Genomic DNA, 56467 nt, shown 5'->3' with positions numbered 1-56467 from the left:
AAGTTCTCGGTGAACCTGTTCCTGATCACGCTGGTCACCGGGCTGACCGAGGCGTTCCACTTCGCCGACCGGCATGGACTCGACCAAGGGCTGCTGCGGGACGTCCTGGACGCGGGTCCGATGGCCAGCGCCGTCTCGCGGGTGAAGGGGCCCAAGCTGCTGGCCCGCGACTTCACCGTCCAGGCGGCCGCGGCGGACGTCCTGAAGAACAACCGGCTGATCGCGGAGGCCGCCCGCAGGGCCGACCTGGCCTCCCCGCTCCTGGACGTCTGCCACACCCTGTACGGCGAGGCCGTCGCGCAGGGCCACGGCGGCGAGGACATGGTGGCCGTGCTGCACGCGCTGGAGACCCGGACCGCCGCGCCGCCGAGCTGAAGTGCCTGCGTCGTTCCTGTGTCGGCTTCCCGTCCTCGGGTACGCGGTGGCCATCTGGACGATCCGGAGGGAGAGGCGGAGACATGCAGCGAGGCAGTGCCCGGCTCAGCGTGCACCGGGACGAAGAGATGAAGCACGAACTGCAGGGCCTGCTGAGGTCCGGACACCCCACGCGGAGCGAGGAGTGGCACGACCCCGAGCCGTCCGCCGAGGACGATCCCGCGGTCTGGGGCGGACCGGTGGCGCCGGGCAGCCCCCGGGCGTCGCTGGCGACGGTGCGGCTGGAGCTCGGCCGCATCCTGGGGCGCAGTTCCTTCCCCGCGGGTCCGGGCGCACTGGCCATGGGCCTGCGCCGCAGATACGCGCCGGACACGCTCGTGGAGGCCGTTCGACGCCTGCCGCACAAGGACCGCTACGCCAATGCCCAGGAACTGGCGCAGGCGCTGGTCGGGAGCGGCGGCTGACGACAGGGAAAGGACACCGACGCATCGGCCGGCTCCGGTGGGCTCAGGCCCCGCCGGAGCCGCCTGTCGTTCCGGGGCCCCATTTGCCGACCGGAGTGCCTGCCCGGTCGGCCGAGGTCTGGCGGGCGCGGCCGCCGTTCGGCCCGGCGGCCCGTTCCCTGGCCCCTTCGCGGGTGCGGGACGGGGAGACGAAACGGCGTGGGTTGCGGCGCAGGTACTCGCCCTCCAGCTGGGCCATGCGGTCGTTGTGGGCGCGCAGGGCGTCGTTCGAGCCGTGGAGCAGTGTGTCGTGGCGCGTGCGGTGGATCGTCTCCAGCTCCTTCATGAGCTGTTGGTCGTCCAGCCGGTCCGGGTCGACTCCGGTCATGGTGGTGCCCCGTCCGTCGTTCCGACTTCTGCCTCCACTGTACGAACATTCGGGCTCCCGGGCCCTCCGTGCGCCGGCAAAGTCCCGGGGGCCCTTCGCGCTACCGGGCCCGTTCCACGCGCCGCTCGTCCCACACGGGCTCCGGGGTCTCCCGGACCCGGCCGTCGCTGCCGAAGACCAGATAGCGGTCGAAGGAGCGGGCGAACCAGCGGTCGTGGGTGACGGCCAGGACCGTGCCCTCGAAGGCCTCCAGGCCCTCCTGGAGGGCTTCGGCGGACTCCAGGTCGAGGTTGTCGGTCGGCTCGTCGAGGAGGAGGGCCGTGACTCCCTGCAGTTCCAGCAGCAGGATCTGGAAGCGGGCCTGCTGGCCGCCGGAGAGCCGGTCGAAGCTCTGCTCGGCCTGCTGGGTCAGCTCGTAGCGGCGCAGCCGGGACATGGCCGGGCCCCGGTCCTGGGCGTGCTCCTTCCACAGGATGTCCAGGAGGGTGCGGCCCAGGAGCTCGGGGTGGGCGTGGGTCTGCGCGAAGTGCCCGGGCACCACGCGCGCGCCGAGCTTCCACTCCCCCGTGTGCGCCACGGTGTCGCCGGCCAGCAGCCGCAGGAAGTGCGACTTGCCCGAGCCGTTGGAGCCGAGGACCGCGACCCGCTCGCCGTAGAAGACCTCCAGATCGAAGGGCTTCATCAGGCCGCTCAGCTCAAGTCCCTTGCAGGTGACGGCCCTTACGCCGGTGCGGCCGCCCTTGAGGCGCATGGTGATGTCCTGCTCGCGCGGCGGCTCCGGCGGCGGTCCGGCCTCCTCGAACTTGCGCAGCCTGGTCTGGGCCGCCGCGTACCGGGAGGCCAACTCATGGCTGATGGAGGCCGCCTGACGGAGGTTCAGGACGAGCTTCTTCAGCTGGGCGTGCTTCTCGTCCCAGCGGCGGCGCAACTCCTCGAAGCGGGCGAAGCGTTCGCGACGCGCCTCGTGGTAGGTGGCGAAGCCGGCCCCGTGCACCCAGGCGTCGGCGCCGGTGGGCGAGGGCTCCACGGAGACGATCTTCTCGGCGGCGCGGGAGAGGAGTTCGCGGTCGTGGGAGACGAAGAGGACCGTCTTGCGGGTCTCCTTCAGCCGCTCCTCCAGCCACCGCTTGCCGGGCACGTCGAGGTAGTTGTCCGGTTCGTCGAGCAGCAGCACCTCGTCGGTGCCGCGCAGCAGCGCCTCCAGCACGAGCCGCTTCTGCTCGCCGCCGGAGAGGGTGCGCACGAGCCGGAACTGGGCCTTGTCGTAGGGGACGCCGAGCGCGGCCGTGGTGCACATGTCCCACAGCGTCTCGGCCTCGTACCCGCGCACCTCGGCCCAGTCGGAGAGCGCCTGCGCGTACTGGAGCTGGGCCGCCTCGTCATCGACGGTCATGATCGCGTGCTCGGCCTTGTCGACGGCCTGCGCGACCTCGCGGATACGGGGCTGGGCGACGGAGACCAGCAGGTCGCGGACGGTCGTCTCGTCCCGTACCGATCCCACGAACTGGCGCATCACGCCGAGGCCGCCGGTCACGGTGACCGTTCCGCCGTGCGGTTTCAGCTCGCCCGAGATCAGCCGCAGCAAGGTCGTCTTGCCGGCGCCGTTGGGCCCGACGAGGGCCACGACGGCCCCTTCCCCCACCCGGAACGACACGTCGCCGAGCAACGCCCTCCCGTCGGGGAGGTAGTACTCGAGGTGCGCGGCTTCCAGATGTCCCATGAGGACGCATTGTGCGGGCCGCCCACGGGATGCGGCAAACCGTTATGAACGCGACCCGGGCAGACCGCCGCCCGCTCCCGTCAGACGTCGGCCCCGGTCACCGGTCGGCCCGCCGGTCCGCCCTCGCCGGCGGGCGTCACCGTGGCGCCCGCCCACTTCAGGACCTTCCAGCCGTCGGCCGGGGAGCCCTCCAGGACGACCGTGCCGGTGTTGGCGAGGCGGTGGGCCGCGGCGAAGGGGACGTCGACGCCGTCCACACGGGCGGCCGCCCAGCCCCGGATCGCGGCGCCGTGGCTGACCAGGGCGACGGTCCGGGCGCCGCTCGCCGCGGCTTCGGCGACCACGCCGTCGTAGCGCGCCAGGAACTCCGTGCCGCTCTCCCCGCCGGGCATCCGCAGGTCCACGTCGCCCGCCGCCCAGGCGAACACCGTGCGCATGTAGAACTCGCCGTGCTCGGAGTCGCCGGGGAGCATCTCCAGGTCGCCCGCGGAGATCTCCCGGATCCCGTCGCGGACGAGGATGTCGAGACCGCGCGCGGCGGCCAGCGGGGCGGCCGTGAGCTGCGTGCGTACGAGGGTGGAGGCGTAGAGCGCGTCGATGTCCTCGTCGGCCAGGGCCTGCGGCAGGGCGGCGGCCTGCTGTTCGCCGAGTTCGGTCAGGCCGGCGCCGGGGACGGCGGTGTCGAGGAGGTAGTCCACGTTCGCGGTGGTCTGACCGTGACGGATGAGCAGCAGGCGCATGCAGTGACCTCCGGTGTCGCCGATGCCGAGAACCGCCCCCGCACGGGAAACGGCCGTTTCAGGGTAACCCCACCGATTCTGACGCTATATCAGTCCATATTTCAAAACGATCTGTCTCACCATGCGGCTGTCGGCATACCGTGATCGCACCGGGACCCCCGGTGCGGACCCGTTTCGTCGAGAAGGGGCAGAGCCATGCCGAAAGCGCAGGAGACCGCCGTCTACACGCACGGACACCACGAGTCGGTGCTGCGATCGCACACCTGGCGGACCGCCGCCAACTCCGCCGCCTACCTGCTCGGCTCGCTGAAACCCCACATGAAGATCCTGGACATCGGCTGCGGGCCGGGCACCATCACCGCCGACCTGGCCGCCCTGGTCCCCGACGGACACGTCACCGGCGTCGACCACGCGCCGGAGATCCTGGAGCAGGCCCGGGCCACGGCCCAGGGACGGGGCCTGACCAACATCGACTTCGCGGTCGCCGACGTGCACGCCCTGGATTACCCCGACGCGACGTTCTGCGTCGTCCACGCCCACCAGGTGCTCCAGCACGTGGGCGACCCCGTGCAGGCGCTGCGCGAGATGCTGCGGGTGACCAGGCCGGGCGGTTACGTCGCCGTCCGCGACTCGGACTACGCGGCGATGACCTGGTACCCCGCCTCGCCCGGGATGGACGACTGGCTGGACCTGTACCGCCGGGTGGCCCGGGCCAACGGCGGCGAACCGGACGCCGGGCGGCGGCTGAAGTCCTGGGCGCTGGCCGCCGGGTTCACCGACATCACCGCCACCTCCGCCACCTGGACGTTCAGCACGCCCGAGGAGCGGGCCTGGTGGAGCGGCCTGTGGGCCGACCGCACCCTGGCCTCGGCCTACGCGGAGCGCGCCACGCAGGGCGGGCACGCCACCGTGGACGGACTGCGCGCCGTCTCGGAGGCCTGGCGGAAGTGGGGGCGGCGGGAGGACGGCTGGTTCAGCGTCCTGCACGGAGAGATCCTGTGCCGAAAGGCCGTCTGATCCGTCCTGGGTCATACGTCCCCGGTCACGCCTCCTCGCCCGGCGGCCAGGGTTCCCCCGCGGACTCCACGAAGGAATAGGCCGCCCACGGTCCGGCGAGTTCCACGTGTATTCCGGATTCCTCGCCCTTCGTACGATCCACCGTTTCCACGAATTCCTCGGAATGCGCGCGCGGCACGAGATAGGCGGCGTTCAGCAGATTCTGCCCGCAGGCCTCGGTGAGGACGGAGGCCTGCGGCGGACGCAGACGGACGTCCTCGGCGTGCGCGGACAGCGCGGTGTGCAGTCGCCCGGCGAAGCGCTCGGCGCGCTGCCGGATGTCGTCCTCGGCGTCCCGCGCGGACTGCGCATACACCCTCACCCCCCACTCGACCCGCCCCGCGAGCCGCTCCAGGGTGCGCCGGAAGTCGTCCTCGCGCTCCTCCATCATCACGCGCACGCCGCTGTCGTCCCGGAACACGGTGCCGAGCCGGAGCGGCAGCGGTGTGGTGACGGCCGTGAGCGCGTCGATCACCTGCTGATGGGCGCGGGCGGTCCCCGCGAGCCAGTCCACGTCCGCCAGCCGGTGGCGGAGCGCCTCCTGCGCGAAGTCCCGCGCCGGCACATGGCTGACCACGGCGATCAGGCCGTGGTGGGCGAGCAGTCTCGGCGGATCGCCCGCCACGCCCGACAGGTCGGCCTGAAGGGGCGCGCCGAGCGGACGGCAGACGGCGTACACATAGCGCAGTCCGGTCACAGGGGCTCCTCTCGCGGCGGAGGTCCTGCGGTCATCGTCCTCCCGGCCGCCGTCCACGGCATCCCACGGCTCCTCGCGCCCGCGCCCCGGTCGTCACCGCCGCAGCTCACGGCACGATCGCCTGATCCACGAGCAGCCGGGCGGACGCGGCGATCGACTCGGCGTCGATGCCGGCGGCGTGCAGCTGCTCGGCCGGGCTCGCCGAACCGGGCATCGTCCGGACGGCGAGACGCACCAGCCGGGGCAGCGGCCGTCCGTCGAGGAAGGCGTCCAGGACGGCGTCCCCGAGGCCGCCCTGCTCATGGTGGTCCTCGACGCTCAGCAGACAGCCCGTCTCCTCGGCGGCCCGCCGCAGCGTGGCCCGGTCGACGGGCTTGACCGAGTACAGGTCGACGACCCGGGCCGCGATGCCCTCGCCGTCGAGCGCATCGGCGGCCTTCAGCGCCTCGTGCACGGTGACGCCGGCCGCGACGATCGTCAGCCGGTCCCGGCCGGAGGAGCGCAGCACCTTGCTGCCGCCGACCGGGAACTCCTCGTCCGGCCCGTAGAGCACCGGGCCGGCGCCGCGCGAGGTGCGCAGATAGCGGACGCCGTCCAGGCCGGCCATGGCGGTCACGAGCCGGGCGGTCTGGTTCGGGTCGCAGGGGTACAGCACGGTGGAGCCGTGCACGGCCCGGAACATCGCCAGATCCTCCAGGCCCATCTGCGAGGGCCCGTCCTGTCCGATGGCGACCCCGGCGTGCGAGCCGACCAGGTTGATCCCGGCGCCGCCGATCGAGGCCATGCGGACGAAATCGTGCGCCCGGGTCAGGAAGGCGGCGAACGTGGAGGCGTACGGCACCCAGCCGCGTGTCGCGAGGCCGACCGCCGCGGCGACGAGTTGCTGCTCGGCGATGTAGCACTCGAAGAACCGGTCGGGGTGCTCCTTGGCGAAGGCCTCGGCGCGGGTGGAGTCGCTCACCTCGCCGTCGAGGGCGACGACGTCCTCGCGGGCGGCGCCGAGGGCGGCGAGGGCCTGGCCGTAGGCGTCACGGGTCGCCGCCTCCTCCCCCGGCGCCCAGCGGGGCAGGTCGAGCCGGCCGGTCGACACGGAGTGCAGCATGCGGGCGTCGGCCGGTTCGCGCACCCGGACCCGCAGGTCACGGACCCCGCCCAGCTCCTCGATCGCCTCGTCGGGGTCGGGCAGCGGCTTGCCGTGCAGGCCTTCGCGGTCCTGGACGGAGGCGACGCCCTTGCCCTTGAGGGTGCGGGCGAGGATCGCGGTGGGCTGCCCCTTGGTGGAGATCGCCTCGCCGTAGGCGCGGTCGATCGCGTCCACGTCGTGCCCGTCGATCCGGACGGTGTGCCAGCCGAAGGCCCCGAAGCGACGGGCGTACGCGTCCAGGTCGTGGCCGTGCCGGGTGGGGCCGCGCTGGCCGAGCCGGTTGACGTCGACGATCGCGGTGAGGTTGTCCAGGTGCTCGTGTCCGGCGTGCTCGGCGGCCTCCCACACCGAGCCCTCGGCGAGCTCGCTGTCCCCGCACAGCACCCAGACGCGGTACCCGGGGCGCTCCAGCCGCTTCCCCGAAAGCGCGATGCCGACGCCCACCGGCAGCCCCTGCCCGAGGGATCCGGTGGCCGTCTCGACCCAGGGCAGCCGCTGCGGGGTGGGATGGCCCTCGAGCCGGCTGCCGAGCGTGCGGAAACCCAGGAGTTCCTCGTCGTCGACGGCTCCCGCGGCCTTGTAGGCGGAGTACAGCAGCGGCGAGGCATGGCCCTTGGAGAGGACGAAGCGGTCGTTGCCGGGGTGCGCGGGGCGGTCGAAGTCGTAGCGGAGGTGGTGCGCGAGCAGCACGGCCATCAGGTCCGCGGCCGACATCGAGGACGTCGGATGCCCGGACCCCGCGGCGGCGCAGGCACGCACGCTGTCCACCCTCAGCTGCTGCCCGAGTTCGGTGAGTTCGGCGGTGTCCATGGCCGCCGGGTACCCGCCGCCACGGACGCTTAACGCCACGGACGGGCCACCGGGAGGCGCTGGAGGACAGGGGCGAGGAGGGATCGGGTGAAGGGACGGCGTCTCGGCGGCCGCCCCAACTAGGCTCGTGCGCATGGACATTCTGGGAACCGCACTGCGTGTCTGTGTCGACGATCTGGAGGCCTCGGTCGCCTTCTACGAGCGGCTGGCGGGCACCCCCGCGCTCCGCTTCGAGCGGGGCGGGGTGGAGGTCGCGGCGGTCGGCTGCTTCCTGCTGATGAGCGGCCCCCCGGCGGAGCTGGAGGTGCTGCGCCACGTGGTGGCGACGATCGCGGTCACGGACGTCGACGAGGCGCACCGGACCCTCACCGAGCTGGGCGCGGACGTCATCGCGGGCCCGGTGCCGACACCGGTGGGCCGCAACCTGATCGTCCGGCACCCGGACGGAGCGGTGTACGAGTACGCGGACCGGCGCGGCCGCTGACGCCCAGGTCCTGAGCCGGGCGCCGGAAAATCCCGCGTGCGGCGCGTCCACGCGGCCGTACAGTCGGGCGATCGACGGCAGGCGCGGACAGGCGCAGGCGCGAAGGGGTCAAGGAGCCACAGTGAGTGAGCAGCACACCTATCGGGTGATCGTCCGGGGCGCCTGGGACGGCCTCGCCGAGGAGGCCCGCGCCCGGCTGCTCGCCGAGGCCGCCGACCACGGCCTGACGAGCATGCGCTTCACCGAGGAGGGCACGCTGTCGTACGAGCCGTCGCCGCTGAAGCACTTCTCGATGCGCTACGTGGTGGTGTCGGACGCGGCGGACGGCGAGGAGATGGCGGGCGCGCTCGCCGAGGAGCGCGCCGAGACGACGCTGCGGGAGCTCGGTTACGGATTCGCCGGGCTGCGGTCGACGGTCACGGACCTCGACACCATGAAGATCAACTTCAAGCCCGCGTCTCGACGGTGATCGCCCACCGCTCGTGGTCCCGCCACTCCCCGTCGATGTAGATCATCTTCGGGGAGAACCCCTCCAGCCGGAAGCCGCAGGCCTGGGCGAGGGCGATCGAGGCGGCGTTGCCGGGCTGCACGTTGATCTCCAGCCGGTGCAGCCGCAGCGGCCCGAAGGCGTGGTCCACCACGAGGCCGAGCGCCTCGCGCATCAGCCCGCGCCCCGCCGCGTGCGCGAAGGCGCCGTAGCCCAGCGCACCGCACTGGAAGGCGCCCTCGACGATGTTGTTGATGTTGACGAACCCGGCGACGGCTCCGTCCTCCCGGGTGCACACGAGGAAGCCGGCCTTCGACCGGTCCTCGATCAGCCGGCCCGCGTAGGCGGTGTACGCGTCGGCGCTGGCCGGCGGGAACAGCCACGGGTGGTGCAGGTCCTTGCTCTCGCGCACGCGCGCGACGAACTCCGGCCCGTCCTCGTAGGTGAAGTGACGTATCCCCACACGGGGGCCCTCGGCGAGGTAGCGGGATGCGGTGTGCGGCATCGAAACAGCGTACGACGCCGGTCAGCGCCGCCGTGTCCTGGAATACGCCCAGTACGCCCCGCACAGTGCGCCGATGATGCCCGTGGCGAGCAGGGCCGTCCACAACGGCACGGTCACCAGGGGGATCAACAGCCGGATCTCCGTGGCGTCGGTGTTCTGGAAGATGAAGATCAGGCAGAGGACGGCGAGCACCAGGACGGCGATCCGGCCGGGCGTCATGGCCGGGTTCCTGCCGCCGTGCTTTCCACCGGTCTCGGAGGTCTTCGAGGTCCTCGGGCTCATACCACCAGGGTGAGCCCTGGCCCGTGCTCACGCACGGTGAGACGCGACCTCCGGGTGAGCCGCCCCCACCCGGTCGGGCCCGTCGGCACAGGGCCGACAGCGCAGGTCGGTCAGCGCAGGTCAGTCAGCACACGCCGGTCAGCGCAGGGCGGGTACGTCGAGGGTGAGGGTGCCCGCGTCCGCGTCGAGTTCGGCGCGCACGCCGAGGGGCACGGTCAGCGCCCCCTCGCAGTGCCCGAATCCGAGCTCCTCGACCACGGGGACGCCCAGGCCGCCGAGCCGGTCGACGAGGACCGGGCGCAGTTCGTCGTACGGTCCGCACCTGTCCCACGAGCCGAGCGCGACGCCCGCGACGCCGTCCAGCCAGCCGGTGCGCAGAAGTTGGGTGAGGGCCCGGTCGACGGCGTACGGCCGCTCCCCCACGTCCTCGATCAGCAGCAGCCCGCCGCGGGCGCCGGCGCGGGTGTGGGGGGTGCCGTAGCCGGTGGCGAGCAGGGTCAGACAGCCGCCCAGGGTGACGCCCCGCGCCCGGCCCGGAGCGACGGCCCGGCCGGCGGAGGCGAGCGTGCGGACCGTCTCCGGGGCGAACAGGGTGGCTCTGAGGTGTTCCTGCGCCCGGGCGTTCTTGATGAAGTCGATGCCCGCGGCCACCGGCCCGTACAGCGTGACCAGGCCCAGCCGGACGGCGAACGCCTCCTGCAGGGTGGTGCTGTCGCTGAAGCCGACGAACACCTTCGGCCCGGCCGCGCGCATCGCGTCCCAGTCGAGCAGGTCGACGACACGCTGGGCGCCGTACCCGCCGCGGGCGCACAGCACGGCGTCGACGTCCGGATCGCACCAGGCCCGCTGGAGGTCGGCGGCCCGGTCGGCATCGGCGCCCGCGAGGTGGGGCAGCCGGTCGTCCCGGTCCAGCACATGGGAGGCGACCACCGGGTCGAGGTCCCAGCCGCGCAGGACGTCGAGTCCGGCCTGCAGTCGCTCCTCCGCCACCGGTCCGCTGGGCGCGACGACCGCCACCCGGGCGCCTGCGGCGAGCCGACCCGGCCGCACGAGTTCCTTCACTGCACCAGCTCCAACCTGGGAATTCCGGGCGGACGCAGCCCGAACACCTGAGCGTACAGCGACAGCTCGGCCTCCAGGGCCCGCACCGTCGTCGCCGCCTGCCGGAACCCGTGCCCCTCCCCCTCGAAGGCGAGATACGCGTGCGGCGCCGGCCGCTCCGCAAGCCTTTCCAGGAAGCGCTCGCACTGGACGGGCGGGCAGATCACGTCGTCCAGGCCCTGCAGCAGCAGGAACGGGACGGTGATCCGGTCGGCGTGCTCGACGGGCGAGCGCTCCGCGTACCGGTCGGGCACCTCGGCGAGGGGTCCGACGAGACTGTCCGGGTAGCGCGACTCGAAGTCGTGGGTCTCGCCCGTCGCCCAGCCCACCAGGTCCAGCACGGGGTAGCGGATCGTGCCGCAGGCGTAGACGTCGGCGCCGGTCAGCGAGACGGCGGCGGTCCAGCCGCCCGCGCTGCCGCCGCGGATCGCCAGCCGTTCGCGGTCGGCGACGCCCTCGGCCGCGAGGGCCAGGGCGACGGCCGCGCAGTCCTCGACGTCGACCACGCCCCACTGTCCGCGCAACCGCTCCCGGTACTCCCTGCCGTACCCGGTGGACCCGCCGTAGTCGACCTCGACGACCCCGATGCCCCGGGAGGTGAAGTAGGCGATCTCCAGGTCCAGCACGAGCGGCGCACGGTCGGTGGGCCCGCCGTGCGCCCACACGACGTACGGCGGCAGCTCGGCTCCGGGGGCGACGACGCCGGGGTGGTGGGGCGGGTACACGTGCGCGTGGACGTCCCGGCCGTCGGGGCCCGCGAAGGTGCGGATCCGGGGCTCGGGGTAGTGGGCCGGGTCGACCGCGTCCTCGTGCGCCGCGCCGATCACCCGGGCCCGGCCGGTCCGGGCGTCGAGCTCCACGACCTCGTAGGCGCTGCGCGGACCGGCCGCGACGGTGACGACGCGTTCGCCGTGCACCGCGAGGGTGGCCGCGCACTCGGTCCAGGGTCCGGCCGCGTCGACGAGCACGCCGGTCTGCGGGTCGAGGATCCCGAGGGCGCTCGCCCCGCGGCCGTGCAGGACCGCGACGAGACCGTTCTCCAACGGCGCGAACCAGCGCTGCCCGAGCTTCCACAGGGCCCCGCCGAACTCCTCGTCGCGCGGGCAGACGGGCTGATGGTCGCGGTACAGGTTCCACCAGCCGCTACGGTCGCTTGTATACAGTAGGCAGTCACCCGTCGACGGCATCCAGTCGACCTGTGCGATCGACTCCCTCGGCCCGCCGGCCACCACCCGGGCGTCGCCGAGTGCGCCCTCCTCCGTGACCTCGGCGACGACGACCTCCGTGCCCTCCCAGGGCATCAGCGGATGGTCCCAGGCCAGCCAGGCGGCCCGGCGGCCGTCGGGCGAGAGACGGGCTCCGGTGACGAACCGGCGGCTGTCGTCGGTGAGTTCGCGCACGGCCGCGCGGTCGTCGGCGGCCGAGCCGTCCAGGGGTACGGCGGCCAGGACCCGGCGGACGTCGGTGGGGCCGGCCCCGGTGAACTCCTCCAGCACGCACCACACCTCGCCCCGGTCGAGCAGCAACTGCGGCTCCGCCCAGCGCAGTCCGCCGCCCACCGAGGAGACGGGCGTGAGCGGACGCGGCTCGCCCCCGGCCTCCGGTCCCGACCCGGGCTCGTACACATACAGCCGCTGGTCGGCGAAGTGCACGAACACCACGAGGAGTCGGCCTTCGCGGACGACCCCGGCCCAGGGCTGTCCCCCGTACTCGACGACCCTGCTGCGGACGTTCCACGGCGCGGGCAGGACCGACTCCTGCGTGCCGTCCGCGCGTCGCCGGACCAGCGTGCGGCGGCCGTTCTCGGCGGGCCGGGGCGCGGTCCACCACACCTCGTCGCCGACGAAGCCGACGTACTCGGGGCGCCCGTCGTGGGCGGCCGCGAGGCGCGCGTCGATGGGCGAGGGCCAGGAACCGTAGGGCAGGACCTGCATGTTCTCTCCGATCCCGATCCCGATCCCGACCCCGATGCCGGTCCCGACCCCGATCCCGGTCTCGCTCACCTAGGCCGTCCGCAGGAAGCGGTCGAGGACGCGGACGCCGAAGTGCAGCGCCTCCACCGGGACCCGCTCGTCGACGCCGTGGAAGAGGGCCTGGTGGTCGAAGCCCTTCGGGAGCTTCAGCGGTGCGAAGCCGTAGCCGGTGATGCCGAGCCGTGAGAACTGCTTGGCGTCCGTGCCGCCGGACATGCAGTAGGGCACCACATGCCCCTCGGGCGCGAACTCCTCGACGGCGGCGCGCATTCGGGCGTAGAGGGGCACGTCCAAGGGTGCCTGGAGGGCGACTTCGCGATGATGGAACTCCCAGTCGACGTCGGGGCCGGTGAGTTCGTCGAGGGTCGCGCGGAACTCCTCCTCGTAGCCGGCGAGATACCGGCCGTCGACGTAGGCGACCGCCTCCCCGGGGATCACGTTGACCTTGTAACCGGCGGTCAGCATGGTCGGGTTGGCGCTGTTGCGGACGGTCGCCTCGACGAGGGCCGCGGCCGGGCCGAGCTTCTCCAGCAGGCCGTCGACGTCGCGCAGGTCGGTCTCGAGGCCGTAGAGCACGGCGAGTTCGGTGAGGGCGGCGCGGACGGTCGGGGTGAGCCGGAGCGGCCACTCGTGCTCGCCGATGCGGGTGACGGCGGCGGCCAGCCGGGTCACCGCGTTCTCCCGGTTGACCTTGGAGCCGTGTCCGGCGCGCCCCCGAGCGGTGAGCTTCAGCCAGCCGGTGCCGCGTTCACCCGCGGCGATGGGATACAGCTCGCGTCCGGAGCCGTCGTGGAAGGTGAACGCCCCCGATTCGCCGACGGCCTCGGTGCAGCCCTCGAAGAGCCCCGGATGCCGGTCGGCGAGAAAACCCGAACCGTCCTCGGCACTGGCCTCCTCGTCGGCGGTGAAGGCGATGACGAGGTCGCGCCGCGGCCGGACGCCCTGCCGGGACCAGGCCTTCAGCACGGCCAGGATCATCGCGTCCATGTTCTTCATGTCGACCGCGCCGCGCCCCCACACCACCCCGTCGCGCACCTCCCCGGAGAACGGGGGCACGCTCCAGTCGGCGGCCTCGGCGGGGACGACGTCCAGGTGGCCGTGGACGAGCAGGGCGTCCGCCGACGGATCGGTGCCCTCGACCCGGGCGACGACGTTCGTACGGCCCGGGGTGCGCTCCAGCAGGGTCGGCTCGATGCCCGCCTCGGCCAGCACCGCGGCCGCGTACTCGGCGGCGGGCCGTTCCCGGCAGTCCCCGCCGCCCCGGTTGGCGGTGTCGATGCGGATGAGATCGGAGGTGAACCGGACGACCTCGTCCCGCGCCTGCACATCAGCCATGCCGCTCCCGCCTCCGCCGCTCGGCCGGCCGCTGCCGCCCGTCCCGTCTGCGCCGCTCAGCCATACTGCTCCTCGATCGCGGCCGAGACGATCGTGGTGACCGCCTTGAAGGTGCGGATGCCCTCGTACATCGTGCCGCTGGTGTACGCAACCTTCCGCTCGCCGATGCGGGCGACGCCGGGCACGACGGTGGCCGACATCGCGAGGTGCTCGGCGTCGAACTCCACCGCGACGGTGAACGGCCCACCGTCCAGCGGTTCCTGACGGACCGCCAGCCGCGTCGCCTCCTTGGCCGCCGCCCGGATGTCGGCGGCGGTGCGGGCCGGCGTACGGCACACGGCCGCATACCGCGAGACATGGTCCTTGACGGCGACCTTCAATGCCTCGGGCGCGTAGCCGAGCGCGTCCTCGCAGGCCACGTCGTCGCCGGTGACCAGGACGACCGGCACGCCGTACTCGGCGACGACATGCGCGTTGAGCAGCCCCTCGCTGGCCCGCACGTCGTTCAGCCAGACGCCGGTGACGGAGTTGGCCAGGTAGGTGTGGGCGAGGACGCCCTCCGAGCCGGCCCCCGCGTGGTAGCCGACGAACGCGATGCCGTCGACGTCGCCGTGCTGGACGCCCTCCACCATCGAGAGGGACTTGTGCCGGCCGGTGAGCATCTGCGCCCGCTCGTCGAGCTGTTCCAGGAGCAGGTTGCGCATGGTCCAGTGGGCCTCGTTGATCAGGACCTCGTCCGCCCCGCCGTCGAAGAAGCCCAGCACGGCGGCGTTGACGTCCGAGGTGAACATCGACCGGCACCGCTCCCACTGGGGCGTCCCCGGCAGCACGTCGGCGGGCCAGGTGACGCCCGTCGCGCCCTCCATGTCGGCGCTGATGAGGATCTTCACATCCGGACCTCTCCGCTGCAGACGACCAGAAATCCAGCGGATCAGAGCCTATCGGGCCGCCTCCGGCTCCCCCGGGAGCGACGCGTGAAAATACCCCCCGGGGTATCTCTGTTACGGTGGACCCCAGACCCCAGATACCCCCGGGGGTAATTTTCGAGTTCTCCGCGAAGGAGTGTGTGCCGTGTTCTTTGTCGACATCCTCGAGACCGAGGGGCTGGGCAATCGCAGCCACCTGGCGGGCGGCGCCGAGCGGGCGGTGGTGGTGGACCCGCCGCGCGACATCGACCGTGTGATCGCCGCGGCGGCGCGGCGCGGGGTGCGGATCGTGGCCGTCGCCGAGACCCATGTGCACAACGACTACGTGACCGGCGGCCTGGAGCTCGCCCGGCTGACCGGGGCGCGCTATCTGGTGCCGGCCGGGGCCGAGGTGGCGTACGCCCGCGTGCCGGTCGCCGACGGGGACGTCGAGCCGCTCGACGAAGGCCTCGCCCTGCGCGCGGTGGCCACCCCCGGGCACACCCCGCACCACACCGCCTACGTCCTGGAGGTGGCGGGCCGGCCGGTGGCCGCCTTCACCGGCGGTTCGCTGCTGATCGGCAGCGTGGGGCGGCCCGACCTCGTCGAGCCCCGGCTGACCGAACGGCTGGCCCGGGAGCAGCACGCCTCCGCGCATCGGCTGGCGCACGACCTGTCCGACGAGGTGGCGGTGCTGCCCACGCACGGCTTCGGCAGCTTCTGCTCCTCCTCGCAGGCAGGCGGCGACCGGAGCACGATCGGTGCCGAGAAGGCGTCCAACCCGGTGCTCGCCCAGGACGTGGACACGTTCGTCAAGGAGCTGCTGGCGGGGCTGGACGACGTCCCGGCGTACTACGCGCACATGGGCCCGGCCAACGCGGGCGGGCCCGCCCCGGTGGACCTCACCGCGCCCCAGCGCGCCGACGCGGGCGAGATCGCCCGGCGGCTCGCGGCCGGTGAGTGGGTGGTGGACCTGCGCAGCCGGGTGGCCTTCGCCGCCGGGCACGTGGCCGGGGCGTTCAACTTCGAGGTCGACGGGCAGCTCGCGACCTATCTGGCCTGGCTGATCCCGTGGGGCAGGCCGGTGACGCTGCTCGCGGAGAGCGCCGAGGACGTCCGGCGCGCCCAGCGCGAGCTGGCCCGGGTGGGCATCGACCGCCCGGCCGCCGCGGCCGTCGGCTCCCCGGCCGACTGGGTCGAGGAAGGGGTGCGACCGGCCTCGTTCCCGCGGGCCGTCTTCGCCGACCTGGCGGCGGCCCGCCGCCGGGGCGAGGACCTGACGGTGGTCGACGTGCGCCGCGACGGCGAACGGGCGGGCGGCTGGATCGAGGGCAGTGTGCACATCCCGCTCCACCAGCTCCCCCGACGGCTGGCCGAGGTGCCCGCGGGCACCGTCTGGGTGCACTGCGCGGGCGGCATGCGCGCGGCCATCGCCGCGTCCCTGCTGGACGCCGCCGGCCGTGCCGTGGTGGCCGTGGACGACGGCTACGGCCAGGCGGCCGACGCCGGCCTCGCCCTCGCCGGCCCCACGCCCCGCGACTGACCGCGACCGACCGCGACCGACTGCGACCGACGAACCCGAGGACCATCCGAGATGCCCATCTCCCGCGTCACCGCCGCCCAGGCCCACCGCATGCTCCGGGACGGTACGGCCGTCCTGGTCGACGTCCGCGACCCCGACGAGTACCGGGCCGGTCACGCGCCCGGCGCACTGCACCTTCCGCTGCCCTGGTCGGCACGGACCACGACGAGCCTGCCGAGCCTGACGGCGGGGCGTGATCTCGTCCTGGTCTGCCGCTCCGGCAACCGCTCGCAGCGGGCCGCCGCCCTCCTCGCCGAGCACGGCACGCAGGCGGCGGACGTGATCGGCGGCCTGCAGGACTGGGCCGCCCAGGGCCTTCCCGTCGAGGACGCCCAAGGGGCGGCCGGGACCGTCATATGAGCGCGCTCGTCCTGGCGCTGCTCGCCGGCGGCCTGGTCGGTCTGGCGCTGGGCGCGCTGGGGGCGGGCGGCAGCATCCTGACCGTCCCGGCCCTGATCTACCTGCTCGGCTTCAGCCCGGCGGCGGCGACCACCGCGGGCCTGATCATCGTGATCGTCACATCGCTCACCGCGCTGCTGGCCCACGCGCGGGCGGGGGCGGTGCGCTGGCGGGCGGGTCTGCTGTTCGCGGCGGCCGGTCTGCCGCCCGCCGCGGCCGCGGGGGCGCTCTCCTCCCGCGTCCCGGAGCCCGTGCTGACGCTGATGTTCGCGTCACTGGCCGCCCTGGCCGCCGTGCGCATGCTGCGGCGCCGCGCCCCGCGCGGGAGCGGCGCCGTCTCGGCGGCGCGGGCGGCGGGCGCCGGCGCCGGGCTGGGCGCGGTGACCGGGTTCCTCGGCGTCGGCGGCGGGTTCCTCGCCGTGCCGGCGCTGGTGAGCGTGCTGGCCGTGCCGATGAGCGCGGCGGTGGGCACGAGTCTGCTGGTCATCGTCGCCAACGCGCTGGCGGCCCTCGCGGCCCGGGCGTTCACGGCCGGCCACCTGGACTGGGCGCTGATCATGCCGTTCCTCGCGACCGCCGTCCTCGGGGCCTGGGACGGCAGACGGCTGGCCTCGAAGGTCTCCGCCGCGGCACTGCAGCGCGTCTTCGGCAGCGTGCTGCTGGCCGTCGCCCTGGGCATGGGCGTGACGGCCGTCCGATGAGCCGCCCTCGGCCTCCCCCGGAGATCAGGAACTCAAGCGTTCCGACGCGCAGACGCCCAGACACGCAAGCGCGTAGGCGCTCAGGCGCTCAGGCCAGCGACAGGAAGAGCTTCTCCAGCCGGGCCCGCATCTGCGCGGAGTCCCGCACCTGCGGATCCTCGCTGGTCATGCACTGTTCCAGCCCGGTGGCGATGATCGAGAAGCCGGCCCGGTCCAGCGCCCGGGAGACGGCGGCGAGCTGGGTGATCACGTCCTCGCAGTCGCGCCCCTCCTCGATCATCCGGATCACTCCCGCGAGCTGCCCCTGGGCGCGTCGCAGCCGGTTGAGCGCCGACTTCAGATCCTCGGCCGACATGTCGAGTTGCACACTTCCTCCTCCTGTATACCCCCGCGGGTATCCTACCCGTGCGGGACAACACCCCACCGAGAGGTTCTGTTCCGTGACCGATCACCCGACCGCCCCCGCCTCGGCGGCCTCCGCCCAGACCGCGGCCGCCCGTCTCGACGCATACACGGTCGTCGACGTGCGCACCCCCGGCGAGTACGCCGGCGGCCATCTGCCCGACGCGCACAACGTCCCCCTGGACCGGCTCGGCGAGGCCTCGAGCGCCCTGCGGGCCGCCGCCGCGCGCGGGCCGCTGCTGATCGTGTGCGCGTCCGGCGCCCGGTCCGCGAAGGGCTGCGCACAGCTCGCGGACCTCGGCGTGGCGGCGGTCACGCTGGAGGGCGGTACCGCCGGTTGGGCGGCGGCCGGGCACCCGGTCGAGCGCCCGGCGGGCGGACGCGCCCCCTGGCCGATGGACCGCCAGGTCCGGCTCGCCGCCGGCTCCCTCGTGGTCGCCGGTTTCGCCGCGGGCCTGGCCGTGCCGGGCGCGCACTGGCTGTCCGGGCTGGTCGGCGCGGGCCTTCTCTTCTCGGGGGTGACCAACACCTGCGGCATGGCGGCCCTGTTGGCCCGGCTCCCGCACAACCGGCCGCCCAGGGACGCCACTTCGTTCGAGGAGACGCTGCGCCGGCTGAGCCGCGACTGAGGTGCGGGCCCTCACCCGGTCCGGGCGGCCACGAGCCACTTCGACGGCAGCTCGATCCGGGTGCCGTCAGGGGTGAACTCGGTGGTGGTGAGGGGCAGTTCGCCGGAGGCCAGGACGGTGAGCCCGGCGGTCCGCAGATACTCGGGCACCGCGTCGTCGGCGACCTCCCCGGGGGCGATCCCGTGCCGGAAGATCGGCGCGAGCTTGGGCGGCGGACCGGCCGGGCTCTGCGCCAGCGCGCCGAGGACCGGACGGGCGGCCTCCGACAGTTCGACGACGAAGGCCCGGCCGCGTTCCCCGACCAGCGCGGCGATCCCGTCCACCAGCGGCTGCCGGTCGGCGGGCTCGCACTGGTGCAGGACGCCCCGCATGTACACGTTGGCGTCGCCGAGTTCGGCGTGCAGGGTCTCGGCGGCGCCCTTCTCGGCCGCGTCCAGCAGCCGGTACGTCGCCTGTCCGGCGGGGTCGGCGCGCCGGGCGTGGTCGAGGGCCGCGGCGGCCAGGTCGGCGCCGATCACGTGCGGGAAGCGGTCGGCCAGATACCGGGTCTGGGTGCCGTTGCCGCAGCCGAGGTCCACCAACGGCAGTCCGGGGTCGGTGAGACGGGGTTCGAACAGGGCGAGGTGGAGCGCGGCGGTGACCCTCGGATCCGCGTCCCAGAACACCCCGCCGGGTTCCTCCGGAGCCTCGCTCCAGAAGCCCTCCCACGCCGCCCGGTACCTACTCGCCACGCTCATGCCCAACTCCCCAGGATGCAAGGCCGATCCGCCGTAAGCGACGGGCGAGTACGGTCTATCGCTCCCCGGTTGCCGCTACAAGCGCGGCGCGCGTTCCTTCGCGCCGCGCTCGCGATCCGCACGCGGCCGTGCGCGGCCGATCGCGCGATCGGCCGAGCTCAGCGAGGCACAGGCACAGGCCCTAGCCGCGACGGCGCGGCAGGGTCAGCTCGAACCACACGGTCTTCCCCGCGCCCGTACGGCTGGTGCCCCACTCGCGGGCCAGTGTGCTCACCACACGCAGGCCCCGTCCGAACTCGTCGCCCGCTCCGGCGCTCAGCAGGGTCGGCAGCTCGTGGTCGTCGTCCTCCACCTCGCACAGCAGGGTCTCGCCGCGCACCAGGCGCAGCGCCACGGGGCGCCGGTGGGAATGTCGGACCGCGTTGGTGACGAGTTCGCTGACCATGAGCCCGACGGCGTCGGCCGACTTGGCGAGCCCCCAGTCGTGGAGCTGTTCGCGGACCGCCGCGCGGGCCCGGCCGACCTCGACCGGGTCGAGGGCGAACCGCCATTCGGCGACGTCCTCCGGCTCGATGCCGTTGAGCCGGGTCATGAGCAGGGCCACATCGTCCTTGCGGCCGCCGCGGGCCGCTTCCGAGAACGTCGCGGCCAGGGCGCGGATGATGGTGTCGCAGGCGTCGTCCATGGAGGCGGACGGATGCGCCGCGGACTCGCACAGGGTCGCCAGCCCCACACCGATGTCCTCGCCGCGCACCTCCACCAGCCCGTCGGTGCACATCACCAGCCGGTCGCCCGGCTCCACACGCACGCGTACCGCCTCGAAGGGCACGCCGCCGACGCCGATGGGGGCGCCGGTGGGCAGGTCGAGGAGCTCACTGCGGCCGTCGGCGGCACGCACCAACACGGGTGGGATATGGCCCGCGTTGGCGATGTGCAGCTCGCTCTCGATCGGGTCGTAGACCGCGTACAGGCAGGTCGCGAGGTAGTTGTCGCCCAGGCGTTGCGCCAAGTCGTCCAGGTTGCGCAGGAGTTGGGCGGGCGGCAGGTCGAGGGCGGCCATGGTCTGCACGGCTGTGCGCAACTGGCCCATCATGGCGGCCGAGTTGAGGCCGTGGCCCATGACGTCGCCGACGACGAGTGCGGTGCGGGCGCCGGGCAGCTTCACCGAGTCGAACCAGTCGCCGCCGACCCGCCCCAGCAGCGTGCCCGGCAGATAGCGGGTGGCGATGTCGCAGCCCGCCATGCGCGGCGGGATGTGCGGCAGCATGCTGTCCTGGAGGGTCTCGGCGACGCTCTCCTGGTGGGTGTACATACGCGCGTTGTCGAGCACGAGGCCCGCGCGGGCGGCGAGTTCGGCGCCGGTGACCCGGTCCATGTCGTTGAATACGGCGCGCTCGGGGTGGCGCAGCAGGACCATGAAGCCGAGGACGACGTTCCGCGCCTTCAGCGGGACGACCAGCATGGAGCGGCCGGTGATGAGGGGCCGGATGTCGCGCTTCTCGAACTGCGAGGCGATGGCATGCCCCATCTGCTCGCTGATGCGCGGCACGAGGACGGGATCGCCGGTGGTCATGCACTGGAAGAACGGGGTGTGCGCGGGGAACGGCATGGCCTCGCCGACGGGTACGACGTCCTCCCAGCGGCCGGGTTCGTCGGTGTGCTCGACGGCGACCCGGTGCCACATGGTGGTCGTGTCCGGCACGCCGTCGGGGAATCCCTCGCCGCCGACGACCTGCTCGCGCAAGTAGGTGCCCGCGACGTCGGTGAAGCGTGGGACGACGGCTCTGGAGACCTCGAGGATGGTGCGGGAGAGGTCGAGGGAGGTGCCGATCTTGCCGCTGACCTCGTTGAGGAACTCCAGCCGTTCGCGGACGGCGACGTACTCGAGGTCCTCGCCCTCGTCGTCCACGAGCTCCTGCGGTACGGGCAGCCCCTCGGCGGCGGCGCGGGCGGCCCGCTCACGGCGTGCTCTGCGCTCGACGCGTCGGGCGACGCCCCAGTCGGGGGTCACCGGCACCCGGTCGTTCTGGCTGAACTCCAGGACGGGGTAGCCGAGTTCGAGGACCTGGGCGACGATGCGGGCGCTTTCGCCGACGCTCATGCTGGGCAGGATCTCGGGCAGTCGGCGGGCGAGTTCCTCGGCGCCGGGGAAGTCGGTGTGCAGCGCGAAGGCGGGCGCGATGCGTTCGACGGCCAGGGGGTCGTCGGGAGCGTCCTGGTGCAGCGCCGCCGCGTCCGCGGCCAGGACCAGCAGCTGTTCGGCGCCGGGCCCGACCAGCGGGTAGGCCCACCACAGCACGTCGACACGGCCACGGTCGCTCCCCCACCCTGCGGGCGGGGGCGCCCCCATCTCGCCTCGCTCGGGCACGGTCAGCCGGGCCCGTCCGGCGGCCGGGTAGCCGAGGCCGCGGTCCAGGGAGGAGTCCAGCCCGGGCCCGAGGCCGTCGTAGGCGGCGTACTCCCCGAAGGGCAGGTCGTCGTCGGGCTCGGGGAGCGCGCCGGAGACGGGGAGCAGGTCGATCGCGGGCCGACCGATCGCCTCTTCCTTGACGACGCCGAAGAGCCTGCGGGCGCCGGTGCTCCAGTGGGAGACGAGGCCCTCGCGGTCCACCACGACCACGGCCAGGGGGACGCGTCCGGCGTCGGCAGGCCAGTCGGCCGCCTCGCGTTCGGTTCCGCGGCGGGGAGGTGCGTCCCTCTCGGTGCCACGGTCCATGGCCCAGGCCCTCTCTCCCCAGAGCTGTGCAAGATCTGTCCCGCCAGCCACCACCGTACGGCGCACGCCCGTCGGCATGTGCGGCAATGCTGGAATTGGTTTCAGCCGGGTGCGCCGGGGTACGCCGCACGTCCCGCAGCCGGCTCGCCGCCCCTGCGCGACGGCGTCAGTCCGCGTGGCCGAGTTGCAGATCGCGTTCCGTGCGGCCGCCGCCCGCCACGTGCAGGACGGTGGCGACCGGCGGGTAGCCGGCGGCGATGACGGTGTACTCGCCACGGGACAGGTCGACGAAGCGGAACGCGCCGTCGTCTCCGGTGGTGAGGGTGTCCACGACGCTGCCCGCCGCGTCGAGCAGGGTCACGCGCGCGTCCTCGACGGGCCGCCCGCCGGTGGCCCGGACGGTGCCGCGCAGCAGGGCGCCGCCGGCGAGCTCGACGTCCTGGCGGGTCTCCCGGGAGGCCTGGACGCTGACCGTCAGGGCGGCCGGGCGGAAGGCGGCCGCGCTGGCGGCGAGCGTGTACTCGCCGGCGACGAGCTCGGTGATGACGTAGCCGCCCTCACGTCCGCTGCGAGTGCTGGCGACGACCTCGCCGTGGACGTCGGTGAGGGTGACCGTGGCCTCGCGCACCGGGGCGCCGTCCGCGCCTCGCACGCTCCCGGCGACCCGGCCGGCCCCGCCGAGGACGATGTCCAGCTCGACGGGGCGCTCGCCGACGGTGACGGAGACGGCCTGCGGCTGGTGGCCGCCGGCGGCGGCGATCAGAACGTACGCCCCGGCGCCGGTCGTGGACAGCGCGTACCGGCCGTCCTCGCCGCTGGCGCCCCGGCCGATCTGCTGTCCGCCGACGTCGATGAGCGTGAGCGCCGCGCGGGCCACGACGGACCCGTCGGGGTGCTGCACCGTGCCGCAGACCGGGATGTCGGCGGTGTAGGAGGAACAGGCTTCCAGGACCGGTGTGTTCACGGGCGCGGGCTCGATCTCGGCGGTGTTGTGGGACACCAACGGTTTCTCCTTGAGGAAGAAGGCGATGAGCAGGCCGAGCACGAGCACCGGCACGAGGTGGAGGAAGATCCTCGGCATGGCGTCGGCGTAGGCCTGGATGTAGGCGTCCCGCAGCGCCGGGGGCAGTTCGTGGACGAGCTGTGGGGTGAGCGACTCGGGGTCGGGCAGCCCGGCCCCCGCGCGATCGGGCAGGCGTTCGCGCAGGGCGTCGGCGAGCCGGTCGGCGAAGAGGGTGCCGAAGACCGCCGCGCCGACGCTGCCGCCGATCTGCCGGAAGTAGGTGTTGGCGCTGGTGGCGGTGCCGAGGTCGGCAGGGCGCACGGAGTTCTGCACGGCGAGCACGAGAACGGGCATCACCAGGCCGATGCCGGCGCCGAGGACGGCCATCCAGAGGCTGTACTGCAGCCGGGGCGTGTCGGTCTCCAGCCGGGACAGCAGCCACATGCCGAGGGCGGCGAGGGCGCTGCCGAGGACGGGGTAGATCCGGTAGCGGCCGGTCTGGCTGATGAGCCGTCCGGAGAGGACCGAGGCGCCGACGATGCCGCCCATCATGGGCAGCATCAGCAGCCCGGACTCGGTGGCGGTGGCTCCGTCGACCATCTGCAGGAAGGTCGGCAGATAGCCGGCGGCGCCGAACAGCGCGACGCCGATCGCCAGGCCCACCAGCGCGGTGACGTTGAAGACGGAGTCCCTGAACAGCCGCAGCGGGATGAGGGGTTCGGCGGCGATGCCCTCGACGACCAGGAAGAGGACGGTCGCGGCGGCCGCCCCCGCCCCGAGGCCGACGACGACGCCGGAGCCCCAGGCGTACTCGGTGCCGCCCCAACTGCTCAGCAGCACCAGGCAGGTGGAGGCGACGGCGAGCAACAGGGCGCCGAGGACGTCGAATCGGGGCCTGCCCTGCGGCTTCGGCAGCTTCAGCACGACGGTGACGACGGCGAGGGTGACCAGGCCGAAGGGGACGTTGAAGTAGAAGCACCAGCGCCAGGAGAGGTGGTCGGTGAAGTAGCCGCCGAGCAGCGGTCCGGCGACCGAGGCGAGGCCGAACGCGGCGCCGATGAGGCCCATGAACCGGCCGCGCTGCCGGGGCGGCACGATGTCCGCGATGATCGCCTGCACGCCGATCAGGAGTCCGCCCGCGCCGACGCCCTGGACGGCGCGGAAGGCGATCAGCTGGTCCATGGTCCGGGCCCGCCCCGCGAGCGCGGAGCCGATGACGAAGACGACGATCGCGAACTGGAAGACGCCCTTGCGGCCGAGGAGGTCGCCGAGCTTGCCGTAGACGGGCAGTCCGACGGTGGCGGTGAGCAGATAGGCGGTGATCGCCCAGGACATCCGGTCGAGGCCGTGCAGTTCGCCGACGATCTTCGGCAGGGCGGTGGCGACGATCATCTGCTCCAGCGCCGCGAGGAGCAGCGCGAGCATGAGGGCGAAGAAGACCAGCCGCACCCGGCGTCCGCCCGGTCCCGCGTCCGTGGCCGGCGCCGGTGGCGGGTCCTCGGCAGGAGGCGCCGTGACCGGCTCGTCCTGCACCAGAGTGGTCCCGCCCATGTGCCGCTCCCCTCGTCGCACCTGCCACACAATTCCCGCGTAAAGCGACAACTACGAGCAAGCGCGACGAGTTACGGCGCCATCCCGGTCACAAGGGAGATCCACTCGAACCGGTGACGGGGATCAACGCACAGGGAGCGCACGGGTGTTGATCTACTTCTCGACCTCGGTGGCGAGGTTGGCGAGGATCGCGTCGTAGATCCGGCCGAGGCCCTTGGGGGCGAAGGTCTTCTCGAAGAAGCCGCCGATGCCGCCGGCGCCGGTCCAGGTGGTGGTGACGACGACCCGGGAGCTGCCCTCACCGGCCGGGGTGACGCGCCAGGTGGTCACCATCGAGGAGTTGCGGTCCTTCTCGACGAGCTCGCCGTCGGTCGGTTCGGCGACCTCCAGGAGGCAGTCGCGCACGCGCTTGCTGGTGGCCTGGAGCTTCCAGTGGACGAGGGTGCCCTCGCCGTCGCCGCCCTCGCGCACCTCGTACTCGCTGAACTGCTCGGGCAGCAGACTCGCGCGCGTGCCGCTGTAGTCGGCGATGGTGTCGAACACCTTCTCCGGGTCCGCAGCGACGACCCGCTCGGTGGTGGCCTCGACCTGCGCCATGGGGTTCCTCCAGGTCCGTGTTGCTCAGGGTTGCTCAAGTGCGGGGCAAGCCAACCACCCCGGTCCACGGCCGCCCAAATCGGGGTCGCACAAGCGATCGTCGGACGATCGAAAACGGCTGCCGAGAGATCCGTCGCACGATCATGGGAACACATGTTCTATTGTGGGCGCAGTGCTACCGAGGGAGGCGCCATGCGCTGGGACAACCTCACCGACCGGCCCCGCCACGACCGGCCGGCCGACGCCGCGCTGTTCGGCGCGGACGCGGTCACGACCAGGACGTTCGACACGCCCGAGTTCGCCGGCATCACGTTCCACGAGATCCGGGCCCGCTCGATCCTCAACCGGGTGCCGGGCGCCTCCCGGATGCCGTTCGAATGGACGGTGAACCCCTACCGGGGCTGCACGCACGCGTGCGTGTACTGCTTCGCCCGTAAGACGCACAGCTATCTCGACCTCGACACCGGGACCGGCTTCGACAGCCAGATCGTCGTCAAGGTGAACGCCCCGGAGCTGCTGCGCCGGCAGCTGGCCTCGCCCCGCTGGCACGGGGAGCACGTCGCCATGGGCACCAACGTGGACTGCTACCAGCGGGCGGAGGGCCGCTACCGGCTGATGCCGGGCATCCTGGCCGCCCTGCGCGACCACGCGAACCCCTTCTCGATCCTGACGAAGGGCACCCTGATCCTGCGCGACCTCGATCTGCTGCGGCAGTCCGCCGAGCGGGCCGACATCGGCGTGTCGGTCTCCGTCGGCTTCACCGACACCGAGCTGTGGCGCACCGTGGAGCCCGGCACCCCGGCCCCGCAGCGACGCCTGGAGGCGGTGCGGACCCTCACCGACCACGGCATCGACTGCGGGGTGCTCATGGCGCCGGTGATCCCGTTCCTCGGCGACGATCCGGCCCAACTGCGCGCCACCGTGCGGGCGATCGCGGCCGCGGGCGCCACCTCCGTCACCCCGCTCGCGCTGCATCTGCGGCCCGGCGCCCGCGAGTGGTTCATGGCCTGGCTCGGCCGGCACCACCCCTACCTGGTACGCCGGTACGAACGGCTGTACGCGGACGGCGCCTACGCCCCGAAGTGGTACCAGCGCCGGATCACCCGCCAGGTCCACGAGCTCGCCGAGGAGTACGGCATCGGCCCCACACGCGCGGGGATGCCCCGCCGGATCCCGCAGCCCGAGCCGGTCGAGGAGCCCACCGGGTCGGGGCCGACCCAACTCACGCTGCTCTGAGCCCACTCACGTCGAGCTGAGCGCGTTCGAGCGCATCCGACGACCCGAACGGGTCAACTCACTCGATAACAGGTTCTTCCGGACGATCTTTCCGGGACGATGCGGCCAGGACCGTGATCTGCGCGGTCCGGCCACCTCCGTCCTGGGAGGACTCCCATGAACAAACGCGCAGCCGTGCTGTGCGCCGCCGCCGTCGTCATGGCCGGGACGGTCACGGCCGTGCCCGCCGGCGCGAGCCCGTCGCACGCCGCGGAGCCCGCCCGTACGGCGAAGCCCGCCTGGAAGGGCTGCGGCACCACCGCCCAGCCGGCTCTCCAGTGCACGTCCCTGAAGGTGCCGCTCGACCACACACAGCCGGACGGGAAGCAGATCACCCTGGCGCTGTCCCGCGTCCCGCACACCGCGAAGACGTACCAGGGACCGCTGCTGGTCAACCCCGGCGGCCCCGGCGGACGGGGGCTGAGCCTGGCCTCGTTCGTCGCCTCGGCGCTGCCGAAGGCGGTGTCGGCGCAGTACGACATCATCGGCTTCGACCCGCGCGGGGTGGGCAAGAGCACGCCCGCCCTGGACTGCGCGCCCGGCCACTTCGGCCCCGTCCGCCCGGACTCCGTGCCGAGCACCGAGGCGATCGAGCGGGCCAACCTGAAGCGCGCCCGGTCCTTCGCCGCGGCCTGCGGCAAGAAGTACGCGGACCTCCTGCCGTACATCGACACGGTCAGCGCGGTACGGGACATGGACGCGATCCGCGCCGCGGTCGGCGCGCCGCGGCTGAACTACTTCGGCTACTCGTACGGCACCTACCTGGGCGCGGTGTACGCCAAGCTCTACCCGCAGCGGGTGCGGCGGCTGGTCCTGGACTCGATCGTCGACCCCACCGGCGTCTGGTACGAGGACAACCTCACGCAGGACCTCGCCTTCAACGACCGCCACCGCGCGCTGATGGCCTGGATCGCCCGGTACGACAAGACGTACAAGCTCGGCAGCGACCCGGAGAAGGTCGAGACCAAGTGGTACGCGATGCGGGCGGCCCTCGGCAGGAAGCCGGCCGGCGGCAAGGTCGGCGCCTCGGAGCTGGAGGACACCTTCCTGCCCGGCGGCTACTACAACGGCTACTGGCCCCACCTCGCCGAGGCGTTCTCGGCGTATGTGAACCACAGGGGCGCCGACCGGTTGGTCGAGGCGTACGAGAACTTCGCCGCCGTCGACGCGGCGGGGGACAACGGCTACAGCATCTACACCTCGGTGCAGTGCCGTGACGCCTTCTGGCCGCGCGACTGGGACGAGTGGCGTGCGGACAACTGGTCGGTGTACACCAAGGCGCCGTTCATGACCTGGAACAACGCCTGGTACAACGCGCCGTGCGCGTTCTGGCCGACCAGGCCGCTGGGGCCGGTGAACCTCGCCGACGTCGAGCTGCCGCCGGCCCTGCTGTTCCAGGCCACCGAAGACGCGGCCACCCCGTACGAGGGCGGCGCCACGGTCCACGCACTGCTGCGCGGGTCCAGCCTCGTGGTCGAGGACGGCGGCCAGAACCACGGCATCACGCTGAGCGGGAACACCTGCCTGGACAAGCACCTGGCGACCTACCTGAGGAACGGCACGGTGCCGCGCGGTGCGGGCGAGGTCGACGCGGTGTGCAAGGCGCAGCCCGACCCGAAGCCGCTGGGCTCGAAGGTCGCCGCGCGCACGGCCCACGGTTCGACGCTGCACGGGCTGCTGGGCTTCCGTGGCTGAGCGCTGAACCGCCGACCGCCGACCGCCGACCCGTCGGGGACGTTGTCAGACCCATGGTCCACCATGGACCCATGAGCGAACTGACCAGGATTCCCGCCCCCGACGGGGTCGCCGCCGCGGCCCAGTACGCCCATGTCGTCATGGGCGCCGGCCGGTTCGTGGCCGTCGCCGGTCAGCTTCCGCTCGACGAACATCGCGCACTGGTCGGCGAGGGCGATCCGCAGGCTCAGGCCCGCCAGGTCTTCGAGAACCTGAGGCGGTGCCTGGCCGCAGCCGGGGCGACGTTCGACGACGTCGTCAAACTCACCTATTTCGTCACGGACATGGCCCATATGCCCGCGATCCGCGCGGCTCGGGCCGCTCACATACCCGACGACCGCCTCCCCGCCGCCTCGGCCGTCCAGGTGGCGGCGCTGGTCCGCCCGGAGTTCCTGATGGAGATCGAGGCGTTCGCGGTCGTGGGGGACTGAACCTCAGATCGCGGGTTCGGCGTACGTGTTGAACCGCAGGTAGAGACCGATGTCCGCGGGCAGGTCCGGGGAAATCGTCCGGTAGCTGCACAGTTCCTGCAGTTGCCCGGCGCCCTCCGGCAGCTCCGCCGTCAGCTGCCCCAGGATCTCGGCGTGCGGGCGCGGGTCGATCCCCTCCAGCTCCATGAGCCGGGCGACGCGTTCGGCGGCCTCCGCGTCGCTGTGGGTGTTGTCCGGCAGTCGCAGATAGACGTTGGCCTCCTCGGGGGCGGACACGCCCTCGCGGAACGCCAGGCAGGTCATCGGCTCGTTGCTCACGATGCCGCTGTCCCGCCCGTAGATGACGGCGCGCGCTCGGGCCGCCCGGGCCGGGTCGTAGCGGTGCGCCAGGTCCGCCACGGTGTCCAGCTCGGCCATCGGCATGGGTCTGTGCCGGAAGTAGACCTTCACCCGGGAGGTGTCCCCGCCGTCCAGATCGAGGGCCATGAGCTCCAGCTCATGGCCCCGGCGGACGAGTTCCTCGGCGCGCTGCGCGACCGGTTCCCAGGCCGCCGCCAGGCCCAGCCGGTGCATGGCCTGCGCCATGACGTCGTAGGCGCGGTCCAGTCCGTGCACCTGCGGGTTGAGGTAGACCTTGTAGTGCGGCCGCTCCCCCGGCCGCCAGGCCAAGGAGTGCCAGAGGGTGGCGCGGTAGCGATCGGGGGCGGACGTGATGAACAGGTCCTCGATGCCGAGGTACCGCGTGATGTCGATCCCGGGTCTGGTGGCGAGTCGCCGCGTCAGCTCCCGGCCGGCCTCCTGGCAGCCGAGCGGGGTGCCGTCGGAGCCGAGCGATTCGAACAGGATGCGGACCTCGGGCCGGCCGGCCTTCCAGCTGACGGAGAGTTCGGCGGGGAAGCCGTCGGCCGAGACGAACGAAGGCGGATCGCAGCGCGTTCCGACGGGCCGCTCGGCCCACGGGTGGAGCACTTCCCGCAGCTCCTGAAGCACGCTCTTCGTCTCCCAGGGGTCCATCCCCAGGCCCCGGCAGACTGCCGACCACTTTTCTTCCAGGAACTCCCCGAATGTTTTTGCCGGGTCTTGAGACAGTCTCAGGACTGGTATCTCGTCGGGCAGTTGTGTGCTGGTCACGGCCTATCACCCTCCACAGCCGGACTGGTCCGGCTCGTCCGCGGTCACTTCGGCAGCAGCCCGACGGGCGCGCCGAGCCATTGCAGTTCGGCCGGAAGGCGATCTTCCCCTCGCGAAGGTATTCGAATCTCGAACTAATTGGCGATAAACGCCGAGCTTCCGAATATCGGGAAAGTGAACTGCGCGCAGCGGACGGGGAGTTGGACAGCGCGCCGGAACCTGACGGTCCGGCAGCGGCTCAGCGCTGCCGGGGGATGCGCGCCAGCGCGTGCACGGCCGCCTCCGCGAGCACCGGGTGGGCGAGGGCGTCGTTCAGCACCGGGCGGGCCCGGCCGTCCCCCAGCGCGCCGAGCCCCTCCACACAGGCCAGGGCGACCCGCCGGTGCGGGTCGTGCGGCCGCAGCCGGCGGCGCAGCGTCGTGATGAGCGCGGGCACCGACTCGGGCGCGCGCAGCTCCACCAGCAGCCGGACGGGGTGCAGGGCGTAGGCGACGCGCAGTTCGTTGGTGGCCAGGGCGGCCGCGGCGCGGGCGGTGCGGGGGTCGCCGAGCCGGGCCAGCGCGTGGGCGGCGGAGGCGCAGCGCGGCGGATCGCGGTGGTTGAGCAGCAGGACGAGCGCCTCGAAGGCACGCCGGTCCCCGGCGAGCCCCAGCCGGAACGCGGCCAGCTCCCGGGCCCACAGCGGCTGCCCCGACTCGATGAGCACGTCCGCCAGTTCGTCGTGGTCCGCGGTGTCCGTCAGCCGCTCATAGGCGGCCGTCGCGCCGGACTCGCGCCGTAAGCGCTCCGTGAGTGATCGCAACTCTTCGTCCATGCAACGAGCCTAGGCGCTGGCCGCGTACGAGCCGAATACGTCACAGTCGCGAGGGCTGGCGCGCTCGTTACCCACCGGTTAAGCTCATACGAGCGAGTTACCCACTCGCTTCACCTCCTCGTGGCGGCCTGGTGACGCAGTCGCCGCGAGAAGTCGGTTCGGTACTTCGTACCGTTGTACGACCCGGCCACGGGACAGGGCCGGTCGGATCTCCCGTTCGCTCGGGGCGTGTGCACGCCCTCGGCGACGGCACCGGGCGTGTGCGCCTGCAGCCCGACCACACCCGCACTGCTTTTTCCGCACCCGGTGCGCCCAGACCTCGTAGAGGTCCCTTCGGCGCACCCGGGCGCGTTCCCAGTCGTCACCCTCAATCTGGAGTCCCGCGATGGCCGCTCCCCTGTCCGACACCCCTCTGTCCCCGCTCCGGACGATTGCCGTCATCGGCCTCGGCACCATGGGCACCGGCATCGCCGAGGTCCTGGCCAAGGCCGGTCGCGAGGTGATCGGCGTCGACGTCAGCGAGGAGCTGACCGCGCGGTCCCTCGCCGTGCTGGCGGCCTCCACCGACCGCGCCGTGCAGCGCGGCCGGCTCACCGAGCAGGAGCGCGGGGCCGCCCTGGCCCGTATCCGCGTCTCCACCGACCTGCGCGACGCGGCCGACGCCGACCTCGTCATCGAGGTGGCGCCGGAGTCGTACGAGATCAAGCAGCAGATCTTCCGCGAGCTGGACGGGATCGTGCGCCCCGAGACCATCCTCGCCACCGGCACCAACGCGCTCTCCGTCACCCGGCTCGCCGCCGACTCGGCGCGCCCCGAGCGGGTGCTCGGCCTGCACTTCTTCAACCCGGCGCCGGCGATGAAGCTGGTCGAGGTCGTCTCCTCGGTGCTGACCGCGCCCGCCGCCGTCACCGCCGTCACCAACCTCGCCCTCGACCTCGGCAAGGAGCCCGTCTCGGTCGGCGACCGGCCCGGCTTCGTCGCCGACGGCCTGCTGTTCGGCTACCTCAACCAGGCCGCCGCGATGTACGAGGCCCGGTACGCCTCCCGGGAGGACATCGACGCGGCGATGCGGCTGGGCTGCGGCCTGCCGATGGGCCCGCTCGCGCTGCTCGACCTGATCGGCGTCGACACCGCCCGTACGGTCCTGGAGGCCATGTACGCCGAGTCCCACGACCGGCTGCACGCCCCCGCGCCGATCCTGGGGCAGCTCAGCGAGGCGGGTCTGACCGGCCGTAAGTCGGGCCGCGGCTTCTACACCTACGAGGCCTCCGGCAGCGCGACGGTCGTCCCGGACGCGCTGACGCCCCTCTCCGGCGCGGCCGGGGCCGTCGGCCGTCCGGTCGGCTCCGTCGGCGTCGCGGGCTCCGGCACCATGGCGTCCGGCATCGCCGAGGTCTTCGCCAAGGCCGGCTACGACGTCGTCCTCGCCGCTCGCAGCGAGGAGAAGGCGCAGACCGCCAAGGCCCGTATCGGCAAGTCGCTTTCGCGCTCGGTCGACAAGGGGCGGCTGACCGCCGAGGCCGCCGCGCAGATCCTGGACCGGATCACCCCGGCCGGCTCCTACGACGCCTTCGCCGACGTCGATCTGGCGCTGGAGGCGGTCGCCGAGGACCTGGAGGTCAAGCAGCAGTTGTTCGCGACGCTGGACAAGGTGTGCAAGCCCGGCGCCGTCCTCGCCACCACGACCTCCTCGCTGCCGGTCGTCGCCTGCGCCCGCGCCACCTCGCGCCCGCAGGACGTCATCGGGATGCACTTCTTCAACCCGGCGCCGGCGATGAAGCTGGTCGAGGTCGTCCGCACGGTGCTGACGGCCGAGGACGTCCACGCCACGGTGCGCGAGGTGTGCACGCGGATCAAGAAGCACGCCGTCGACTGCGGCGACCGCGCGGGCTTCATCGTGAACGCGCTGCTGTTCCCGTACCTCAACAACGCGATCAAGATGGTGCAGGAGCACTACGCGTCCCTCGACGACATCGACGCCGCGATGAAGCTGGGCGGCGGCTATCCGATGGGCCCCTTCGAGCTGCTGGACGTCGTCGGACTCGATGTCTCGCTCGCGATCGAGAAGGTCCTGCACCGCGAGTTCCGCGACCCGGGACTCGCTCCGGCGCCGCTCCTGGAGCACCTGGTGGCCGCGGGCTGCCTCGGCCGCAAGACCGGCCGTGGCTTCCGCGAATATGCCCGCCGCTGAGCGGGACGGCGACTGGTTCACCGACGACCGGGACTGGGGCGGGCTGCTCGACCCCACCGGCGGACCCCCGCCCGGCGAGGGCGGGGGAAACCCCGGACACGCGCACCGAGCTGCGGACATGCAGTACGTTCGGGTCATGTCCCAGCCCGCCAGGTCCTCACGTACACCAGCCACGCCCGACGCGCCGGAGAGTGCCGCTGGCACCCGCGCGGCCGCCCAGCGGCTCAAGATGCGCCGAGAACTGGCGGCCGCGGCCATGGAGCTGTTCTCCACCAAGGGGTACGAGGCGACCACCGTCGACGAGATCGCGGCCGCGGCCGGGGTCGCCCGCCGCACCTTCTTCCGCCACTTCCGCTCCAAGGAAGAGGCGATCTTCCCCGACCACGACGACACCCTGATCCGGGCCGAGGCGGTGCTCAACGCGGCCCCGGCGCACGAGCATCCGCTCGACACGGTGTGCCGGGGCATCAAGGAGGTCATGAAGATGTACGCGGCCCGGCCGGAGATCTCGGTCGCCCGCTACAAGCTGACGCGCGAGGTGCCCACCCTGCGCGAGGCGGAGATCGCGTCGGTGGCCCGCTACGAGCGCCTCTTCACCCGCTATCTCCTCGGCCACTTCGACGAGCACGCGCACGACGACGACGCCAACGACGACCCGCTGCTCGCCGAGGTCGCCGCGTCCGCCGTGGTCACCGCCCACAACCACGTCCTGCGGCGCTGGCTCAGGGCGGGCGGCCAGGGCGATGTCGAGGCCCAGCTCGACCACGCCTTCGCGATCGTCCGCAGGACGTTCGGGACCGGCATCGGCGCCGGCCGCAGCACCGTCGGCGCCCCTCAGCAGGCCCCGGCGACGATCTCCGCGCAGGGCGAGGTGCTGGTGACGGTGGCCCGCACCGACGCGCCGCTGGACGAGGTCATGCGCGCCATCGAGCAGGCTCTCAAGGAGCGTTGAGCCACCCCGAGCTCCCCTGACCGCTGTGACGACGGCCACCCCACCGGGTGGCCGTTTTGGCATGTCGGAGCCTGTTTTCGCGCACCTTTCATGCCCCGTTCGATCGATCATCGCTCATTTGTTACGTAAAGATTTCAGCTGAGAGGAAGTTCTGGCACTCAGTGCCTTGCGGGGTGACACGCGGTGTCATACGTTGAAGGTGTCCGGGCGGCCGGCGTGCAGAGACCTTTCGTACGTCGGCTGTCCCCGCAATCTCATGGATTGCGCGCCCGGACGCCTGCGTCACAGGCAACCTCCCGCGCCACAAAGCGCTGCCGAACAGCACCACCGCCGAACCGACGGCACTTCCCCAACCCCCTCAGCAGCACCGCCGTAACCCTCAGCGCCCTTCCCTCGGGGCGCACACCGCCGGAGGCAACACCGTGACCACAAAGGACATTCTGGACGCGATCCAGTCGCCGGACTCGACGCCGGCCGATTTCGCCGCCCTGCAGCTCCCCGAGTCGTACCGCGCGATCACCGTGCACAAGGACGAGACGGAGATGTTCACGGGCCTGGAGACCCGCGACAAGGACCCGCGCAAGTCGCTCCACCTGGACGAGGTGGCCGTGCCCGAGCTCGGCCCGGGCGAGGCCCTGGTGGCCGTGATGGCCTCCTCGGTCAACTACAACTCCGTGTGGACGTCGATCTTCGAGCCGCTGTCCACCTTCGGGTTCCTGGAGCGCTACGGCCGGCTCAGCGAGCTCACCAAGCGGCACGACCTGCCGTACCACGTCATCGGCTCCGACCTCGCGGGCGTCGTCCTGCGCACCGGCCCGGGCGTCAACGCCTGGAAGCCGGGCGACGAGGTCGTCGCGCACTGTCTGTCCGTCGAGCTGGAGTCGTCCGACGGGCACAACGACACGATGCTCGACCCCGAGCAGCGCATCTGGGGCTTCGAGACCAACTTCGGCGGCCTCGCCGAGATCGCGCTGGTCAAGTCCAACCAGCTGATGCCGAAGCCGGACCACCTGTCGTGGGAGGAGGCGGCGGCCCCCGGGCTCGTCAACTCCACCGCCTACCGGCAGCTGGTCTCCCGCAACGGCGCCGGGATGAAGCAGGGCGACAACGTGCTGATCTGGGGCGCCAGCGGCGGACTCGGCTCCTACGCCACGCAGTTCGCGCTGGCCGGCGGCGCCAACCCGATCTGTGTCGTCTCCTCGCCGCAGAAGGCCGAGATCTGCCGGGCCATGGGCGCCGAGGCGATCATCGACCGCACCGCCGAGGACTACCGGTTCTGGAGGGACGAGCACCACCAGGACCCCAAGGAGTGGAAGCGCTTCGGCAAGCGCATCCGGGAACTCACCGGCGGCGAGGACGTCGACATCGTCTTCGAGCACCCCGGCCGCGAGACCTTCGGCGCCTCCGTCTACGTCACGCGCAAGGGCGGCACGATCGTCACCTGCGCCTCGACCTCCGGCTACAACCACGAGTACGACAACCGCTACCTGTGGATGTCGCTGAAGCGGATCATCGGCTCGCACTTCGCCAACTACCGCGAGGCCTGGGAGGCCAACCGGCTGGTCGCGAAGGGCAAGATCCACCCGACGCTGTCGAAGGTCTACTCGCTGGAGGAGACCGGCCAGGCCGCCTACGACGTGCACCGCAACCTCCACCAGGGCAAGGTCGGCGTGCTCGCGCTGGCCCCCGAGGAGGGTCTGGGCGTGCGCGACGAGGAGAAGCGCGCCCAGCACATCGACGCCATCAACCGCTTCCGCAACATCTGAGACTCCTGAGGTCATCGATGACTGAGCGTCAGAAGGACCGGCCGTGGCTCATGCGCACGTACGCCGGTCACTCCACGGCCGAGGCGTCCAACGAGCTGTACCGGCGCAACCTCGCCAAGGGCCAGACCGGTCTGTCGGTCGCGTTCGACCTCCCCACGCAGACCGGGTACGACTCCGACCACATCCTCGCCCGCGGCGAGGTCGGCCGGGTCGGCGTGCCGGTGGCCCATCTCGGTGACATGCGCAGGCTGTTCCAGGACATCCCGCTGGAGCAGATGAACACCTCGATGACGATCAACGCCACCGCCATGTGGCTGCTGGCGCTCTATCAGGTCGTCGCCGAGGAGCAGGGCGCGGACATCACCCGGCTCCAGGGCACGACCCAGAACGACATCGTCAAGGAGTACCTGTCCCGGGGCACGCACGTGTTCCCGCCGGGGCCGAGCCTGCGGCTGACCACGGACATGATCGCGTACACGGTCTCCCACCTGCCGAAGTGGAACCCGATCAACATCTGCAGCTACCACCTGCAGGAGGCCGGGGCCACGCCGGTGCAGGAGATCTCGTACGCGATGTCCACGGCGATCGCCGTGCTGGACGCCGTCAGGGACTCCGGGCAGGTGCCGGCCGAGAAGTTCGGCGACGTCGTCGCCCGCATCTCGTTCTTCGTCAACGCGGGCGTCCGCTTCGTCGAGGAGATGTGCAAGATGCGCGCCTTCGGCCGCATCTGGGACCAGGTCACCCGTGAGCGCTACGGCATCGAGGACGCCAAGCAGCGCCGGTTCCGCTACGGCGTCCAGGTCAACTCCCTCGGCCTGACCGAGGCGCAGCCGGAGAACAACGTCCAGCGGATCGTGCTGGAGATGCTGGCCGTGACCCTGTCGAAGGACGCACGCGCGCGTGCCGTGCAGCTGCCCGCCTGGAACGAGGCGCTCGGCCTGCCCCGGCCCTGGGACCAGCAGTGGTCGCTGCGCATCCAGCAGGTCCTCGCCCACGAGAGCGACCTGCTGGAGTACGAGGACATCTTCGAGGGCTCGCACGTCGTCGAGGCGAAGGTCGCGCAGCTGGTCGAGGACTCCCTCGCGGAGATGAAGCGGATCGAGGCGATGGGCGGGGCGATGGCCGCCGTCGAGTCCGGCTACCTCAAGTCGCAGCTCGTCTCCTCGCACGCCGAGCGCCGGGCGCGGATCGAGTCCGGCCAGGAGAAGATCGTCGGCGTCAACGTCTTCGAGACGACCGAGCCCAATCCGCTGACCGCCGATCTCGACACGGCGATCCAGACGGTCGATCCGGCGGTCGAGACCCGCGTCGTGGCCGCCCTGCAGAACTGGCGCGACACCCGCTACCAGCCGCCCTTCAACCACCCCCGCCCGTGCAAGGCGCTGGAGCGGCTGAAGGAGGCCGCGAAGGGCACCGGCAACCTCATGGAGGCCACCCTGGAGTGCGCCCGCGCCGGGGTCACGACCGGCGAGTGGGCCGGGGCGCTGCGCGAGGTGTTCGGCGAGTTCCGGGCGCCGACCGGCGTGTCGTCGGCCCCGGTCGCGGTGCCCGCGGAGGAGGGTTCGGCCATGGCCGACGTCCGCCGCCGGGTCGAGGCGACCGCACAGGACCTCGGCGTCGGCAAGCTGCGGTTCCTGGTCGGCAAGCCCGGTCTGGACGGGCACTCCAACGGCGCCGAGCAGATCGCCGTACGCGCGCGTGACGCCGGGTTCGAGGTGGTCTACCAGGGCATCCGGCTGACGCCCGAGCAGATCGTGGAGGCCTCGCTGGAGGAGGACGTCCACGCCGTGGGCCTGTCGATCCTCTCCGGCTCGCACGCCCAGCTGGTCCCGGACGTGCTGGAGCGACTGCGTGTGGCCGGAGCCACAGACATACCCGTGATCGCCGGTGGGATCATTCCGAACGGAGACGCCGAACAGCTGAGGGCTGCGGGCGTGGCCGCGGTCTTCACCCCGAAGGACTTCGACATCACCGGAATCATCGGCCGCATCGTCGACGAGATCCGCAAAGCGAACAAGCTCGCCCCCCTGCCCGACCCCCTGGAGGTCCCCGCATGACCGTCAACCGTCTGCGTCCCCGCCGCTCCTGTCTCGCGGTACCGGGCAGCAACCCCCGCTTCCTGGAGAAGGCGCAGGGACTCCCGGCGGACCAGGTCTTCCTCGACCTCGAGGACGCGTGCGCGCCGCTCGCCAAGCCCGAGGCGCGGCACACCATCGTCAAGTTCCTCAACGAGGGCGACTGGACGGGCAAGACGCGGGTGGTCCGGGTCAACGACTGGACGACCGAGTGGACGTACCGCGACGTCGTGACGGTGGTCGAGGGGGCCGGCCCGAACCTCGACTGCATCATGCTGCCGAAGGTGCAGAACGCCCAGCAGGTCGTCGCCCTCGACCTGCTGCTGACGCAGATCGAGAAGACGATGGGCTTCGAGGTCGGCAGGATCGGCATCGAGGCGCAGATCGAGAACGCGCAGGGCCTGAACAACGTCAACGAGATCGCGCAGGCCTCGCCGCGCATCGAGACGATCATCTTCGGCCCGGCCGACTTCATGGCGTCGATCAACATGAAGTCGCTGGTCGTGGGCGAGCAGCCGCCCGGCTACCCGGCGGACGCCTACCACTACATCCTGATGAAGATCCTGATGGCCGCCCGCGCCAACGACCTCCAGGCGATCGACGGCCCCTACCTGCAGATCCGCAACGTGGAGGGCTACCGCGCGGTCGCCCAGCGCGCCGCGGCCCTCGGCTTCGACGGCAAGTGGGTGCTGCACCCGGGCCAGGTCGAGGCGTCCAACGAGATCTTCTCGCCGTCGCAGGACGACTACGACCACGCCGAGCTGATCCTGGACGCGTACGACTACTACACGTCCGAGGCGGGCGGCAAGAAGGGCTCGGCGATGCTCGGCGACGAGATGATCGACGAGGCCAGCCGCAAGATGGCCCTGGTCGTCTCGGGCAAGGGCCGCGCCGCCGGCATGAAGCGCACCACCACGTTCGAGATCCCGGAGGCGTGACGCGATGCAGTTCGGGCGCACCTACGAGGAGTTCGAGGTCGGGGCGACGTACAAGCACTGGCCGGGAAAGACGGTCACGGAGTACGACGACCACCTCTTCTGTCTCCTCACCATGAACCACCACCCGCTCCACATGGACTCCAACTATGCGGAGAAGACGACGGACTTCGGCAAGAACGTCGTCGTGGGCAACTACGTCTACTCCCTCCTGCTCGGCATGTCCGTGCCGGACGTCTCCGGCAAGGCGATCGCCAACCTGGAGATCGAGTCGCTCAAGCACGTGGCGCCGACCTTCCACGGCGACACGATCTACGGCCAGACGACCGTGCTCGACAAGTGGCCGTCGAAGTCGAAGGACGACCGCGGGATCGTGTACGTCGAGACCAAGGGCTACAAGCAGGACGGCACGCTCGTGTGCGTGTTCCGCCGCAAGGTGATGGTGCCGACCGAGACGTACATCAAGGAGCGCGGCGGCGAACAGCCCGGCCGCCCGGAGCTCAAGGAGCAGGAGAAGTAATGGCACGCCTGGCTCAGACCGCCGGTCTCACCGACGTCCAGCAGGAGATCCTCTCCACCGTCCGCGACTTCGTGGACAAGGAGATCATCCCGGTCGCGACCGAGCTGGAGCACCGCGACGAGTACCCGCAAGCGATCGTGGACGGCCTCAAGGAGCTGGGCCTGTTCGGTCTGATGATCCCCGAGGAGTACGGCGGCCTGGGCGAGTCGCTCCTCACCTACGCGCTGTGCGTGGAGGAGATCGCCCGCGGCTGGATGTCGGTCTCCGGCATCATCAACACGCACTTCATCGTGGCGTACATGCTCAAGCAGCACGGGACGCAGGCGCAGAAGGACGAGTACCTGCCGCGGATGGCGGCCGGCGACGTCCGCGGCGCGTTCTCGATGTCGGAGCCGGGCCTCGGCTCGGACGTGTCGGCGATCACTTCGAAGGCGGTGAAGGACGGCGAGGAGTACGTCCTGAACGGCCAGAAGATGTGGCTGACGAACGGCGGCACGTCGTCCCTGGTGGCCGTCCTCGTGCGAAGTGACGAAGGACACCCGGAGGGCACCGCGCCCCACAAGTCGATGACGACCTTCCTGATCGAGAAGGAGCCCGGCTTCGGTGAGGTCCGCCCCGGCCTGACCATCCCGGGCAAGATCGAGAAGATGGGCTACAAGGGCGTCGACACCACCGAGATGATCATGGACGGGCTGCGCCTGCCCGCCGATCGCGTGCTCGGCGGGGTCACCGGCCGAGGTTTTTACCAAATGATGGACGGCGTCGAGGTGGGTCGGGTGAATGTGGCGGCGCGTGGCTGCGGCGTCGCCCAGCGTGCCTTCGAACTGGGCGTCTCGTACGCCCAGCAGCGGCACACGTTCGGCAAGCCGATCGCCCAGCACCAGGCGATCCAGTTCAAGCTGGCCGAGATGGCTACCAAGGTCGAGGCCGCCCATGCGATGATGGTGAATGCTGCACGCAAAAAGGACTCCGGGGAGCGAAACGACCTCGAGGCCGGCATGGCGAAGTACCTGGCCTCCGAGTACTGCAAGGAGGTCGTGGAGGACGCCTTCCGGATCCACGGGGGCTACGGTTTCTCCAAGGAGTACGAGATCGAGCGCCTCTACCGGGAGGCCCCGATGTTGCTGATCGGTGAAGGCACCGCCGAAATCCAGAAAATGATCATCGGACGCAGACTGCTCGAGGAGTATCGGTTCCAGGGCTGATTGTCCGGGTTGGGGGTGTTTTCTTCGAGAAGAAGATCACACCCTGTCAACTTCCCTCAGCCGTCGACTCGGCTTCCTGGCTTACCCAGTTGTGGCCCCGAACCGCTACCATCGCGGAAAGCCGCCGTCCCCCCGTCGAAGCGCGGCATCATCCGCTACGAAGGTCATCCATGCCCCACAGCCAAACCTCTGCACACCGCGACAGCCTGGTGGGCGCACGCCTCGCGCGCGGAGCATCGCCGTGGCTCCTGCCGACCGTCGCCACCGCAGCCGTCAGCCTTCTGCGCGCCCGCCGCTCGGGCGTTGCCAAGGCCGTCGCCGTGCCCGCCACCGCTCTCGCGGCGGGCATGCTGTGGTTCTTCCGCGACCCCGAGCGCGAGATCGCCCAGGGCCGGGTCATCTCCCCGGCCGACGGTGTGGTGCAGAGCATCATGCCGTGGAAGGACGGGCGCACCCGGGTCGCGATCTTCATGAGCCCGCTCAACGTCCACGTCAACCGCGCGCCGCTGGCCGGCACGGTGACGTCCGTCGAGCACATCCCCGGCGGGTTCGTTCCGGCGTTCAACAAGGAGAGCGAGAACAACGAGCGCGTCGTCTGGCACTTCGACACCGAGCTCGGTGACATCGAGATGATCCAGATCGCCGGCGCCGTCGCCCGCCGTATCGTCCCCTACCTCCCCGAGGGCACGAAGGTCGAGCAGGGCGAGCGGATCGGCCTGATCCGCTTCGGCTCGCGCGTCGACATCTACCTGCCCGAGGGCGTGGAGGTCGCGGTCGAGGTCGGGCAGAAGACCACGGCGGGGGTGACTCGCATTGACCGTGATTGACCCGGAGACACAGGCCGGCTGGGTGCCGGAGGCCGACGAGGTGGACGAAGAGGAGGAGATGCCCCTCTCTCTCCGCCTGTCGATAGCGGACACCCTCACTCTCGGCAACGCCACGTGCGGCTTCATGGCGGTCTACTTCACGACCACCGGCATCCTGATCCCGCACCTCACCGACAGCCAGGAGTCCGGCATGGCGCGCAACAGCGCAGCCACGGCGGTCATCCTGATGCTCTGCGCGGCGGTCTTCGACCTGTTCGACGGCCTGGTCGCGCGCAAGCTGCGCTCCTCCCCCATGGGCGCGGAGCTGGACAACCTCTCGGACCTGGTCAGCTTCGGCCTGGCGCCGGCGTACTTCGTCCTCGTCTACGGCATGGTGGCGGACGACGCGTACCAGCGGGTCGCCGCGGTCGGGGCGATCGTGGTGCTGCTGGCGGTGGTGCTGAGGCTTGCGAGATTCTCGTGCGTCACGGTCAAGGACGGCACCTTCCAGGGCATGCCGTCGCCGTTCGGCGCGTTGACGGTCGTCTCGATCGTGCTCCTGGAGCTGCCCTTCGCGGCGACGCTGATGGCCATCCTGGGCACCGCCTGGCTGATGGTGAGCCGCGTCGAGTACCCGAAGCCGCGCGGCCGGCTCGCCGGCGCGATGCTCTCCTGGATCGTGCTGTCGATGGGTCTGCTGGCGGCCTGGGCGTTCGACGCCCCGGGCGGTCAGCTCCTGCTCCAGACGGGCTGCGCGCTCCAGCTGGTCATGGGTGCGGTCATCCCGCTGTTCGCCACGGCCCGCCGGGTGAACAACTTCCGCGACAACCGACGTGAGGCCCGGGCGGCGCAGGCCCCCTGATCCTCGTCCCCTCGCGAAACGGGTGTGGCCCGAGCCTCTTCAGGCTCGGGCCACACCCGTTTCGCATGCTCTGTGCATGCCGCGTGCTCAGCCCCGGCGCTCACCGGCGGTGCCCAGGCCCCCGCGGTGCTCAGCAGCGGTGCTCAGCCCTTGGCCCTCAGGTGAGAAAGTCCCGCGCGATCCGCTCCGCGACCCGCTCCAGGATCGGTCCGGCGTCCGTGATGCAGGTGGCGACGTCCGGTTCGACGTCGGTCAGCGGGTACGCCCGGCGGATCCCGGCCCGCCCCAGCTCCACCGGCGGCAGGGCGAGCCGGCCGCAGACCGCGACGACCTCCTTGCCGGCCGCCCGGGCGGCCGCGGCGACGCCCGCGGGGGCCTTGCCGTGCAGGGTCTGCTCGTCCAGCGACCCCTCGCCGGTGATCACCAGCTCGGCCCGCTCCAGCGCGGGCGCGAAGCCCAGCACGTCGAGCATGACCTCGATCCCCGCGCGGAAGCGGGCGCCGACGAGCAGCGCTCCGTAGCCGATGCCGCCCGCGGCGCCCGCGCCCGGCGCGACGGCGTACTCCGCGGCCTTCGACCCGAGCTCCTCCTCCAGCACCTTCGCGTAGTGCGCGAGCGCCGCGTCCAGTGCCTCGACGTCGTCCGGCGAGGCGCCCTTCTGCGGCCCGTACACCGCCGGTGCGCCCTTGGGGCCGGTCAGCGGGTTGTCGACGTCGCTCGCCAGGACCAGTTCCACGGCGGAGAGGCGGGGGTCCAGTCCCGACAGGTCAGCGCGGGACAGCTCCGCGAGGCCGCCGCCGCCCGGCGCCACCGGCTCGCCCTCCTCGTCGAGGAACCGCGCGCCGAGCGCGGACAGCATGCCCGCACCGCCGTCCGTGGTCGCGCTGCCGCCGACGCCGAACACGATCGTCCGCACACCGGCGTCCAGCGCGGCGCGCAACAGCTCCCCGGAGCCGTACGTCGACGCCGTGAGCGGTGCGTAGACGCCGGCCGGGAGTCTCTGCAGTCCGCTCGCCTCCGCCATCTCCACGACCGCGGTGTCGCCGCGCACCGCGAAGGCGGCGGTGACCTCGTGCCCGAGGGGCCCGGCGACCCGCACCTCCCGGCGCTCGAAGCCGGCCGCGACCGCCGCGGCGACGGTCCCGTCACCGCCGTCGGCGACGGGCAGGGCCTCCACCTCGACGTCCGGCACGACCCGGCGCAGCCCGGCCGTCACCCGCTCGGCGACCTCCACGGCCGTCAGCGAGCCCTTGAACTTGTCCGCGGCCACGAGTACCCGTCGGGTGCCCTGCGCTGCAGCGTCCGCCACCTTGCATCCCCTTGCTCTACGGGCCCCACGCACATCGGGGCCAGTCGCGCGCCGCTGCGACCTTAACCGGCGGACGCCCCCGCCGTCATGCGGTGACCGGACCCTGGAACAAGCCTGAGCGCCGTCTGTGGGGCCGTCGCAACCCGCGCGCGTGCGCCCGCAATCGGGTAGACCGGAAGCATGACCACAGCCATGACGCGGGTGGGCGGCAAGGCGGAACTCGCCGACCGCGTCCTCGGAGGCTGGCTCGGCCGGATCGCGGGCAACATGCTCGGCAAACCGGTCGAGCAGGGCGAGGTGTGGACGCGCGAGCGCATCGACGGCTATCTGCGGCGGGCCGACGCCCTGCCGCTCACCGACTACCTGCCCGAACCGGCCACCGAGGAGGACGCCCGGCGGCTGCGCCCCGAATGGCGCAGTTGCGTCCGCGGCCGCATCCACGGCAGCTGCCGCGACGACGACGTCGACTACGCGATCCTCGGCCTGGACCTGCTGGAGACGTACGGCTTCGGCTTCAGCACCGAGCAGGTCGGCGACCTGTGGCTGCTGCGGCTGCCGTTCCTGCAGACGTACACCGCCGAGCGCGCCGCCTACCGCAACCTCGCAAGCGGCCTCAGGCCGCCGCTGACGGCCACCTACGACAATCCGTACCAGGAGTGGATCGGCGCCCTGATCCGCGCCGACGTCCACGGCTGGACCTGCCCGGGCCGCCCCCACCGCGCCGCCTCGCTCGCCCGCCGGGACGCGGTGCTCTCGCACACCGGCAACGGCGTGTACGGCTCGATGTTCGCGGCCGCGCTGATCTCGGCGGCGTTCACCGCGCCGACGGTGCGCCACGCGCTGGACGAGGCGCTGGCCGTCGTCCCGCCGCGCAGCCGCCTGGCCCGTACCGTGCGCCGGGTCGTCGCCCTCCACGACAGCGGCCTGGCCTGGGAGGACACGCTCACCACGCTGGCCCGGGAGACGGCGGGCCTCGGCTGGATCCATGTCGTCCCGAACATCGCCGTCCTCACCGCCGGGCTGCTGTACGGCGACGGCGACTTCACCCGCACCGTCACGCTCACCGTGCGCGGCGGACTGGACACCGACTCCAACGGGGCGACGGCCGGTTCGGTGGCCGGCGTCCTGAGCGGCGCGGCGGCGATCCCGCCCCGGTGGACGGAGCCGTTGCAGGACACCGTGCGCAGCGCCGTGTTCGGCTTCGACGGCGTGCGCATCAGCGAGCTGGCGGAGCGGACGGTACGGCTGGCCGACGCCCCGACGCCCCCTACCCTTCCTGCATGAGCACCTCCAGCAAGCCCGACAGCGGGTCCGACTTCGCCGCGTACGTGGCGTCCCTGCCCAGAGTCCTGGCCGGCGCCGCCGCCCTCTTCCGCGACGCCGAGGGGCGCGTCCTGCTCGTCGAGCCCAACTACCGGGCGGGCTGGGCGCTGCCGGGCGGCACGATCGAGTCCGACGAAGGCGAGAGCCCGCGGCAGGCCGCGCGCCGCGAGACGCTCGAGGAGATCGGCCTCGACCGCCCGCTCGGGCGGCTGCTCGCGGTGGACTGGGTGCTCGGCCCGGGCCGCCCGCCGCAGGTGGCGTATGTGTACGACGGCGGCGTCCTCGGCGCGGACGACCTCGGGGCGATCCGGCTGCAGGAGTCGGAGCTGCTGTCCTGGCGGCTGGTCGGGCGCGAGGAGATCACCGACTTCCTGCTCGGCTCACTGGGCCACCGGGTCCTGTCCGCGCTGGACGCGCTGGCCGAGGGCTCGGTGACGGCGGAGCTGGAGAACGGCCGCCCCGCCCGCTGACCGCTCCCCGCCGTCCACCCCGATATCCGCTCGCGGCCCTCGGCTCCCCCGACCTACGCTCGCACCCATGAGCAAGCCCCTTGTCGCCATTCTCAGCGGGGCCGGGGTCTCCACGGACTCCGGCATCCCCGACTATCGCGGTCCGAACGGTGTGTGGCGGAAGGATCCCGAGGCGGAGAAGCTCGTCACGTACGAGTACTACATGGGCGATCCGGAGATCCGGCGGCGGTCCTGGCAGCTGCGGCGCAGGAACCGGGCCCTGACGGCCGAGCCGAACGCCGCGCACCGGGCCGTCGTCGACCTGGAGCGCTCCGGCGTGCCGGTGCGGGTGATCACGCAGAACGTGGACGGGCTGCACCAGCTCGCCGGTCTGTCCGCCCGCAAGGTGCTCGAACTGCACGGCACCGCACGGCAGTTCGTGTGCACCGAGTGCCCTGTGCGCGGTCCCATGGAGGACGCCCTCGCCCGCGTCGAGGCCGGTGAACCGGACCCGCCGTGCCTGGAGTGCGGCGGCATCCTGAAGTCGGCCACGGTGATGTTCGGCCAGCGCCTCGACCCGGTGGTCCTCGGCGAGGCCGTCGCCATCACCAAGGCCTGCCAGGTCTTCGTCGCCGTCGGCACCAGCCTCCAGGTGCAGCCCGCCGCCGGGCTGGCCGGCGTCGCCGCCGACCACGGGGCCCGGCTGATCATCGTCAACGCCGAGCCGACGCCGTACGACGACCTCGCCGACGACGTCGTCCGGGAGCCGATCGGGACGGCCCTGCCGAAGCTGCTGCGGGAGCTGAGCGCCGACGGCGGCGCACAGGCCTCGCCCCCACGGTAAGGCTAGAACAGCGTCGCTTCGTCCGGGGCCGCACCGCTCTCGAAGTCCAGCAGGCGCTGTTTGCGCTCCAGGCCGCCGCCGTAGCCGGTGAGGCTGCCGCCGGCGCCGATCACTCGGTGGCAGGGCACGACGATGCCGACGGGGTTCTTGCCGTTGGCGAGGCCCACCGCGCGGGAGGCCGACGGATTCCCGAGGGCTTCGGCGAGTTCTCCGTAGGTGCGGGTCTCGCCGTACGGGATTTTCCGCAGTTCGGCCCAGACGGTGCGTTGGAACGGGGTTCCATGCAGGTGGAGTTCGAGGGTGAACTCCTTCAACTCACCGGAGAAATACGCCTCCAGCTGGGATTCGGTCTCACCGAACAGCGAGTCGTCGCGGGGGCCGAAGGTCTCCTCCGGCGGACGGTGGCGCTGTTCGGTCATGTAGAGGCCGCACAGGACGCCGTCGTCGGCCACGAGGGTGAGGGGGCCGTACGGGCTGTCGATGATCGTGTGCCGTTTCTGCTGCTGTTGCTGCTGCCGCGACGGCGGCGGCGATTTCTGCGGGTTCACTGAACGTCCTTAGACAGGAATGAAGTTGATCGGGTGGCTGTCGGTCGCCCAGAGGTACTGGACGGCGTACGCGCGCCAGGGGCGCCAGGCCGCCGCGCGGGCGGTGAGCGCCGCCGGGGTGGAAGGCAGGCCCAACTCCTGGGCCGCACGCCGGATTCCGAGGTCGGTGGGGAGAAACGCGTCGGGGTCGCCGAGGGCACGCATCGCGATGACGTCGACCGTCCAGGGACCGAAGCCGGGCAGGGCCAGAAGCCGGGCGCGGGCCTCGGGCCAGTCGCTCTCCACACCCAAGTGCAGTGTGCCGTCCGCCAGTTGACGGACGAGCGTGGTGAAGGTGGCGCGGCGGGTGCGGGGCATCGCCAGGGACTCGGGGTCCACGGCGGCGAGCGCCTCGGGGGCCGGGAAGAGGTGGGTGAGGCCGCCTTCCGGATCGTCGACCGGTTCGCCGTGCGCGGTGACCAGACGGGCCGCGTGGGTGCGGGCCGCCGCGGTGGAGACCTGCTGGCCCAACACGGCGCGTACGGCGAACTCGGCCTCGTCGACCGTGCGCGGCACCCGGCGGCCGGGGGCCTTGTCCACCAGGGGCGCGAGCAGCGGGTCCGTGCGCAGTTGGTCGTCGACGGCGACCGGGTCGGCGTCCAGGTCGAGCATGCGCCGGCAGCGGCTGATGGCGACGGTGAGATCGCGCAGGTCGCTGAGGGTGAGGCGGCAGCCGATGTGGTCGGGGTTCGGGGTGAGCGCCACGATGCCGTGCCCGTAGGGCAGTCGCAGCGTGCGCCGGAACGCGCCGTCGCGCCACTCCTCCACGCCCGGGACGCCGGTCGCGGCGAGGTGCCCGAAGAGGTTGTCGGGGTTGAGGGGCGCGCGGAAGGGGAGGCGGAGCGTGAGCGTGCCGGGAGTGGCCGGGCGGGTCGAGGGGTTCTTCCGGGGGACGCGGGCACGGAGTTCGCTCGGGGACAGTGCGAAGACCTCGCGCACGGTGTCGTTGAAGGTGCGGATGGAGGCGAAGCCGGCCGCGAACGCCAGGTCCGCCATGGGGAGTTCGGTCGTCTCGATGAGCAGGCGTGCGGTCTGCGCGCGCTGGGCGCGGGCCAGCGCGAGCGGTCCTGCGCCGAGTTCGGCGAGGAGTTGGCGCTCCACCTGGCGGGTGCTGTAGCCGAGGCGGGCGGCGAGGCCGGGCACGCCGTCGCGGTCGACGACGCCGTCGGCGATCAGGCGCATGGCCCGGGCCACCAGATCGGCGCGCTGGTTCCACTCCGGGGAGCCCGGGGTGGTGTCGGGACGGCAGCGCTTGCAGGCGCGGAAGCCGGCCTGCTGGCAGGCGGCGGCGCTCGGATGGAAGACCATGTTCCCGGGCTTGGGCGGCACCACCGGGCAGCTGGGCCGACAGTAGATTCCGGTGGTCAGGACGGCTGTGAAGAACCAGCCGTCGAACCGCGCGTCCTTCGACTGCACGGCGCGCACACAGCGCTCGCGATCGGTGTACATCCCGTTCTGCATACGTCCAGCATCGACCAGCCACCGACCCGCCGCTGGCGAGAATCCGACATCGACCTCATGGGTGCTGCGCCGCGGCCTGTCAGATCTCGGCTCTCTGCCACGACGCCAGTGACCAGATGACGAACACGTCGATCGCCATGACGACGACCGACCAGAGCGGCTCGTACGGCAGGAAGAGGAACTGGGCGACCAGGCTCAGCGCGGCCAGCAGGATGCCGGTGAAGCGGGCCCAGGTCATCCCCTTGAGGAGGGCCGCGCCGGTCGCCGCCGCGACGGCTCCGAGGACGATGTGGATCCAGCCCCAGCCGGTGAGGCTGAGCTCGTAGACGTAACTGCCGACGCGGGCGTAGACGTCGTCGTCGGCGACGGCCGCGATGCCCTGGAGGACGGCGAGCACCCCGCTGCACAGCATCAGGACGCCGGCGAAGACGACGCCGGCGCCGGTCCGGCCGTCGTGCGGGGCCGCCCGGTGTGGTCCGCCGCGCGGGGTGGACCACGCGGTGCCGATCTCTCCGTGCGGGTCTCCGGTCGGGGTCTGCGAGCTCATGCGGGGCTGTCCTTTCGGCGGGGCCGGGTCGCGAGGAAGTCGACGACGCCCAGCGCGAAGAGCAGGGCGAGGGCCAGGCCGATGACGACCCAGCCGGTCGGGTACGGCCACAGGAGAAAGGCCAGGACGGCGCCCGCGGCCAGGATCCAGGTGATCCAGGTGCGGTAGCGGTCGACGAACGGGCCGACGGGACCGGTACGCAGTCCCGCGTGATCGGCGGTCGCGCGCACGGCGCCGATGCCCGAGTGCCAGAGCCGCCGTACCAGGGCGGCATGGCGGCCGGGCCCGGTCAGCCAGGCGGCGATGGCGATCACCACGCCGAGGGCGACCACCGACCGCACGGAGGTGCGCAGGAAACGGGTGAGCGTGTCGTACACGGACCCGGCGGCCGACTGGGAGACGCCGGCCGGGAGGGCGTCCAGGTAGACGACCCGGAAAACGGTCAGCGCGACGCCCAGGAGGAGGGTGGCGAAAGCGAAGCAGAGCGCGGCGACGATCAGGACGCGGCGGCGGTGCGCCGAGAGCAGGACGCCTGCCGCCACCAGCAGGACCGCGATCACGGGCAGCCAGAGACCGGCCAGCTGGAGCAGCCGGAAGTAGGTCTTGACCTTGCCGATGTCCTCGGACTCGACGACCGTGAAGTTCGTGTGGATCTCGGGGATCTTCCCCGCGACCGTCATCCCGGAGTCGACCAGTCGTTGCTTGACCTGGTCGACGACCGGGGCGAGGTCGACGGTCACCGTGTCGTTCTCGATCTTCACCGCGCCGCCGCCGCTGCCCGTGAGGGCCTTCTCGACGGAGCTGTGGATCCGGCGGTTGGCATCGACCCAGATCTTCTGGAAGGCGTCGGAGGCCACGACCGCCTGGGCCTTGTCGTGCACGAAGCTGCGGAGGGCGCTCTCGAGCGAGGGACCGAGCCTGCCGAGGGCCTTCTCCAGCAGCGGACGCTGGGCCGGGACCACGTCCTGCAGGAGTGCGGTGAGGTCCAGGCGGTCCATCACCGCGTTCGTCACGCGGGTGGCGGCCGCGTTCTGGACATCCTTGTCGGAGGCCAGCGGGCGGACGGTGTCGACATAGCGGCCGGTGTCGCCCACGATGCTCGAGGTCCAGGCCGCCACCAGGCCCAGCGGGGCCAGGACGCAGCCGAGGACGATGAGGACGACCGCGACGATCGAACGGACCCGGTGATGGGTGGGACGACGGGTGCGCTCCTCCTCCAGGGCCGCGATGCGGGCCCTGAGTGCCTCCAGCTCCGCGTCGGTGGGGCCACCGCTTTCCGGCATGGCGGGCTCCCTCGCCGTCGGTCCGGTCCGGGGTCGGGCCGGTGGATGCCAGCACATCCCGGCCGTACGGCGGCGGCGAGCGTGGCGGTGCCGTTCGGGTGAACGGCACCGCCGCAGGCGGTACGCGGAGCTACATGTTGATCATGTGGCCGGCCAGGCCGTGCACCGCCTCCTTGACGGCCTCGCCCAGGGTCGGGTGGGCGTGGACGTTGCGGGCGACCTCGTGGACGGTGAGGTCCCACTGCTGGGCCAGGGTCAGCTCGGGCAGGAGTTCGGTGACGTCGGGGCCGATGAGGTGGCCGCCGATGAGCTCGCCGTACCTGGCGTCGCTGATGAGCTTGACGAAACCGGTCGCGTCGCCGAGACCGTGCGCCTTGCCGTTCGCGGTGAACGGGAACTTCGCGACCTTGACGTCGTAGCCGAGCTCGCGGGCCTGGGCCTCGGTGTAGCCGAAGCTGGCGATCTGGGGCTGGCAGTAGGTGGCGCGCGGGATCATCGCGTAGTCGAGTTCCATGGTCTCGGCGTCGGCGAGGGTCTCGGCGGCGATCACGCCCATCGCCTCGGCGGCGTGCGCGAGCATCAGCTTCGCGGTGACGTCTCCGATGGCGTAGAGGTGCGGCACGGAGGTGCGGCAGCGGCCGTCGACGTCGATCGCGCCGCGCTCGGTGACCTTGACGCCCGTGTTCTCCAGGCCGTAACCGGTTACGTTCGGCGCGAAGCCGATCGCCTGCAGGACCTTGTCGGTCTCCAGGACCTGCTGCGCGCCGTCCTTGCCGGTGACCGTGACCCGCACCCGCGGGCCGGACTCGTCGATCGACTCGACGCGGGTCGAGGTGAGCACGTCGATGCCCAGCCTCCGGTACTGCTTGGCGAGTTCGGCGGAGACCTCGGCGTCCTCCAGAGGGGCCACGCGGTCCAGGAACTCGACGATCGTGACCTTGACGCCGTAGTTGTGCAGCACGTACGCGAACTCGATGCCGATCGCGCCGGCGCCCGCGATCACGATGGACTGCGGGAGTTCCTCGGCGAGGATCTGCTCCTCGAACGTCACCACGCGTGCGCTGCGCTTGGTGCCGGGCAGCAGCCGGGGCGTCGCCCCCGTGGCGATGATGCAGTGGTCGAAGCCGATGGTGCGGGTCTCGCCGTCGTAACCGGTTACCCGCAGCGTGCGGTCGTCGACGAACGCGCCGCGGCCGTCGAACTCGGTGATCTTGTTCTTCTTCATGAGGTAGTGGACGCCCTTGACCCGGCCGTCCGCGACCTTGCGGCTGCGGCGGTACGCCTCGCCGTAGTCGAAGGAGACCTGTCCCTCGACCTTGATGCCGAAGGTCTTCGCCTCACGCGTGACGATGTGCGCGAGTTCGGCGTTGCGCAGCAGGGCCTTGGTGGGGATGCAGCCCACGTTCAGGCAGACGCCGCCCCAGTACTTCTCCTCGACGACCGCGACGCGCTTGCCCAGCTGGGCGGCCCGGACCGCGGCCACGTAGCCGCCGGGACCGGCGCCCAGGACCACGACGTCGAAGCGTTCGTCCTGCTCGACCATGGGAGGGTTCCTCTTCCGTAGGTACCGTTTCCTTCTACCTCGGGAAACGGTACCCACGCAGCCGCGGTCGCGCCTCGCTACTGTGTGGCCGTGGGCCGGCGTGACGCGGCCGTCGCCCGGTCGACGTCGGTCAACGGCCGCAGCCGGTAGGTGTACGCGTAGTCCCGGTCGGCGAACAGCTTGTACTCGTCGTGGGTGTGCGCGCCCCAGCTGTTGTCGCCGCCGACGCCCATCTGCCGGTGGTTCAGGCGGAGTACGACCTCCTTGCGGGGTGTGAGCTGGTAGTCGTGGCGGGCCCCGACCGACAGGTCCTCGGGGGTGAAGTGCGAGGCGTTGACCTCCAGGAGCGGCTCGCCGGAGACCAGCAGGCCGTGGCCGTCGGCGTCGGTCAGGGCGACCCAGCGGACGTCCGTCTTGTTGCCGTTCTCCTGCGGACGCAGGTAGGAGGTCCACTGGCCGGCGACGGTGCCGGAGTACAGGCCGACGTCGGTGGCGTCGTTGCGGTCCCAGTGGTTCTCCTCGGGGCCGCGGCCGTAGTAGTGCAGGTGCTCCAGCCGGCCGGGCAGGAACAGCAGCGTGCCGACCTCCGGGATGTACGGCAGCGAGGCCGCGCCCGGGTGCAGGGTGTTGTCGACCTTGATCTCACCGTTTCCGAAAACGGTGTAGGTGGTGGTGTACGTCGATGCCGTCGTCGTGGGCAGGGCGCCGGCGACCTTGATCTCGACGGCCCGGTCGTCGCGCAGCGCCCGCACGCGCACGTCGGTCACCGTGCGGCGGGCGCCGGCGTCGCGCCAGGTCTGGTTGCGGGTGTGCTGGCCGTTCCCCCGGTCGTTGTCGGTGGGTGCACGCCAGAAGTTCGGAGCCGGTCCGGAGGAGATCAGCCGGGCGCCGCTCACCTCGTACGAGGTGATGACGCCGGTCTTCTTGTCGACGGCGACCGAGAAGTCCTCGCCCGTGACGGTGACCGACGCGTCGCCGTCCTGGTGGCTGAGCGCCGGGATGCCGTCCAGGGACACGGGCGTGACGGCGGGGCTGCCGGCGTCGACGGCGAGCTGCTGCCTGGCCACCTCGAAGCCGGACCTCGCCCACTTCGTGGTCTCCCGGGTGGTGAACGACAGGTGCAGGAAGTACTCCGCGCCCGGCGCCGGGTCGCCCGGCACTCTGAAGGGCACGGTGATGTCCTTGGCCGACAGCGGCGCCACGTCCAGCTGGGCGCGGCTCAGCTTTCCGCGCTGCACCACCGCGCCGTCGCCGACGAGCTCCCAACGTCCGTCGAACTCACGGAGGTTGGTGAAGAGGTACTCGTTGGTGAGGGTGACCGCGGCCCCGGGGGCGAGCGGGCCGCCGCCGGCCGGTGCGGCGTCGATCGCCTGGTAGATCCGCTTGACCTCGGCGGACTTTCCGGTGAGCCCGCGGTCGGCGGTGACGATGCCGTCGCCGGAGAAGGCCCCGTCGTTGGGGTTGTCGCCCCAGTCGCCGCCGTAGGCGTAGAACGTCTTGTCGCGGGGTCGTTTCTCGATGAGGCCGACGGTCGCGGCGTCGAACCAGAACCGTACGCCGTCGTCGCCGGGGCCGCGGCCGCCGGCGGCCAGTTCGGCGGCGCTCAGCGCCCTGGCGTACACCCGGGCCCGTCTGACGGTGCCGCTGAACTCCCGGGTCGGGTTGTCGACGTCGGTGGCCAGGGACAGCGGCGCGGTGTTGACGGCGGGGCGCACGGTGGTGGTGCGGGTGGCCCGGACCGAGCCGTCGACATGGAGGGTCAGGGTGCCCGCCGCCGCGTCGAAGACGCCCGCCACATGGTGTTCGGCGCCGGTCCAGCCGTCCGGCAGCGCCCAGCTCGCGGTGATCCACTGGCCGCTGCCGTAGATGAAGAACTCCAGCGTCCGATTCGTCTGCTTCAGGGCGTACTGGGTGTCGCCCTTGGCCAGGATGGGCTGGTGGTAACCGGTTACGTGCGGGGTGACCCATGCCTCCAGGGTGAGGGACCCGGTGAGGTCGAGCGTGGTGTCACGGGCGAAAACGGTTCCGCCGGAGACACCCTCGTCGCGGGTGAAGGCACCGCTCGGGGCGACGATCTCGCCGCGCAGGGCGGCGGGCCCGGTCTCGGTGAGCAGTGTGCGGGTCGGCGTGGGCCAGTCGAGGGCCTGGTCGACGAAGTCCCAGATCCAGCCGCCCTGCAGCACCTCGTGGCGGCGGACCAGATCCCAGTACTTCTTGAAGTTTCCGCTGGAGTTCCCCATCGCGTGGGAGTACTCGATCATCACGTACGGCCGGGTGTCGGCGGTGTCCTTCGCCCGGGCCTCGACGCGGGCGGGGCTGTCGTACATCTCGGAGCGGATGTCGCTGATGCCGGGGCGGTCGTCGCCCTCGTACTGGATGACCCGGGTGGTGTCGTAGGAGCGGATCCAGTCGTACATGGCGTTGAAGGTGCTGCCGCCCCCCGCCTCGTTGCCGAGCGACCAGATGACGACCGACGCGTGGTTCTTGTCGCGGTGGACCATGTTCTGGGCGCGGGCCACGCACGCCGTCGTCCACTCGGCGTGGTTGCCGGGGTACTCGCCCCGGATGCCGTGGGTCTCCAGGTTGGTCTCGTCGACGAGGTACAGACCGTACTCGTCGGCGAGTTCGAGCCAGCGCGGGTTGTTGGGGTAGTGCGAGGTGCGGACGGTGTTGATGTTCAGCCGCTTGATGATGCCGATGTCCTCGACCAGGTCCGCGCGGGTGAGCGCCGAGCCGTGGGTCGGGTGCATCTCGTGGCGGTTGGTGCCGCGGAGGGAGACCGGCTTGCCGTTGATGCGCAGCAGCCCGTCCAGCAGCGCGAACTCACGCAGGCCGACGCGATGGGAAACGGTTTCGATCACCTTGCCGGCCGGGTCGCGCAGCCGGAGCACGGCTGTGTAGAGCTCCGGGTGCTCGGCCGACCACAGCCGGGGCGCGGGCACGGCCTTCGCCGCCTGGACGGTCTTCTCCTCGCCGGAACCGAGCGCGACGGCCTGCTGCAGCGGCCGGGACCACACCGGGTGCCCGCCCGCGTCGTACAGCTGGGTCTCGACGGAGTACCGGCCGGCGCCGTCTCCGCCGTAGTCCCGCACATGGGCGGTGACCGACAGTTCGGCCGCCCTGTAGTCGTCGCTCAGCGGGGTGTCCAGCCGGAAGTCGCGCAGGTGCACGGCCGGCGTGGAGTACAGGTAGACCGAGCGGAAGATACCGCTCAGCCGGATCATGTCCTGGTCCTCCAGCCAGTCGCCGTCGGAGTAGCGGTAGACCTCCACGGCGATCTGGTTGGCGCCCGGCTTGAGGTGCGGGGTGATGTCGTACTCGGCCGGGTCATAGGAATCCTCGTGGTAACCGACCATCTCCCCGTTGATCCACACGTAGTGGGCGGATTTGACCCCTTCGAAGTGAAGGAACGTCCGGCGTCCCGCCCAGCCGCGCGGGACGGTGAAGGAGCGGCGGTACTGGCCCACGGGGTTGTAGCTGGTGGGGGCGACGGGCGGCTGCGCCTCCTCGCCCAGGCCGTTGGGGCCCCACCACGGGTAGGTGATGTTGATGTAGATCGGTCGGTCGTAACCGTGCAACTGCCAGGCGGAGGGGACGGGGATGGTGTCCCAGTCGCTGTCGTCGACGTCGGTCCGGTGGAAGTCGACGTCCCGGTCGTCGGGGCGGTCGGCGTGCGCGAACTTCCACCGTCCGTCGAGGCTCAGCCGGTACGGGGAGCGGGTGCGGTCGGCGGCGAGGGCCTGGTCGAGGTCCGCGTACGGCATGAGGGTGGTGTGCGGCGCTTCGGTGCCGAGGCGGAAGACGTCGATGTGGCCGTTCCACTCGGGTGTGCCGTCGGCCGCGACGGCCCGGTGGGCGGTGGGCGGTCCGGACAGGGCGAGCGCGCCGAGGGCGGCTGCCGACCCTTCGAGCAGACGACGACGGCTGACGACCGTCCGGAGCGGGCGATCCGGCTCCACCCGCTGGGGGCGGTCCGGCCGGTCCATGGGCGACACGTGCGGGTGCGACATGACCACGACCTTCCTCAAGGCGAACCGTGCGGCTTCGCACGGACGGAGGGTGCGTCAGATCTTGTCCACTCCTGTTGAAAAAACGAACATTGGCGCGCCGCAATGACCGAATATCAACTCTCTTCGGCGCAACGCGACTTGGTGCAACGCGACTTGGTGCACAGGAATCCCGTCAGTAGACGTCCCTCACATACCGCTTGTCGGAGGCGAGTTGCTTCACATAGGCCGCCGCCTCCGGCTCGCTCAGACCGCCGTGGACGACCGCGACGTCGCGCAGGGCCTGGTCGACGTCCTTCGCCATGCGGGAGGCGTCGCCGCAGACGTAGAAGTGGGCGCCGTCCTGGAGCCAGGACCACAGGTGGGAGCCGTGCTCGCGGATGCGGTCCTGGACGTAGATCTTGACGCGCTGGTCGCGGGAGAACGCCGTGTCCAGACGGGCGAGGGCGCCGTCGGCCTGCAGGGCGGCCAGGTCCTCCTGGTAGTAGAAGTCCGTCGCCCGGCGCTGCTCGCCGAAGAACAGCCAGTTGGGCGCCCGGTGCCCGCGCGCCCGGCGCTCCTGAAGGAACCCGACGAACGGCGCCACTCCCGTGCCCGGACCGACCATCACCATCGGGGTCGCCGGATCGGCGGGCGGCCGGAAGTGCGGGGAGCGCTGCACATGGACGGGGACCTCGGTGCCGGGCTCGGCGTCGGCGAGGAAGGGCGAGCAGACGCCCTGCCGGGGGCGGCCGGCCAGGTTCTCGTACCGCACGACGGAGACGGTGAGCGAGACCAGGTGGGGGTCGGTCAGCGGGCTGGACGATATGGAGTACAGGCGCGGCTGCAGCCGTCCCAGCACCTCGGCCCACTCCTGCGCGTGGGCACGGACGCCGGACTCGGCCGCCACGTCGACTGCCTGGCGGCCCCAGGACCACTTCGCCAGCTCGTCCTTGTTGTCGGGGCGCAGCAGTTTGCGCAGCTCGCGCGGGTCTCGGGTGCGGTCGGCGGTGAAGCGGAGCAGGGCCGGGGTGATCCGGGTGATGTCGAGGTGGCGCAGCAGGGCCTCGCCGAGGGCGACCTCACCGACGCCGTTCACCTGCACGCGCGCGTGCGCGTCGAGTCCGGTGACGGTCAGCCACTCCGCCACCAGCTCCGGGGAGTTGAGGGGCCGGACGCCGAGCGCGTCGCCGGCCTCGTAGAGGAGCGGGGTCTCGCTGTCGCGGGTGTCGAAGGTGAAGCGCCGGACCTCCTTGCCGGAACCGGGCAGGCTGAGCAGCCGGTTGCCGGTGAGGCGGGCCGTGACGGGGGCGGGACGCCGGGCACGGGGAGCGGCGGCGGTGGCGGCCTTGGTGACGACGGCGGGAACGGCGTCCGGGACGGGCGCGGGGGCCGGCCCCGGGGCAGGGGACCCGACGGGTGCCGCGGGCGCCGGATCCGTGGGCGGGAGCTCCGTGGGCAGGTGTTCCGTGGGCGGGAGCTCCGTGGGCAGGTGTTCCGTGGCTTCCTTCAGTGCGGTGACGACCTGGTCGAGCCAGGCCTCCGCCTCCGTCTCGTAGTCCGGTTCGCAGTCGGTGCGCGGGGCCAGCCGGACCGCGCCCAGCTCGTCCATACGGTCGTCCAGGCGTCGGCCGTGTCCGCAGAAGTCGTCGTACGAGGAGTCCCCGAAGGCGAGG

The 56467-nt window shown here is 71.9% G+C and carries 49 protein-coding genes and 1 pseudogene (2 of these 50 cut by a window edge); 24 read left to right on the top strand and 26 right to left on the bottom strand.

Going from position 1 to position 56467, the window contains the following annotated elements; translation table 11 throughout:
- Window positions 1–375, top strand: partial view of an NAD(P)-dependent oxidoreductase gene (locus tag ABZ725_RS19825; protein WP_358804143.1) — the 3' portion only. 507 nt of this gene lie to the left of the window's left edge; the window shows 375 of its 882 coding nt (coding positions 508–882); its start codon lies beyond the left edge, outside the window; the stop codon is at window positions 373–375.
- 83 nt (window positions 376–458) lie between these two features.
- Window positions 459–839, top strand: coding sequence for a DUF2795 domain-containing protein (locus tag ABZ725_RS19820; RefSeq protein WP_358803905.1), 381 nt, complete (start codon window positions 459–461; stop codon window positions 837–839).
- Window positions 840–990: 151 nt separating this feature from the next.
- Here the strand turns inward: ABZ725_RS19820 and ABZ725_RS19815 are convergent.
- From ABZ725_RS19815 to ABZ725_RS19805, 3 genes and pseudogenes are all read right to left on the bottom strand, one after another.
- Window positions 991–1206: pseudogene (locus tag ABZ725_RS19815) on the bottom strand (DUF6158 family protein); the annotation flags it as partial.
- 100 nt (window positions 1207–1306) lie between these two features.
- A complete protein-coding gene (locus ABZ725_RS19810) occupies window positions 1307–2926 on the bottom strand; it encodes an ATP-binding cassette domain-containing protein (protein ID WP_351905048.1) in 1620 nt (539 codons plus the stop codon).
- An 80-nt stretch (window positions 2927–3006) separates the two neighbouring features.
- Window positions 3007–3666 (bottom strand): histidine phosphatase family protein, encoded by a 660-nt coding sequence (locus ABZ725_RS19805; RefSeq protein WP_358803904.1) that lies wholly within the window; start codon window positions 3664–3666, stop codon window positions 3007–3009.
- A gap of 195 nt (window positions 3667–3861) precedes the next feature.
- Here ABZ725_RS19805 and ABZ725_RS19800 point away from each other — a divergent pair, with 195 nt between their 5' ends.
- Window positions 3862–4683 (top strand): class I SAM-dependent methyltransferase, encoded by an 822-nt coding sequence (locus ABZ725_RS19800; protein WP_358803903.1) that lies wholly within the window; start codon window positions 3862–3864, stop codon window positions 4681–4683.
- Between the two features lie 25 nt (window positions 4684–4708).
- On the opposite strand, the gene ABZ725_RS19795 is transcribed toward ABZ725_RS19800, so the two are convergent.
- Window positions 4709–5419, bottom strand: a complete 711-nt coding sequence (locus tag ABZ725_RS19795) for a GvpL/GvpF family gas vesicle protein (RefSeq protein WP_358803902.1) — start codon at window positions 5417–5419, stop codon at window positions 4709–4711.
- A gap of 106 nt (window positions 5420–5525) precedes the next feature.
- A complete protein-coding gene (locus ABZ725_RS19790; RefSeq protein ID WP_358803901.1) occupies window positions 5526–7373 on the bottom strand; it encodes a transketolase in 1848 nt (615 codons plus the stop codon).
- A 133-nt stretch (window positions 7374–7506) separates the two neighbouring features.
- On the opposite strand from ABZ725_RS19790, the gene ABZ725_RS19785 reads away from it, so the two are divergent.
- A complete protein-coding gene (locus tag ABZ725_RS19785) occupies window positions 7507–7857 on the top strand; it encodes a VOC family protein (protein WP_358803900.1) in 351 nt (116 codons plus the stop codon).
- A 121-nt stretch (window positions 7858–7978) separates the two neighbouring features.
- Window positions 7979–8326 (top strand): DUF6204 family protein, encoded by a 348-nt coding sequence (locus ABZ725_RS19780; protein WP_351905066.1) that lies wholly within the window; start codon window positions 7979–7981, stop codon window positions 8324–8326.
- Here ABZ725_RS19780 and ABZ725_RS19775 read toward each other — a convergent pair.
- The 6 genes from ABZ725_RS19775 to ABZ725_RS19750 all read right to left on the bottom strand — a co-directional run bounded on the left by ABZ725_RS19775 (window position 8304) and on the right by ABZ725_RS19750 (window position 14430).
- Window positions 8304–8849: a GNAT family protein gene (locus tag ABZ725_RS19775; RefSeq protein ID WP_358803899.1), complete on the bottom strand. Its 546-nt coding sequence runs from the start codon at window positions 8847–8849 to the stop codon at window positions 8304–8306. The two genes, ABZ725_RS19780 and ABZ725_RS19775, sit on opposite strands and share 23 nt — an antisense overlap.
- A gap of 21 nt (window positions 8850–8870) precedes the next feature.
- Window positions 8871–9131 carry a LapA family protein gene (locus tag ABZ725_RS19770; protein WP_358803898.1) on the bottom strand — a complete coding sequence of 87 codons (261 nt, stop codon included), beginning with the start codon at window positions 9129–9131 and terminating at the stop codon, window positions 8871–8873.
- A gap of 138 nt (window positions 9132–9269) precedes the next feature.
- The gene (locus ABZ725_RS19765; protein WP_358803897.1) at window positions 9270–10193 is read right to left on the bottom strand and encodes an LD-carboxypeptidase; all 924 of its coding nucleotides are present in this window, start codon (window positions 10191–10193) and stop codon (window positions 9270–9272) included.
- Window positions 10190–12166: a prolyl oligopeptidase family serine peptidase gene (locus tag ABZ725_RS19760; protein WP_358804142.1), complete on the bottom strand. Its 1977-nt coding sequence runs from the start codon at window positions 12164–12166 to the stop codon at window positions 10190–10192. The genes ABZ725_RS19765 and ABZ725_RS19760 overlap by 4 nt, the downstream gene beginning before the upstream one ends.
- A gap of 69 nt (window positions 12167–12235) precedes the next feature.
- A complete protein-coding gene (locus ABZ725_RS19755) occupies window positions 12236–13540 on the bottom strand; it encodes a M20/M25/M40 family metallo-hydrolase (RefSeq protein WP_358803896.1) in 1305 nt (434 codons plus the stop codon).
- A gap of 56 nt (window positions 13541–13596) precedes the next feature.
- Entirely contained in the window at window positions 13597–14430 is an 834-nt protein-coding gene (locus tag ABZ725_RS19750) for a M55 family metallopeptidase (RefSeq protein ID WP_358803895.1), read from the bottom strand.
- A gap of 181 nt (window positions 14431–14611) precedes the next feature.
- Between ABZ725_RS19750 and ABZ725_RS19745 the strand changes: the two genes are divergently transcribed.
- From ABZ725_RS19745 to ABZ725_RS19735, 3 genes are read left to right on the top strand one after another with little or no spacing between them, the layout of a single operon-like run.
- A complete protein-coding gene (locus ABZ725_RS19745) occupies window positions 14612–15988 on the top strand; it encodes an MBL fold metallo-hydrolase (protein WP_358803894.1) in 1377 nt (458 codons plus the stop codon).
- Window positions 15989–16039: 51 nt separating this feature from the next.
- Window positions 16040–16387, top strand: a complete 348-nt coding sequence (locus ABZ725_RS19740; protein ID WP_351905086.1) for a rhodanese-like domain-containing protein — start codon at window positions 16040–16042, stop codon at window positions 16385–16387.
- On the top strand, window positions 16384–17127 hold the full coding sequence (locus ABZ725_RS19735; protein ID WP_351905089.1) for a sulfite exporter TauE/SafE family protein: 744 nt from the start codon (window positions 16384–16386) through the stop codon (window positions 17125–17127). The genes ABZ725_RS19740 and ABZ725_RS19735 overlap by 4 nt, the downstream gene beginning before the upstream one ends.
- Window positions 17128–17215: 88 nt before the next feature.
- Here the strand turns inward: ABZ725_RS19735 and ABZ725_RS19730 are convergent, their stop codons facing one another.
- Window positions 17216–17494: a metal-sensitive transcriptional regulator gene (locus tag ABZ725_RS19730; protein ID WP_351905092.1), complete on the bottom strand. Its 279-nt coding sequence runs from the start codon at window positions 17492–17494 to the stop codon at window positions 17216–17218.
- A 73-nt stretch (window positions 17495–17567) separates the two neighbouring features.
- Here ABZ725_RS19730 and ABZ725_RS19725 point away from each other — a divergent pair, with 73 nt between their 5' ends.
- A complete protein-coding gene (locus tag ABZ725_RS19725) occupies window positions 17568–18158 on the top strand; it encodes a rhodanese-like domain-containing protein (RefSeq protein WP_358803893.1) in 591 nt (196 codons plus the stop codon).
- An 11-nt stretch (window positions 18159–18169) separates the two neighbouring features.
- On the opposite strand, the gene ABZ725_RS19720 is transcribed toward ABZ725_RS19725, so the two are convergent.
- The 4 genes from ABZ725_RS19720 to ABZ725_RS19705 all read right to left on the bottom strand — a co-directional run bounded on the left by ABZ725_RS19720 (window position 18170) and on the right by ABZ725_RS19705 (window position 24762).
- Window positions 18170–18895, bottom strand: coding sequence for a class I SAM-dependent methyltransferase (locus tag ABZ725_RS19720; RefSeq protein WP_351905098.1), 726 nt, complete (start codon window positions 18893–18895; stop codon window positions 18170–18172).
- Window positions 18896–19076: 181 nt separating this feature from the next.
- On the bottom strand, window positions 19077–21611 hold the full coding sequence (locus ABZ725_RS19715) for a SpoIIE family protein phosphatase (RefSeq protein WP_358803892.1): 2535 nt from the start codon (window positions 21609–21611) through the stop codon (window positions 19077–19079).
- A 166-nt stretch (window positions 21612–21777) separates the two neighbouring features.
- On the bottom strand, window positions 21778–24165 hold the full coding sequence (locus tag ABZ725_RS19710; RefSeq protein WP_358803891.1) for an MFS transporter: 2388 nt from the start codon (window positions 24163–24165) through the stop codon (window positions 21778–21780).
- A gap of 153 nt (window positions 24166–24318) precedes the next feature.
- Window positions 24319–24762 carry an SRPBCC family protein gene (locus ABZ725_RS19705; RefSeq protein ID WP_358803890.1) on the bottom strand — a complete coding sequence of 148 codons (444 nt, stop codon included), beginning with the start codon at window positions 24760–24762 and terminating at the stop codon, window positions 24319–24321.
- A gap of 192 nt (window positions 24763–24954) precedes the next feature.
- Here ABZ725_RS19705 and ABZ725_RS19700 point away from each other — a divergent pair, with 192 nt between their 5' ends.
- The 3 genes from ABZ725_RS19700 to ABZ725_RS19690 all read left to right on the top strand — a co-directional run bounded on the left by ABZ725_RS19700 (window position 24955) and on the right by ABZ725_RS19690 (window position 28202).
- Window positions 24955–25998 carry an Rv2578c family radical SAM protein gene (locus ABZ725_RS19700; RefSeq protein WP_358803889.1) on the top strand — a complete coding sequence of 348 codons (1044 nt, stop codon included), beginning with the start codon at window positions 24955–24957 and terminating at the stop codon, window positions 25996–25998.
- Between the two features lie 156 nt (window positions 25999–26154).
- Window positions 26155–27732, top strand: coding sequence for an alpha/beta hydrolase (locus ABZ725_RS19695; RefSeq protein WP_358803888.1), 1578 nt, complete (start codon window positions 26155–26157; stop codon window positions 27730–27732).
- A gap of 71 nt (window positions 27733–27803) precedes the next feature.
- The gene (locus ABZ725_RS19690) at window positions 27804–28202 is read left to right on the top strand and encodes a RidA family protein (RefSeq protein ID WP_351905117.1); all 399 of its coding nucleotides are present in this window, start codon (window positions 27804–27806) and stop codon (window positions 28200–28202) included.
- Between the two features lie 3 nt (window positions 28203–28205).
- Here the strand turns inward: ABZ725_RS19690 and ABZ725_RS19685 are convergent, their stop codons facing one another.
- Window positions 28206–29192 (bottom strand): tryptophan dimethylallyltransferase family protein, encoded by a 987-nt coding sequence (locus tag ABZ725_RS19685; protein ID WP_358803887.1) that lies wholly within the window; start codon window positions 29190–29192, stop codon window positions 28206–28208.
- Between the two features lie 379 nt (window positions 29193–29571).
- Window positions 29572–30147: an adenylosuccinate lyase gene (locus tag ABZ725_RS19680; RefSeq protein ID WP_358803886.1), complete on the bottom strand. Its 576-nt coding sequence runs from the start codon at window positions 30145–30147 to the stop codon at window positions 29572–29574.
- Between the two features lie 385 nt (window positions 30148–30532).
- On the opposite strand from ABZ725_RS19680, the gene ABZ725_RS19675 reads away from it, so the two are divergent.
- The 9 genes from ABZ725_RS19675 (at window position 30533) to pssA (ending at window position 41459) form a co-directional block, all read left to right on the top strand.
- Entirely contained in the window at window positions 30533–32338 is a 1806-nt protein-coding gene (locus ABZ725_RS19675) for a 3-hydroxybutyryl-CoA dehydrogenase (protein ID WP_358803885.1), read from the top strand.
- Between the two features lie 136 nt (window positions 32339–32474).
- Window positions 32475–33290, top strand: a complete 816-nt coding sequence (locus ABZ725_RS19670) for a TetR family transcriptional regulator (RefSeq protein WP_351905571.1) — start codon at window positions 32475–32477, stop codon at window positions 33288–33290.
- A 422-nt stretch (window positions 33291–33712) separates the two neighbouring features.
- Window positions 33713–35056 carry a crotonyl-CoA carboxylase/reductase gene (gene ccrA, locus ABZ725_RS19665; protein WP_358803884.1) on the top strand — a complete coding sequence of 448 codons (1344 nt, stop codon included), beginning with the start codon at window positions 33713–33715 and terminating at the stop codon, window positions 35054–35056.
- 17 nt (window positions 35057–35073) lie between these two features.
- Window positions 35074–37113, top strand: a complete 2040-nt coding sequence (locus ABZ725_RS19660) for a protein meaA (protein ID WP_351905132.1) — start codon at window positions 35074–35076, stop codon at window positions 37111–37113.
- Window positions 37110–38069, top strand: coding sequence for a CoA ester lyase (locus ABZ725_RS19655; protein WP_351905135.1), 960 nt, complete (start codon window positions 37110–37112; stop codon window positions 38067–38069). Before ABZ725_RS19660 ends, ABZ725_RS19655 begins: the two co-directional genes overlap by 4 nt.
- A gap of 4 nt (window positions 38070–38073) precedes the next feature.
- Window positions 38074–38586 carry a MaoC family dehydratase gene (locus tag ABZ725_RS19650; RefSeq protein WP_358803883.1) on the top strand — a complete coding sequence of 171 codons (513 nt, stop codon included), beginning with the start codon at window positions 38074–38076 and terminating at the stop codon, window positions 38584–38586.
- Window positions 38586–39791, top strand: coding sequence for an acyl-CoA dehydrogenase family protein (locus tag ABZ725_RS19645; RefSeq protein ID WP_358803882.1), 1206 nt, complete (start codon window positions 38586–38588; stop codon window positions 39789–39791). The genes ABZ725_RS19650 and ABZ725_RS19645 overlap by 1 nt, the downstream gene beginning before the upstream one ends.
- A 170-nt stretch (window positions 39792–39961) precedes the next feature.
- Window positions 39962–40618, top strand: coding sequence for a phosphatidylserine decarboxylase (locus ABZ725_RS19640; RefSeq protein WP_351905144.1), 657 nt, complete (start codon window positions 39962–39964; stop codon window positions 40616–40618).
- 22 nt (window positions 40619–40640) lie between these two features.
- The gene (gene pssA / locus ABZ725_RS19635) at window positions 40641–41459 is read left to right on the top strand and encodes a CDP-diacylglycerol--serine O-phosphatidyltransferase (protein ID WP_351905573.1); all 819 of its coding nucleotides are present in this window, start codon (window positions 40641–40643) and stop codon (window positions 41457–41459) included.
- 157 nt (window positions 41460–41616) lie between these two features.
- Here the strand turns inward: pssA and ABZ725_RS19630 are convergent, their stop codons facing one another.
- Window positions 41617–42768, bottom strand: coding sequence for a glycerate kinase (locus ABZ725_RS19630; RefSeq protein WP_358803881.1), 1152 nt, complete (start codon window positions 42766–42768; stop codon window positions 41617–41619).
- 192 nt (window positions 42769–42960) lie between these two features.
- Between ABZ725_RS19630 and ABZ725_RS19625 the strand changes: the two genes are divergently transcribed.
- The 3 genes from ABZ725_RS19625 (at window position 42961) to ABZ725_RS19615 (ending at window position 45384) form a co-directional block, all read left to right on the top strand.
- Window positions 42961–44052, top strand: coding sequence for an ADP-ribosylglycohydrolase family protein (locus ABZ725_RS19625; protein WP_358804141.1), 1092 nt, complete (start codon window positions 42961–42963; stop codon window positions 44050–44052).
- Window positions 44049–44561 carry an NUDIX hydrolase gene (locus ABZ725_RS19620; protein ID WP_358803880.1) on the top strand — a complete coding sequence of 171 codons (513 nt, stop codon included), beginning with the start codon at window positions 44049–44051 and terminating at the stop codon, window positions 44559–44561. The genes ABZ725_RS19625 and ABZ725_RS19620 overlap by 4 nt, the downstream gene beginning before the upstream one ends.
- A 67-nt stretch (window positions 44562–44628) precedes the next feature.
- Window positions 44629–45384: a Sir2 family NAD-dependent protein deacetylase gene (locus ABZ725_RS19615; protein ID WP_358803879.1), complete on the top strand. Its 756-nt coding sequence runs from the start codon at window positions 44629–44631 to the stop codon at window positions 45382–45384.
- Window positions 45385–45386: 2 nt separating this feature from the next.
- On the opposite strand, the gene ABZ725_RS19610 is transcribed toward ABZ725_RS19615, so the two are convergent.
- The 7 genes from ABZ725_RS19610 to ABZ725_RS19580 all read right to left on the bottom strand — a co-directional run.
- A complete protein-coding gene (locus tag ABZ725_RS19610) occupies window positions 45387–45932 on the bottom strand; it encodes a methylated-DNA--[protein]-cysteine S-methyltransferase (protein WP_358803878.1) in 546 nt (181 codons plus the stop codon).
- A gap of 9 nt (window positions 45933–45941) precedes the next feature.
- Complete coding sequence (locus tag ABZ725_RS19605; protein WP_358803877.1) at window positions 45942–47432, bottom strand: AlkA N-terminal domain-containing protein; 1491 nt, start codon at window positions 47430–47432, stop codon at window positions 45942–45944.
- A gap of 79 nt (window positions 47433–47511) precedes the next feature.
- Window positions 47512–47979 (bottom strand): hypothetical protein, encoded by a 468-nt coding sequence (locus tag ABZ725_RS19600; RefSeq protein ID WP_358803876.1) that lies wholly within the window; start codon window positions 47977–47979, stop codon window positions 47512–47514.
- Window positions 47976–49262 carry a hypothetical protein gene (locus ABZ725_RS19595; protein ID WP_358803875.1) on the bottom strand — a complete coding sequence of 429 codons (1287 nt, stop codon included), beginning with the start codon at window positions 49260–49262 and terminating at the stop codon, window positions 47976–47978. Before ABZ725_RS19595 ends, ABZ725_RS19600 begins: the two co-directional genes overlap by 4 nt.
- 130 nt (window positions 49263–49392) lie before the next feature.
- Window positions 49393–50805: a dihydrolipoyl dehydrogenase gene (gene lpdA, locus ABZ725_RS19590; RefSeq protein ID WP_358803874.1), complete on the bottom strand. Its 1413-nt coding sequence runs from the start codon at window positions 50803–50805 to the stop codon at window positions 49393–49395.
- Window positions 50806–50882: 77 nt separating this feature from the next.
- Entirely contained in the window at window positions 50883–54815 is a 3933-nt protein-coding gene (locus tag ABZ725_RS19585; protein WP_358803873.1) for a glycoside hydrolase family 2 TIM barrel-domain containing protein, read from the bottom strand.
- A 172-nt stretch (window positions 54816–54987) separates the two neighbouring features.
- On the bottom strand, window positions 54988–56467 hold the 3' end of the coding sequence (locus ABZ725_RS19580) for a bifunctional nitrate reductase/sulfite reductase flavoprotein subunit alpha (protein WP_358804140.1). It continues 2720 nt past the right edge of the window; only the last 1480 of its 4200 coding nucleotides appear in the window; its start codon lies beyond the right edge, outside the window — the gene reads right to left on this strand; the stop codon is at window positions 54988–54990.

Origin of the sequence: Streptomyces sp. NPDC006872, from assembly GCF_040635845.1 — a bacterium.
Lineage (GTDB): Bacteria > Actinomycetota > Actinomycetes > Streptomycetales > Streptomycetaceae > Streptomyces.
The sequence above is the reverse complement of the archived record's forward strand: the minus strand, read 5'-3'. Positions and strand labels throughout refer to the sequence as shown.

Bases quoted from the DNA above. Each gene is read 5' to 3' on its own strand.
- ABZ725_RS19820 (WP_358803905.1), top strand. From the start codon at position 459: ATGCAGCGAGGCAGTGCCCGGCTCAGCGTGCACCGGGACGAAGAGATG.
- ABZ725_RS19810 (WP_351905048.1), bottom strand. From the start codon at position 2,926: ATGGGACATCTGGAAGCCGCGCACCTCGAGTACTACCTCCCCGACGGG.
- ABZ725_RS19805 (WP_358803904.1), bottom strand. From the start codon at position 3,666: ATGCGCCTGCTGCTCATCCGTCACGGTCAGACCACCGCGAACGTGGAC.
- ABZ725_RS19800 (WP_358803903.1), top strand. From the start codon at position 3,862: ATGCCGAAAGCGCAGGAGACCGCCGTCTACACGCACGGACACCACGAG.
- ABZ725_RS19790 (WP_358803901.1), bottom strand. From the start codon at position 7,373: ATGGACACCGCCGAACTCACCGAACTCGGGCAGCAGCTGAGGGTGGAC.
- ABZ725_RS19785 (WP_358803900.1), top strand. From the start codon at position 7,507: ATGGACATTCTGGGAACCGCACTGCGTGTCTGTGTCGACGATCTGGAG.
- ABZ725_RS19775 (WP_358803899.1), bottom strand. From the start codon at position 8,849: ATGCCGCACACCGCATCCCGCTACCTCGCCGAGGGCCCCCGTGTGGGG.
- ABZ725_RS19770 (WP_358803898.1), bottom strand. From the start codon at position 9,131: ATGAGCCCGAGGACCTCGAAGACCTCCGAGACCGGTGGAAAGCACGGC.
- ABZ725_RS19760 (WP_358804142.1), bottom strand. From the start codon at position 12,166: ATGCAGGTCCTGCCCTACGGTTCCTGGCCCTCGCCCATCGACGCGCGC.
- ABZ725_RS19755 (WP_358803896.1), bottom strand. From the start codon at position 13,540: ATGGCTGATGTGCAGGCGCGGGACGAGGTCGTCCGGTTCACCTCCGAT.
- ABZ725_RS19740 (WP_351905086.1), top strand. From the start codon at position 16,040: ATGCCCATCTCCCGCGTCACCGCCGCCCAGGCCCACCGCATGCTCCGG.
- ABZ725_RS19735 (WP_351905089.1), top strand. From the start codon at position 16,384: ATGAGCGCGCTCGTCCTGGCGCTGCTCGCCGGCGGCCTGGTCGGTCTG.
- ABZ725_RS19720 (WP_351905098.1), bottom strand. From the start codon at position 18,895: ATGAGCGTGGCGAGTAGGTACCGGGCGGCGTGGGAGGGCTTCTGGAGC.
- ABZ725_RS19715 (WP_358803892.1), bottom strand. From the start codon at position 21,611: ATGGACCGTGGCACCGAGAGGGACGCACCTCCCCGCCGCGGAACCGAA.
- ABZ725_RS19710 (WP_358803891.1), bottom strand. From the start codon at position 24,165: ATGGGCGGGACCACTCTGGTGCAGGACGAGCCGGTCACGGCGCCTCCT.
- ABZ725_RS19705 (WP_358803890.1), bottom strand. From the start codon at position 24,762: ATGGCGCAGGTCGAGGCCACCACCGAGCGGGTCGTCGCTGCGGACCCG.
- ABZ725_RS19700 (WP_358803889.1), top strand. From the start codon at position 24,955: ATGCGCTGGGACAACCTCACCGACCGGCCCCGCCACGACCGGCCGGCC.
- ABZ725_RS19695 (WP_358803888.1), top strand. From the start codon at position 26,155: ATGAACAAACGCGCAGCCGTGCTGTGCGCCGCCGCCGTCGTCATGGCC.
- ABZ725_RS19690 (WP_351905117.1), top strand. From the start codon at position 27,804: ATGAGCGAACTGACCAGGATTCCCGCCCCCGACGGGGTCGCCGCCGCG.
- ABZ725_RS19680 (WP_358803886.1), bottom strand. From the start codon at position 30,147: ATGGACGAAGAGTTGCGATCACTCACGGAGCGCTTACGGCGCGAGTCC.
- ABZ725_RS19675 (WP_358803885.1), top strand. From the start codon at position 30,533: ATGGCCGCTCCCCTGTCCGACACCCCTCTGTCCCCGCTCCGGACGATT.
- ABZ725_RS19670 (WP_351905571.1), top strand. From the start codon at position 32,475: ATGTCCCAGCCCGCCAGGTCCTCACGTACACCAGCCACGCCCGACGCG.
- ABZ725_RS19660 (WP_351905132.1), top strand. From the start codon at position 35,074: ATGACTGAGCGTCAGAAGGACCGGCCGTGGCTCATGCGCACGTACGCC.
- ABZ725_RS19655 (WP_351905135.1), top strand. From the start codon at position 37,110: ATGACCGTCAACCGTCTGCGTCCCCGCCGCTCCTGTCTCGCGGTACCG.
- ABZ725_RS19650 (WP_358803883.1), top strand. From the start codon at position 38,074: ATGCAGTTCGGGCGCACCTACGAGGAGTTCGAGGTCGGGGCGACGTAC.
- ABZ725_RS19645 (WP_358803882.1), top strand. From the start codon at position 38,586: ATGGCACGCCTGGCTCAGACCGCCGGTCTCACCGACGTCCAGCAGGAG.
- ABZ725_RS19640 (WP_351905144.1), top strand. From the start codon at position 39,962: ATGCCCCACAGCCAAACCTCTGCACACCGCGACAGCCTGGTGGGCGCA.
- ABZ725_RS19625 (WP_358804141.1), top strand. From the start codon at position 42,961: ATGACGCGGGTGGGCGGCAAGGCGGAACTCGCCGACCGCGTCCTCGGA.
- ABZ725_RS19620 (WP_358803880.1), top strand. From the start codon at position 44,049: ATGAGCACCTCCAGCAAGCCCGACAGCGGGTCCGACTTCGCCGCGTAC.
- ABZ725_RS19615 (WP_358803879.1), top strand. From the start codon at position 44,629: ATGAGCAAGCCCCTTGTCGCCATTCTCAGCGGGGCCGGGGTCTCCACG.
- ABZ725_RS19605 (WP_358803877.1), bottom strand. From the start codon at position 47,432: ATGCAGAACGGGATGTACACCGATCGCGAGCGCTGTGTGCGCGCCGTG.
- ABZ725_RS19600 (WP_358803876.1), bottom strand. From the start codon at position 47,979: ATGAGCTCGCAGACCCCGACCGGAGACCCGCACGGAGAGATCGGCACC.
- ABZ725_RS19595 (WP_358803875.1), bottom strand. From the start codon at position 49,262: ATGCCGGAAAGCGGTGGCCCCACCGACGCGGAGCTGGAGGCACTCAGG.
- lpdA (WP_358803874.1), bottom strand. From the start codon at position 50,805: ATGGTCGAGCAGGACGAACGCTTCGACGTCGTGGTCCTGGGCGCCGGT.
- ABZ725_RS19585 (WP_358803873.1), bottom strand. From the start codon at position 54,815: ATGTCGCACCCGCACGTGTCGCCCATGGACCGGCCGGACCGCCCCCAG.